At 64.4% G+C, this 57,377-nt stretch carries 47 protein-coding genes, 2 tRNA genes, 2 pseudogenes and 1 riboswitch (1 of these 52 running past the window's edge); of the genes and pseudogenes, 18 read left to right on the top strand and 33 right to left on the bottom strand.

The genetic code is table 11. The annotated features are described in order from the left end of the window. Positions 1-2,539 carry the 5' portion of a ribonuclease R gene (gene rnr, locus SJI00_RS16035; protein WP_322462693.1) on the bottom strand. 80 nt of this gene lie to the left of the window's left edge, so only the first 2,539 of its 2,619 coding nucleotides appear in the window; its start codon is at positions 2,537-2,539; the stop codon falls past the left edge of the window. A 288-nt stretch (positions 2,540-2,827) separates the two neighbouring features. Here rnr and SJI00_RS16030 point away from each other — a divergent pair. Both SJI00_RS16030 and SJI00_RS16025 read left to right on the top strand, forming a co-directional pair. After that, positions 2,828-2,914: transfer RNA gene (locus tag SJI00_RS16030), tRNA-Leu, on the top strand. 79 nt (positions 2,915-2,993) lie between these two features. Then, positions 2,994-3,080, top strand: a tRNA-Leu gene (locus SJI00_RS16025). 173 nt (positions 3,081-3,253) lie between these two features. Here SJI00_RS16025 and SJI00_RS16020 read toward each other — a convergent pair. After that, positions 3,254-4,216, bottom strand: a complete 963-nt coding sequence (locus SJI00_RS16020) for a helix-turn-helix domain-containing protein (protein WP_322462692.1) — start codon at positions 4,214-4,216, stop codon at positions 3,254-3,256. Positions 4,217-4,375: 159 nt separating this feature from the next. Between SJI00_RS16020 and SJI00_RS16015 the strand changes: the two genes are divergently transcribed. From SJI00_RS16015 to SJI00_RS16000, 4 genes and pseudogenes are all read left to right on the top strand, one after another. Further along, a complete protein-coding gene (locus SJI00_RS16015) occupies positions 4,376-5,437 on the top strand; it encodes a class I SAM-dependent methyltransferase (protein WP_322462691.1) in 1,062 nt (353 codons plus the stop codon). Positions 5,438-5,441: 4 nt separating this feature from the next. Further along, a pseudogene (locus SJI00_RS16010) lies at positions 5,442-5,923 on the top strand (MFS transporter); the annotation flags it as partial. A 386-nt stretch (positions 5,924-6,309) separates the two neighbouring features. Further along, positions 6,310-7,323 carry an extracellular solute-binding protein gene (locus SJI00_RS16005; RefSeq protein WP_322462689.1) on the top strand — a complete coding sequence of 338 codons (1,014 nt, stop codon included), beginning with the start codon at positions 6,310-6,312 and terminating at the stop codon, positions 7,321-7,323. Continuing rightward, positions 7,323-8,888, top strand: coding sequence for an ABC transporter permease (locus SJI00_RS16000; RefSeq protein ID WP_322462688.1), 1,566 nt, complete (start codon positions 7,323-7,325; stop codon positions 8,886-8,888). Before SJI00_RS16005 ends, SJI00_RS16000 begins: the two co-directional genes overlap by 1 nt. 114 nt (positions 8,889-9,002) lie before the next feature. Here the strand turns inward: SJI00_RS16000 and SJI00_RS22640 are convergent, their stop codons facing one another. From SJI00_RS22640 to SJI00_RS15940, 13 genes and pseudogenes are all read right to left on the bottom strand, one after another. After that, positions 9,003-9,707 carry a methyl-accepting chemotaxis protein gene (locus tag SJI00_RS22640; RefSeq protein ID WP_416221057.1) on the bottom strand — a complete coding sequence of 235 codons (705 nt, stop codon included), beginning with the start codon at positions 9,705-9,707 and terminating at the stop codon, positions 9,003-9,005. 201 nt (positions 9,708-9,908) lie between these two features. Continuing rightward, a pseudogene (locus SJI00_RS22635) lies at positions 9,909-10,055 on the bottom strand (hypothetical protein); the annotation flags it as partial. A gap of 1,090 nt (positions 10,056-11,145) precedes the next feature. After that, entirely contained in the window at positions 11,146-12,438 is a 1,293-nt protein-coding gene (locus SJI00_RS15990) for an adenylosuccinate synthase (RefSeq protein WP_322462686.1), read from the bottom strand. Positions 12,439-12,489: 51 nt separating this feature from the next. Then, entirely contained in the window at positions 12,490-13,677 is a 1,188-nt protein-coding gene (locus SJI00_RS15985; RefSeq protein WP_322462685.1) for an ATP phosphoribosyltransferase regulatory subunit, read from the bottom strand. A gap of 278 nt (positions 13,678-13,955) precedes the next feature. Then, complete coding sequence (hflC, locus tag SJI00_RS15980) at positions 13,956-14,825, bottom strand: protease modulator HflC (RefSeq protein ID WP_322462684.1); 870 nt, start codon at positions 14,823-14,825, stop codon at positions 13,956-13,958. Next, positions 14,825-16,015 (bottom strand): FtsH protease activity modulator HflK, encoded by a 1,191-nt coding sequence (hflK, locus tag SJI00_RS15975; protein ID WP_322462683.1) that lies wholly within the window; start codon positions 16,013-16,015, stop codon positions 14,825-14,827. The genes hflC and hflK overlap by 1 nt, the downstream gene beginning before the upstream one ends. A gap of 96 nt (positions 16,016-16,111) precedes the next feature. Beyond that, complete coding sequence (hflX, locus tag SJI00_RS15970) at positions 16,112-17,413, bottom strand: ribosome rescue GTPase HflX (RefSeq protein ID WP_322462682.1); 1,302 nt, start codon at positions 17,411-17,413, stop codon at positions 16,112-16,114. 12 nt (positions 17,414-17,425) lie between these two features. Beyond that, a complete protein-coding gene (hfq, locus tag SJI00_RS15965) occupies positions 17,426-17,686 on the bottom strand; it encodes an RNA chaperone Hfq (RefSeq protein ID WP_312936964.1) in 261 nt (86 codons plus the stop codon). Between the two features lie 94 nt (positions 17,687-17,780). Continuing rightward, positions 17,781-18,752, bottom strand: a complete 972-nt coding sequence (gene miaA, locus SJI00_RS15960; RefSeq protein ID WP_322462681.1) for a tRNA (adenosine(37)-N6)-dimethylallyltransferase MiaA — start codon at positions 18,750-18,752, stop codon at positions 17,781-17,783. A 1-nt stretch (position 18,753) separates the two neighbouring features. Then, positions 18,754-20,664, bottom strand: a complete 1,911-nt coding sequence (gene mutL / locus SJI00_RS15955; protein ID WP_322462680.1) for a DNA mismatch repair endonuclease MutL — start codon at positions 20,662-20,664, stop codon at positions 18,754-18,756. After that, entirely contained in the window at positions 20,661-22,097 is a 1,437-nt protein-coding gene (locus tag SJI00_RS15950; protein ID WP_322462679.1) for an N-acetylmuramoyl-L-alanine amidase, read from the bottom strand. Before SJI00_RS15950 ends, mutL begins: the two co-directional genes overlap by 4 nt. Before the next feature lie 11 nt (positions 22,098-22,108). Further along, positions 22,109-22,582 (bottom strand): tRNA (adenosine(37)-N6)-threonylcarbamoyltransferase complex ATPase subunit type 1 TsaE, encoded by a 474-nt coding sequence (gene tsaE, locus SJI00_RS15945; protein WP_322462678.1) that lies wholly within the window; start codon positions 22,580-22,582, stop codon positions 22,109-22,111. After that, the gene (locus SJI00_RS15940) at positions 22,570-23,430 is read right to left on the bottom strand and encodes an NAD(P)H-hydrate dehydratase (RefSeq protein ID WP_322462677.1); all 861 of its coding nucleotides are present in this window, start codon (positions 23,428-23,430) and stop codon (positions 22,570-22,572) included. The genes tsaE and SJI00_RS15940 overlap by 13 nt, the downstream gene beginning before the upstream one ends. Before the next feature lie 65 nt (positions 23,431-23,495). On the opposite strand from SJI00_RS15940, the gene queG reads away from it, so the two are divergent. Continuing rightward, positions 23,496-24,572 carry a tRNA epoxyqueuosine(34) reductase QueG gene (gene queG, locus SJI00_RS15935; protein WP_322462676.1) on the top strand — a complete coding sequence of 359 codons (1,077 nt, stop codon included), beginning with the start codon at positions 23,496-23,498 and terminating at the stop codon, positions 24,570-24,572. Here queG and SJI00_RS15930 read toward each other — a convergent pair. Together SJI00_RS15930 and orn are read right to left on the bottom strand one after the other, a co-directional pair. Further along, entirely contained in the window at positions 24,563-25,174 is a 612-nt protein-coding gene (locus tag SJI00_RS15930) for a trimeric intracellular cation channel family protein (RefSeq protein WP_322462675.1), read from the bottom strand. The two genes, queG and SJI00_RS15930, sit on opposite strands and share 10 nt — an antisense overlap. Before the next feature lie 89 nt (positions 25,175-25,263). Continuing rightward, entirely contained in the window at positions 25,264-25,806 is a 543-nt protein-coding gene (gene orn / locus SJI00_RS15925) for an oligoribonuclease (protein WP_322462674.1), read from the bottom strand. A gap of 127 nt (positions 25,807-25,933) precedes the next feature. Between orn and rsgA the strand changes: the two genes are divergently transcribed. After that, the gene (gene rsgA, locus SJI00_RS15920) at positions 25,934-26,965 is read left to right on the top strand and encodes a small ribosomal subunit biogenesis GTPase RsgA (RefSeq protein ID WP_322462673.1); all 1,032 of its coding nucleotides are present in this window, start codon (positions 25,934-25,936) and stop codon (positions 26,963-26,965) included. Positions 26,966-27,066: 101 nt separating this feature from the next. On the opposite strand, the gene motB is transcribed toward rsgA, so the two are convergent. Next, positions 27,067-28,095 carry a flagellar motor protein MotB gene (gene motB / locus SJI00_RS15915; RefSeq protein ID WP_322462672.1) on the bottom strand — a complete coding sequence of 343 codons (1,029 nt, stop codon included), beginning with the start codon at positions 28,093-28,095 and terminating at the stop codon, positions 27,067-27,069. Between the two features lie 3 nt (positions 28,096-28,098). Further along, complete coding sequence (motA, locus tag SJI00_RS15910) at positions 28,099-28,950, bottom strand: flagellar motor stator protein MotA (RefSeq protein WP_322462671.1); 852 nt, start codon at positions 28,948-28,950, stop codon at positions 28,099-28,101. A gap of 130 nt (positions 28,951-29,080) precedes the next feature. Here motA and SJI00_RS15905 point away from each other — a divergent pair, with 130 nt between their 5' ends. The 3 genes from SJI00_RS15905 to asd all read left to right on the top strand — a co-directional run bounded on the left by SJI00_RS15905 (position 29,081) and on the right by asd (position 32,461). Continuing rightward, the gene (locus tag SJI00_RS15905; RefSeq protein ID WP_322462670.1) at positions 29,081-30,616 is read left to right on the top strand and encodes an HDOD domain-containing protein; all 1,536 of its coding nucleotides are present in this window, start codon (positions 29,081-29,083) and stop codon (positions 30,614-30,616) included. Between the two features lie 165 nt (positions 30,617-30,781). Beyond that, positions 30,782-31,591 (top strand): rhodanese-like domain-containing protein, encoded by an 810-nt coding sequence (locus tag SJI00_RS15900; RefSeq protein WP_322462669.1) that lies wholly within the window; start codon positions 30,782-30,784, stop codon positions 31,589-31,591. A 9-nt stretch (positions 31,592-31,600) separates the two neighbouring features. Beyond that, positions 31,601-32,461 carry an archaetidylserine decarboxylase gene (gene asd, locus SJI00_RS15895; RefSeq protein WP_322462668.1) on the top strand — a complete coding sequence of 287 codons (861 nt, stop codon included), beginning with the start codon at positions 31,601-31,603 and terminating at the stop codon, positions 32,459-32,461. Between the two features lie 215 nt (positions 32,462-32,676). Here asd and serB read toward each other — a convergent pair whose 3' ends face one another. Beyond that, positions 32,677-33,891 (bottom strand): phosphoserine phosphatase SerB, encoded by a 1,215-nt coding sequence (gene serB, locus SJI00_RS15890; RefSeq protein ID WP_322462667.1) that lies wholly within the window; start codon positions 33,889-33,891, stop codon positions 32,677-32,679. Positions 33,892-34,025: 134 nt separating this feature from the next. On the opposite strand from serB, the gene SJI00_RS15885 reads away from it, so the two are divergent. Then, positions 34,026-35,525, top strand: a complete 1,500-nt coding sequence (locus SJI00_RS15885) for a histidine kinase (RefSeq protein ID WP_322462666.1) — start codon at positions 34,026-34,028, stop codon at positions 35,523-35,525. A 61-nt stretch (positions 35,526-35,586) separates the two neighbouring features. On the opposite strand, the gene SJI00_RS15880 is transcribed toward SJI00_RS15885, so the two are convergent. The 9 genes from SJI00_RS15880 to SJI00_RS15840 all read right to left on the bottom strand — a co-directional run bounded on the left by SJI00_RS15880 (position 35,587) and on the right by SJI00_RS15840 (position 44,868). Continuing rightward, on the bottom strand, positions 35,587-36,297 hold the full coding sequence (locus SJI00_RS15880) for a PqiC family protein (protein ID WP_322462665.1): 711 nt from the start codon (positions 36,295-36,297) through the stop codon (positions 35,587-35,589). A 170-nt stretch (positions 36,298-36,467) separates the two neighbouring features. Further along, positions 36,468-38,723 carry a DNA topoisomerase IV subunit A gene (gene parC / locus SJI00_RS15875; protein WP_322462664.1) on the bottom strand — a complete coding sequence of 752 codons (2,256 nt, stop codon included), beginning with the start codon at positions 38,721-38,723 and terminating at the stop codon, positions 36,468-36,470. Positions 38,724-38,733: 10 nt separating this feature from the next. Then, on the bottom strand, positions 38,734-39,252 hold the full coding sequence (locus SJI00_RS15870) for a retropepsin-like aspartic protease family protein (RefSeq protein WP_322462663.1): 519 nt from the start codon (positions 39,250-39,252) through the stop codon (positions 38,734-38,736). Next, positions 39,249-40,235: an esterase-like activity of phytase family protein gene (locus SJI00_RS15865; RefSeq protein ID WP_322462662.1), complete on the bottom strand. Its 987-nt coding sequence runs from the start codon at positions 40,233-40,235 to the stop codon at positions 39,249-39,251. The genes SJI00_RS15870 and SJI00_RS15865 overlap by 4 nt, the downstream gene beginning before the upstream one ends. Continuing rightward, entirely contained in the window at positions 40,232-42,136 is a 1,905-nt protein-coding gene (gene parE, locus SJI00_RS15860) for a DNA topoisomerase IV subunit B (RefSeq protein WP_322462661.1), read from the bottom strand. The genes SJI00_RS15865 and parE overlap by 4 nt, the downstream gene beginning before the upstream one ends. 37 nt (positions 42,137-42,173) lie before the next feature. Further along, entirely contained in the window at positions 42,174-42,782 is a 609-nt protein-coding gene (locus SJI00_RS15855) for a YqiA/YcfP family alpha/beta fold hydrolase (protein WP_322462660.1), read from the bottom strand. Positions 42,783-42,910: 128 nt separating this feature from the next. Then, complete coding sequence (gene cpdA, locus SJI00_RS15850; RefSeq protein WP_322462659.1) at positions 42,911-43,723, bottom strand: 3',5'-cyclic-AMP phosphodiesterase; 813 nt, start codon at positions 43,721-43,723, stop codon at positions 42,911-42,913. 84 nt (positions 43,724-43,807) lie between these two features. Continuing rightward, a complete protein-coding gene (locus tag SJI00_RS15845) occupies positions 43,808-44,296 on the bottom strand; it encodes a DUF1249 domain-containing protein (protein ID WP_416221055.1) in 489 nt (162 codons plus the stop codon). Continuing rightward, complete coding sequence (locus tag SJI00_RS15840) at positions 44,251-44,868, bottom strand: NUDIX domain-containing protein (protein WP_322462658.1); 618 nt, start codon at positions 44,866-44,868, stop codon at positions 44,251-44,253. The genes SJI00_RS15845 and SJI00_RS15840 overlap by 46 nt, the downstream gene beginning before the upstream one ends. Positions 44,869-45,052: 184 nt before the next feature. On the opposite strand from SJI00_RS15840, the gene SJI00_RS15835 reads away from it, so the two are divergent. Then, positions 45,053-45,799 (top strand): RsiV family protein, encoded by a 747-nt coding sequence (locus SJI00_RS15835; RefSeq protein ID WP_322462657.1) that lies wholly within the window; start codon positions 45,053-45,055, stop codon positions 45,797-45,799. On the opposite strand, the gene cytX is transcribed toward SJI00_RS15835, so the two are convergent. Both cytX and thiC read right to left on the bottom strand, forming a co-directional pair. Then, positions 45,768-47,048: a putative hydroxymethylpyrimidine transporter CytX gene (gene cytX, locus SJI00_RS15830; RefSeq protein WP_322462656.1), complete on the bottom strand. Its 1,281-nt coding sequence runs from the start codon at positions 47,046-47,048 to the stop codon at positions 45,768-45,770. The genes SJI00_RS15835 and cytX overlap by 32 nt on opposite strands. A 204-nt stretch (positions 47,049-47,252) precedes the next feature. After that, positions 47,253-49,139, bottom strand: a complete 1,887-nt coding sequence (gene thiC / locus SJI00_RS15825) for a phosphomethylpyrimidine synthase ThiC (RefSeq protein WP_322462655.1) — start codon at positions 49,137-49,139, stop codon at positions 47,253-47,255. 150 nt (positions 49,140-49,289) lie between these two features. Beyond that, a riboswitch (TPP riboswitch) is annotated at positions 49,290-49,396 on the bottom strand. A 147-nt stretch (positions 49,397-49,543) separates the two neighbouring features. Between thiC and SJI00_RS15820 the strand changes: the two genes are divergently transcribed. Next, positions 49,544-50,977 carry a TolC family outer membrane protein gene (locus tag SJI00_RS15820; protein ID WP_322462654.1) on the top strand — a complete coding sequence of 478 codons (1,434 nt, stop codon included), beginning with the start codon at positions 49,544-49,546 and terminating at the stop codon, positions 50,975-50,977. A gap of 550 nt (positions 50,978-51,527) precedes the next feature. Here the strand turns inward: SJI00_RS15820 and waaA are convergent. Both waaA and SJI00_RS15810 read right to left on the bottom strand, forming a co-directional pair. Further along, positions 51,528-52,799, bottom strand: coding sequence for a lipid IV(A) 3-deoxy-D-manno-octulosonic acid transferase (gene waaA, locus SJI00_RS15815; RefSeq protein ID WP_322462653.1), 1,272 nt, complete (start codon positions 52,797-52,799; stop codon positions 51,528-51,530). Between the two features lie 11 nt (positions 52,800-52,810). Continuing rightward, positions 52,811-53,701, bottom strand: coding sequence for a LysR family transcriptional regulator (locus tag SJI00_RS15810; protein ID WP_322462652.1), 891 nt, complete (start codon positions 53,699-53,701; stop codon positions 52,811-52,813). A gap of 86 nt (positions 53,702-53,787) precedes the next feature. Here SJI00_RS15810 and SJI00_RS15805 point away from each other — a divergent pair, with 86 nt between their 5' ends. The 4 genes from SJI00_RS15805 (at position 53,788) to SJI00_RS15790 (ending at position 57,337) form a co-directional block, all read left to right on the top strand. Further along, the gene (locus tag SJI00_RS15805; protein ID WP_312934273.1) at positions 53,788-54,120 is read left to right on the top strand and encodes a DMT family transporter; all 333 of its coding nucleotides are present in this window, start codon (positions 53,788-53,790) and stop codon (positions 54,118-54,120) included. A 135-nt stretch (positions 54,121-54,255) separates the two neighbouring features. Continuing rightward, on the top strand, positions 54,256-55,431 hold the full coding sequence (locus SJI00_RS15800; RefSeq protein ID WP_322462651.1) for an FAD-dependent oxidoreductase: 1,176 nt from the start codon (positions 54,256-54,258) through the stop codon (positions 55,429-55,431). Beyond that, the gene (locus tag SJI00_RS15795) at positions 55,428-56,240 is read left to right on the top strand and encodes an aldo/keto reductase (protein ID WP_322462650.1); all 813 of its coding nucleotides are present in this window, start codon (positions 55,428-55,430) and stop codon (positions 56,238-56,240) included. Before SJI00_RS15800 ends, SJI00_RS15795 begins: the two co-directional genes overlap by 4 nt. Before the next feature lie 134 nt (positions 56,241-56,374). Further along, complete coding sequence (locus SJI00_RS15790) at positions 56,375-57,337, top strand: metal ABC transporter ATPase (protein ID WP_322462649.1); 963 nt, start codon at positions 56,375-56,377, stop codon at positions 57,335-57,337. The last annotated feature ends 40 nt before the right edge of the window (positions 57,338-57,377 follow it).

The following is a 57,377-nucleotide window of genomic DNA, read 5'->3' as shown; positions in this document are numbered from 1 at the left end:
TCTTGCTCGCCGTCTTGCTGCCAGCGGCATCGGACCTGCCAGACGACTTGTCGGATTTGCCGCCGCCACTGCTGCGCGCATCGGTCATCAGGGCCTTTTTCATTTCCCGGCTCTTGCGCACTTCGGCATTGCGCTCTACGGCGTCTTTGGGGAAATAGGCATTGGCAGTTTCGCTCTTGCGGCTGCGCGGCTTGGGGTTGATCCGCGCCGCTTCCGGCGTTGCCGCAGGCTCGGCGGCGGGGGCAGCAGCGCTGGCAGTGCCACGTTGCTTGCGCCCGACCGGTGCGTTGACCGCCGCTTCAGAAAGCTCGAAGTCGATCTTGCGCTGCTCGAGATCGACACGCATCACCTTGACTTCGATGGTGTCACCCAAGCGGAAGCTGCGGCCGGTACGCTCGCCAGACAGACGATGGTGAACCGGGTCGAAGTGGTAGTAATCCCCCGGCAGCGCACTGACGTGCACCAGGCCTTCAACGTAGATATCGGTCAGCTCGATGAACAAGCCAAAGCCGGTTACGGCGGTGATCACACCAGGGAAGGTTTCCCCGACGCGGTCACGCATGTACTCGCACTTGAGCCAGTTGACCACATCGCGCGTGGCCTCATCGGCGCGGCGCTCGGTCATCGAGCACTGCTCGCCCATCTGCTCGAGGGCAGGCTCGTCGTACGGATAGATACGCGCTTTGGGAATGCTCACCGCACCCGCACGTTTGACGTGCGGGGTTTCCACCCGCGAACGGATGACGCTGCGAATGGCGCGGTGCACCAGCAGGTCGGGGTAGCGACGAATCGGCGAGGTGAAGTGGGTGTACGCCTCGTAGTTCAGGCCGAAGTGGCCGTTGTTCTCGACGCTGTACACCGCCTGGCTCAGCGAGCGCAGCATGACGGTCTGGATCAGGTGGAAGTCCGGGCGACCGGAAATGCTCGCCAGCAAGGCCTGGTAGTCTTTGGGCGACGGGTCCTTGCCCTTGTGCAGCGACAAGCCCAGCTCGCCGAGGAAGGCGCGCAGTTTCTCCAGCCGCTCGGGCGGCGGACCATCGTGCACGCGGTACAGCGACGGCACATTGTGCTTTTGCATGAACGCGGCGGTGGCGACGTTGGCCGCCAGCATGCATTCCTCGATCATCTTGTGCGCATCGTTGCGCACGGTTGGGCGAATTTCTTCGATCTTGCGGTCATCGCCGAAGATGATGCGGGTTTCCTGGGTCTCGAAGTCGATCGCGCCACGGGTATGACGGGCCGACAGCAACACCTTGTACAACGCATACAGGTGCTTGAGGTCAGGCAGCACCGCGCTGTACTCGTCACGCAGCGCCTTGCCTTCACGGGTACGGGCATGTTCGAGCATGCTGCTGACCTTGTTGTAGGTCAGGCGCGCATGGGAGTGGATCACCCCTTCGTAGAACTGGTAATCGACCATCTGGCCGGATTTGTTCATGGTCATTTCACAGACCATGGCCAGGCGATCGACGTGCGGGTTCAGCGAGCACAGACCGTTGGACAGCTCTTCGGGCAGCATCGGAATCACGCGCTCGGGGAAGTACACCGAGTTGCCGCGTTGCTGGGCTTCGACATCGAGCGCCGAACCCAGGCGTACATAGCTGGACACGTCAGCGATGGCCACGAACAGGCGCCAGCCACCGGAGAACAGGCGCAGCTTGCCAAGCGGCTCGCAGTACACGGCGTCGTCGAAGTCGCGGGCGTCTTCGCCGTCGATGGTGACGAACGGCAGGTGGCGCAGGTCGACCCGGCGCTCCTTGTCCTTTTCTTCGACTTCGGAGCGGAACTTGCGCGCTTCCTTGATCACATCTTGCGGCCAGACGTGCGGAATATCGTAACTGCGCAGGGCAACGTCGATTTCCATGCCCGGGGCCATGTAGTTGCCGATCACCTCGACCACATCACCTTGCGGCTGGAAGCGCGGGGTGGGCCAATGGGTGATCTTGATCTCGACGAACTGACCGATCTTGGCACCGCCGTTACGCCCAGCGGTGACCAGCACTTCTTGCTGGATCTTCGTGTTGTCGGGGGTCACGTAGCCGATTCCGCCCTCCTCGAAGTAGCGGCCGACCACGCTTTCATGGGCGCGCGAGATGATTTCGATCAACGCACCTTCACGCCGGCCACGGCGGTCGGTGCCGGACACCCGGGCCAAGCCACGGTCACCGTCGAACGCCAGGCGCATTTGCGAAGGGCTGAGGAACAGGTCATCGCTGCCATCATCGGGGATGAGGAAGCCGAAACCGTCACGGTGGCCGGAGACGCGGCCACAGATCAGGTCGAGCTTATCGACCGGGGCGTAGGTGCCGCGGCGCGTGTAGATGAGCTGACCGTCGCGCTCCATGGCACGCAGACGGCGGCGCAGGGCTTCGATCTGCTCTTCCCCGTCGAGGCCGAACTCCTCTGCCAGTTGCTCGCGGGCAGCGGGTTCACCGCGCTCAGCCAGGCGCTGCAGGATCAGCTCGCGGCTGGGAATAGGGTTATCGTATTTGTCCGCTTCACGAGCGGCCTCGGGATCGAGGGATTGCCAATCGGCCATCAGAAGGGGTTCACCTTGGTATATATAGAGAAGAAGTTTGGCATAGGCGTATTGAAACTGGAAATCTCAGCCTTGGACAGCCCCCTGCTGATTGACGTTGCGCTTACTAAGGCCTGCGGAATCAACGGCTTGGACTTTTTCAAAAATTTTTCACCGCGGGGGTTTACAGGGTTAGGGTGCGTCCGTATAGTGCGCACCACAACGACGGACAGCCGACGTTGTAGTCGAGATAGACGGTCTTGTAAAGCTTGAACAGTTTGCGATGTACTAGATGATCTTGACATGTGTGCCCAGGTGGCGGAATTGGTAGACGCGCTGGTTTCAGGTATCAGTGACTTAACGGTCGTGGAAGTTCGAGTCTTCTCCTGGGCACCAAATATTCGGATTGATAGATAGCAGGTTTGTCTGTCGATCAGCAACAGATTCACGCAGTACGCTGTAGATGAAAAGCTTTGCCCAGGTGGCGGAATTGGTAGACGCGCTGGTTTCAGGTATCAGTGACTTAACGGTCGTGGAAGTTCGAGTCTTCTCCTGGGCACCATATTAAAAACCCACTAGCTTGCTAGTGGGTTTTTTCTTGTCTGCGTTTTTTGATTCCCCTCCCCCTCCCCGCCCCTCGAACGACCCGCTGCGATCAGCAGGTCTTCTCGCCTTTCAACGCCCCCTCGGTTTGCCGATACGCATAGGCCCCACCAAAGGTGCTCAGACAAACGATCAGCGCTTGCGGCCAAAGATGGTTTTTGGCGCGCGGCCAAAGTAGCGGGTAAAGGCCACGGTGAAATTGTTCGGGTACTTGTAGCCCACCTGCCAGGCCGCCTGCGCAACCTGCTGGCCGGATTCGAGCAGGGTCATGGCTTTGCGCATGCGCAGGTCGAGCAGCATCTTGGCCGGGGTGCTGTCGAACAGATGACGAAAGCCTTCTTTGAGCTTGTGCTCGTTCATGCCCACGGAGGTGGCGAGGTATTCCACGGTCAGCGGTGTGTGCAACTGCTCGCAGAGCAGGTTCCGCGCGCGCTCCAAGCGTTCGATGTCCTGCGTGCTGAGCGGTGCAGCAGTGGTCTGTGGTGGCGCCAGCAGGTTGAACTGTTCCGCCAGCAGGCTGAGCGTATGGATGTGCAGATCAAGGCGGTTGGCCGGATCCAGCAGGCCGGGCTGCAGGTAGCGCACCAGCGCAGCGGCGTGGGCCTGTGCAGCCTTGGAGCTGGGGCGAAAATCCAGCCGCTGCAGCCGCCCGCTGCCCAGCACCTGCTCGGCACGGGCCTGGCCAACGTACTTGCACAAGGTGGCCTGGTCGATCACCACGCGCAGTTGTGAGGCTGTTTCATTGGCCTGGTAACGGCGCTCGCCGGGGGTGGCGCGAAACGCGGTGATCGTGGTGTGTCCGGCCTCGAACGCGAGGCTGCTGCCGTCCTGGCCGATGAAACCCGACCTACCCTGCAGACCGAGGGTGACCACCATCACATGGCCGTCATGCGGGCCTGCGGTTTCCTCTATCAGGGTGCGTACCGGGTGGTAGTGCAGCCGGCCCAGCGACAGGCCCTGCTCGAGCTGCAACAGCTCGGAGTGGCACTGGCCGAGGGTTTCGTCCAGCTGCAGGCACAAGCGGCCATCGGCTTGCACGTTGCGCTGGCGCGGTGAGTTCAGGCCGAGGCGGCAGCTCCCTTTCGATATGTTCATGACAGACGTCCCTGAAGTGCAGCGGCCGGTGCAGCGCATAGAAACGGCTCCGGCTCGCATACTTATACTGAATGATTCTCATTTAATATATATCACCTTTATCAGTGATTCGGCCACGCGTTGTTTACATCAAGTCGTGGCCATGGACAGGGAGTTACCGTGCCTCAACGCTCACAGCCGCACCCGCAGGCCCAGGACCTGGGCCAATCGCACCCCTTGCAACCGTGCTGGGACCTGCAACTTGGCGGCCTTGGCGCCGATGCGCTGCAAGCCGCGCTGGATTGCGGCCTGTTCGATCACTTGCAACACTTCACGCCGGCCGAGCGCCTGGCCGACAGGCTGAACCTGGACCGCCACAGCACCGGCCTGGTGCTCGAGCTGCTGTGGAGCCTGGCGTTGCTGGAGCGTGATGCCCAGCAACCGCCGCACTACCGCAACCTGCCGGTGGCCGACCAGCACTTGCACAGCGCGGCCAACCAGTACTGCGGCGATGCCCTGCAGTTTCGTCACCGGGTGCTGCGCCATACCGGCAGCCAGCTGAGCGACTACCTGCGTAACGGCATGGCCCCTGCCGCTGCCACGCCTACGGCCATGGACAGCGCCTGGGCCAATGCCGCGCGCTTGCAGATCGCCCAGGAACAGCGCGCCGTGACCCGCGAGGTGGCCTGCGCGCTGCTTGAGCGCCTGCCCGAATGTCGTCACCTGCAGCGCATGCTCGACCTTGGCGGTGGCCCGGGGCTGGTGGCCATCGCCCTGGCCCAGGCACTGCCCGACTTGCACGGGGTGGTGTTCGAGTATCCCGAAACCGCCGCAGTGGCCCACGGCAACATCGAGCACGCCCGGCTGCAGCAGCGCCTGCAAGCCCGGGGCGGCGACCTTAACGAGGATGACATCGGCAGCGAGTTCGACCTGATCTGGTGCTCCTCGGTACTGCATTTCGTCGACGACCTGCCGGCCATGCTGCGCCGTCTCTACGCCGCCCTGCGCCCCGGCGGGCTACTGGTGTGCTGCCAGGCCGAAGTGCCGCGTGAGCGCCAGGCCGCTGCCCAAGTGCTGCCCTACTACCTGCACATGCGCTTGCAGGGCCGTCATGTGCTGGAGGAAGGCGACCTGGCGCAACGCCTGCAACACGCCGGCTTCAACGCCGTGGAACAGCTCAGCGGCCTGCGTTTCCCGGTGACTCCGGTGAACGCGGTGATCGCCCGACGCCCGCGAGGATGACCCGATGACGCCTGGACGAAACGCCGGCCTGCAACTGCTGTTCGGCTGGCTCAACCTGGCCCTGGCGGTGCCCAGCATCTACCTGATGTTCGGCATGCCCCTGGTCATGCGCCAGTACGGCTGGAGCGCACTGAAATTGGCCTGTTCCAGCTCGCCGCCCTGCCGGCGGTGTTCAAGTTTCTACTGGCCGTGCCGGTGCAGCGAGTGCGCCTGGGCAAGGGTCATCTGGTGCACTGGATGCTGCTGCTCAGCGCCGCACTGCTGGTGCTGTACTGGCTGATCGGCCGCCACGACCTCATCGAGCAGCGCATGGCGCTGTTCGCCATGACCTTGGCCATCAGCACCCTCGCAACCTGGATGGACGTGCCACTCAACGCCCTGGCCGTGCAATGGCTGCCGCGCAGCGAACAGCTGCGCGCCGGCAGCATCCGTTCGGCGGCGCTGTTCATCGGCGCCATCGTGGGCGGCGGCGTGATGCTGCTGGTCCATGCCTGAGCGCGGGCCTGGTGCTGGCGTTGCTAGTGGCCTGGCGGGTGCGCCACAGCATTGCCGGCAGTGCTGAATCATGACTGCAAAGCGACCGCCGCGCAGATGTCGAAAGCGTTTCACTGCTCAGTGGGGAATGCCTGGATACCACGCTTGCGCCAGCGCAAGACCGCGCCGTAACGGTGGTGCAAGGCTGCACGACAGCACCCTCCAACGCGACGCACAGTGCAGCTGACTCGACCCCTTGAGCGCTGGATCGTCTTCAGGCCTGGTTGCCGCAAACGCCAATCACGACACGAATGAATTTTCTTCCATGCAGCCACTTGAGAAACAATTTCGTTTACCATTGTTTCCAAATATGTAGCCGTACGCGAGGAACTACCCGCATGACGATCCGCACGAATTCGCTGATGCGCACCCTGGCCGCCGCCGTGCTTGGCCTGGCCCTCGGCGCCCCCGCTGCGATGGCCGCCGACCCGGTCACGCTGACCCTGTACAACGGTCAGCACAAGGAAATCGGCGACGCCATCGCCAAGGCCTACGAGGCCAAGACCGGCATTCATATCAACATCCGCAAGGGCAGCAGCAACCAGCTGGCCAGCCAGATCATCGAGGAAGGCGATCGCTCGCCGGCCGACATCATCTACACGGAAGAATCCCCGCCCCTGAACAACCTCGGCGAGCTGGGCCTGCTGGCCAAGATCGACCCCGCCACCCTGGACATGCTGCCCAAGGAGTACGTTGCCGCCAACGGCACCTGGATGGGCGTGACGGCGCGCACCCGCGTGGTGGTGTTCAACCCGAAGAAGATCGACGAAAAAGACCTGCCGCAATCGGTCATGGATTTCGCCGATCCCGAGTGGGAAGGCCGTGTGGGCTTCGTGCCTACCAGCGGCGCGTTTCAGGAGCAGGCCGTGGCCATCCTGAAAATGCACGGTCGCGAAGCCGCCGAAGATTGGCTGACCGGCCTCAAGGCCTTCGGCAAGACCTACACCAACAACATGGTCGCGTTGAAGGCCGTGGAAAAAGGCGAAGTCGCTGCGGTGCTGGTCAACAACTACTACTGGTACGCCCTGGAGCGTGAGCGCGGCAAGCTGGACTCCAAGCTCTATTACCTGGCCGACGGTGACGCCGGTGGCCTGGTGACCATTTCCGGTGCGGCGGCGGTCAAGGCCAGCAAGCATCCCAAGGAAGCCCAGGCCCTGCTGAACTGGATGGCCAGCGAGGAAGGTCAGCGGGTCATCACCCAGACCACGGCTGAGTACCCGCTGCACAAAGGCATGGTCTCCGACCGTGGCCTGAAACCGTTCGAAGACCTGCGTCCGCCGAAAATCACCCCGGCAGACCTCGGCAATGCCGAAGAAGCACTGGAACTCGAGCGTGAGGTCGGTCTGCTCTGATGACTGCCGCCCTGCCGAACACGGCTACTCTGCGTTACGTCCCCAAGCGCAAGCGCCCTTCGATCTGGGTGCTCTTGCCCGTGTTGCTGCTGGTGGCGATGAGCCTGTTGCCGTTGCTGTATGTCGCCATGAAAGCGTGGGAGGCGGGATGGCAGGAAGCGCTGCACCTGCTCTGGCGCCCGTTCGTATGGGGGCTGTTGCGCAACACCTTGATGCTGATGCTCGGCGTCACCACGGTGTGCATGGTGGTGGGCATGGCGCTGGCCTGGCTGCTCGAGCGCAGCGACCTGCGCGGCCGGCGTCTGTGGGGCGTGGTGCTGTGCCTGCCTTTTGCGGTGCCGTCGTTTGTCAGCAGCTTTACCTGGGTGTCGCTGAGCGCTGATTTCGAGGGTTTGGGCGGGGCGATTCTGGTGATGGCGCTGTCGAAGTACCCGCTGGTATTTCTGCCGGTGGCCGCGACCTTGCGTAACGTCGACACCTCGCTGGAAGAGTCGGCGCGCACCCTGGGCTGCAACCGCTGGGGGGTGTTCTTCAAGATCACCCTGCCGCTGCTGTGGCCGGCGATGCTGGGCGGAGCGCTGTTGATCGCCCTGCACATGCTGGTGGAGTTCGGCGCGCTGTCGATCCTTGGCCTGCAGACCTTCACCACGGCGATCTACCAGCAGTTCGAGCTGGAGTTCAGCAACGCCAACGCGGCCATGCTCTCGGCCGTGCTGCTGGCGCTGTGCCTGATCATGCTCTGGCTGGAGCTGCGCGTGCGCGGCAAGGCCCGGCATGTGCGCATCGGCCAGGGCGTGGCGCGCCGCGCCGCGCCCATACGTTTACGGGGTTGGGCGCCACTGGCGCAGGCGTTCTGCCTGGGCCTGGCCATTCTGGGCAGTGGCATTCCGCTGGCGATGCTCGGTTACTGGCTCAGTGTGGGCTCTTCGGCAGCCTTTCCAGTGGCGGAAATCGGTACGGCGCTGCTCACGTCGCTGTCGGTGTCGCTGGGCGGCGCGGCCTTCTGTGTGCTGCTGGCACTGCCGATCAGCTTTCTGGTGGTGCGCTACAAGGGTCGCCTGGCGATCTGGGCCGAGCGCCTGCCGTACCTGCTGCACGCGCTGCCAGGCCTGGTGATCGCACTGACGCTGGTGTTCTTTGCCCTGCACTACGTGCCGGTGCTGTACCAGACCACAGCGCTGCTGATCCTGGCCTACGCCCTGTTGTTCCTGCCGCTGGCGCAGGCGCCGGTGCGTACCGCGCTGAACAAGGCCTCGCCGACCCTGGAAGAGGCCGCTCGCACGCTGGGCGCCAGCAGCCTTGCAGCGTTCTGCCGAGTGACCCTGCCGATCATCTTCCCCGCGCTGGCGGCTGCGTTTGCTTTGGTGTTCCTCGACGCCATGAAGGAGCTGACTGCAACGCTGCTGCTCAGCCCGACCGGCATGACCACGCTGGCCACCGAGGTGTGGTCGCACACGGCCAATGTCGAGTTCGCCGCAGCGGCGCCGTATGCGGCGTTGCTGATCGTGGTGTCGGGGTTGCCGGTGTATCTGTTGACGACACGGATGTACCTGAACCGGGCTTAGCCGACACGGGTGACGCTGGCTTTGCGAAAGGGTTCATCGGCCCTCGCAACCCTGCTGATGTTGCCTGGGCAGAACCGTTGCAGCCGGCACAGCCGGCTCGAACGGCGTCCCGGCTCAGGCCTTGAACTGCCCCAGACTCGCCCGCAACTGCGCCGCCAGGTTATCCAGCACCTTGCTGCTGGCCGTGGTCTGCATCACCACCGCGGCCGAGCGCTCGGCCTGGGCATGGATGGTTTGCACCCGGCCGCGCACGGCCTGGGCACCACTGGCCTGCTGTTCGGCGGCGCGGGTGGCCAGGCCGATGGCAGCATGGACCTGCTCCACGGCAACCTGCACCGATTGCTGACGGCGCTCGTTGTCGCGTAGCACTTTCAAGCCCTCACTGGCTTTGAGGCCAGCCTGACTGATGGTCGCCACGGCGTCCTTGGCGCCTTGCTGCAACGCGGTGATGTGCGCCTGGATATCTCCGGTGGAGCATTGCGTCTTGCTTGCCAGCGCCCGCACCTCGTCGGCCACCACGGCAAAGCCGCGCCCGGTTTCCCCGGCGCGCGCCGCTTCGATGGCGGCGTTCAGGGCCAGCAGGTTGGTCTGCTCGGCAATGCCGTGGATCACCGTCAGCACCACTTCGATCTGCTCGCTCTGCCGGGCCAGGCGCTCGATGACCTGGGAGCCGGATTCCACCTGGCCGGCCAGGTTTTCGATCAGGCCTGCCAGCTGGGTGGAGCTGCGGCTGTTTTCGTCGGTGGCCTGGCGGATGTCCACCACCTGCTGCAAAGCGGCCTGCATGGCCTGGCTCTCAGACTGCGCTTCGTCAGCCATGCTCGACAGGTCGCGCAGGCTGGCGGCCACTTCATCGCGCTGCAACGCTGCAGCGGTGTCGGCACCGGCATTGCGTTGGGCCATGGCATCGATTTCGACGCCGGTACGCTGCGCCACCTCACCGGCTTCACGGACGATGGGTTGCAGTTTGTCGATGAAGCGGTTCACGGCCGAGGCCATGTCGCCCAGCTCGTCACGGCTATCGAGCGGGACGCGGCGAGTCAGGTCGCCCTCACCTGCCGCCAGGTCATCCAGCGCACCAATCAACAGGCGCACCTTGCTCAGCACGCGTCGGCCAAGCACCACGGCCACCAACAGCAGCACGCCCAGGCCGACCAGTGCCAGCATCAGGCCAATCCGCCAACGCAGCTCTGAGGCCGCACTGGCCACCGCCTGGGCGGTGTTGGCTTGCATGGCGGCGGCGCTGGACTGCGCTTTTTCCAGACGCTGGCGCAGCACGTTGCCACTGTCGGCCGCCGCGCCGCCGAGACTGTCCTCGACCAGTTGCTCACCGCTGGCGATCAGCGCGCTGAAGCGTTGGTCGAGGGCGGTGAGCTGCTGGTCGATCGAGGCTGTGGAAACGCCTAGCAGGACCTTGCCGATCTCGGCGCCATTGGGATTGATCGAGGCCTCGACGAAGTACACCGCCGGATCACGGCGCGCCGCGTCGATCACTTTGTCCAGCGCGCGCTCGCCCTGGCCCCTCTCGATCAACGCCTGGTTGATCGGGTTCTGCCGGTTCAGGTAGCGGGTCAGGTGCTGGCCCTGGGCGTCGTCATAGACCACGAACAGCACGTTGGGATTGCGCTGGGCGCGCCGGGCGAAGTCCGACAGCACGGGTACATCGCTGTCCCAGATGGCGCGCGGCGCCACCGAGGCGAGCAACTCGGCCATGTCGTTGGCCGACTCCCTCAGACTGTTCTCCAAGGTGGTGCGCAACTGCTGCTGCTCGCTCTGCAATCGGGCAGACAAGCCGGCACTCAGGCGCTGCTTGGTGCTGCTGGACAACCCGTCCAGCCCCGAACGCACCTCCTGGCCGGCCTGTTGCAGCTCGTTGGCAAGGGTCGCGCTATCGCGGCCGAAACGCTGCTCGAGGTCAGCTTCCAGTTCGCTCACGGTGCTGCGGGTCAGCACCACCGCCACCACCACTTGCAGCAACAGAGCGATACCCAAGGCAACAAACACAGGCCGCAAGAGGCGGCTTCGTAACAATGAGAGGATGGCAGACACGGTGTATCCCTCGTGTTTTCTGGCGCCACTATTTTGATGGCATCTACAGAAATTTCTTACAGCAAGGGTTATGCCGGTACAGGGGTTTTAGCTACCAAGGTCTAGCACTTGGCCGATAAGCCACCTTGCACGAGGGGCTCAGCCAGGCATACAAAAACGCCGCGCCCCCTTGGCAGGGGCGCGGCGTTTGTTGGTCAGCTCAGGCTGATCAGGCGAACGGATGACGCAGCACGATGGTTTCGTTGCGGTCCGGTCCGGTCGAGATAATGTCGATCGGCGCGCCAACCAGCTCCTCGATGCGCGAGATATACGCACGCGCATTGGCTGGCAGACCGTCCAGGCTCTTCACGCCCAGGGTCGATTCGGTCCAGCCTGGCAGCGTTTCGTACACCGGCTGCAGGCCGATGTAGCTGTCGGCGTCGGTCGGCGCTTCGATCACATCGCCTTCGGCGCTCTTGTAGCCAACGCAGATGTTGATGGTTTCCAGGCCGTCCAGCACGTCCAGCTTGGTCAGGCAGATGCCCGAGATGCTGTTGACGTCGATGGCGCGACGCAGGATGACGGCATCGAACCAACCGCAACGGCGGGCACGGCCGGTGGTCGAGCCGAACTCGTGGCCACGCTTGGCCAGGGTGGCGCCGGTGTCATCGAACAGCTCGGTGGGGAACGGACCGGAACCCACGCGGGTGGTGTAGGCCTTGGTGATGCCGAGGATGTAGTCGATGTACATCGGGCCCACGCCGGAACCGGTAGAGATACCGCCGGCAGTGGTGTTGGAGCTGGTGACGTAGGGGTAGGTGCCGTGGTCGATGTCCAGCAACGAGCCTTGAGCGCCTTCGAACATGATGTCTTTGCCGGCGCGGCGCAGCTGGTGCAGTTCGGCGGTGACGTCGAGCATCATCGGTTTCAACTGCTCGGCGTAGACCATGCACTCGTCCAGGGTCTGCTGGAAATCGATGGCCGGCTCTTTGTAGTAATTGACCAGCTGGAAGTTGTGGTAGTCCAGCAGCTCACCGAGCTTGGCGGCAAAGCGCTCGCGGTGGAACAGATCACCGATGCGCAGGCCACGGCGGGCGACCTTGTCTTCGTACGCAGGGCCGATGCCACGGCCGGTGGTGCCGATCTTGGCTTCGCCACGGGCTTTCTCACGGGCCTGGTCCAGGGCCACGTGGTACGACAGAATCAGCGGGGCAGCCGGGCTGATGCGCAGGCGCTCGCGCACCGGTACGCCCTTCTCTTCCAGCTTGGTGATTTCGCGCATCAGCGCATCGGGTGCCACCACCACACCGTTACCGATCAGGCACTGCACGCCTTCGCGCAGGATGCCGGACGGGATCAGGTGCAGGACGGTTTTCTCACCGTTGATCACCAGGGTGTGGCCAGCATTGTGGCCGCCTTGGTAGCGCACTACGGCAGCGGCATGTTCGGTGAGCAGATCGACGATCTTGCCTTTGCCCTCATCACCCCATTGGGTGCCCAGGACGACGACATTCTTACCCATGATACTTGTCCTCATTCGCAAACTTGGTGCCGGCCACTGCCGACGCAGAAACTAAAGGGCGAGCGGCAGTACCTGCCAGTGCCCGTCTTGCTGAATCAATTGCCGATCGCAATCGGCCTCACGTGCGGCGCTGAGCGGCTGGCCCGGCAGCGCCTGGACCACCCGCTGGCCTTCGCTGCGCAGCTGGCAGACCTGCTGCCACAGCGCGCTGTCGCCGCTGTCGGGCATCCAGATCCCACCGCTTGGCATCACTACCTCGGCGCGCCCCAGCGTGACCAGTGTCTTGAGGTCGGTGGAAAAACCGGTGGCTGGGCGTGCGCGACCAAAATCCGCACCGATGTCATCGTAGCGACCGCCCTGGGCGATCGACTGCCCGACGCCCGGCACGAACACCGCGAACACGACGCCGGTGTGGTAGTTGTAGCCGCGCAGCTCGCCAAGGTCGAAGTACAGCGGCAGCTCGGGGAAACGAGCCGCCAGGCGGTCGGCGATGGCCAGCAGGTCATCCAGTGCCGCCAGGACGCTAGCCGGGGCACGGCCCAGGCGTACGCGCGCTTCATTGAGCACTTCACGGCTGCCGCACAGTTCGGTCAGCGACCGCAGCATGGCGCTGAGGTCAGGCTGCAGGCCGGTAGTGAGCACATGCACTTCATCGACCGCTTTGCGTTGCAGGGCGTCGAACAGCTGCTGTTCAAGCGTGCCGGACAGCCCGGCAGCGCGAGCCAGGCCGCGGTAGATGCCGACATGGCCAAGGTCCATGTGTACATCGGCGACATCGGTCAGCTGCAAGGTGGCGAGCATCAGGCTGATGACTTCGACATCGCTGGTGGGGCTGGCATCGCCGTACAGCTCGGCGCCGAGCTGAATGGGGCTGCGCGAGGTCGACAGGGCACGCGGTTCGGCGTGCAGCACGCTGCCGGCATAGCACAGACGGCTCGGGCCTTCGCGGCGCAGGGTATGGGCGTCGATACGCGCAACCTGCGGCGTGAAGTCGGCACGAAAGCCCATCAGGCGACCCGACTGCGGATCGACGACCTTGAAGGTGCGCTGGTCCAGGTCCTGGCCGGCGCCCGTGAGCAGCGATTCCAGGTACTCGATATGGGGGGTGACGACCAGTTCGTAACCCCAGCTCTGGAACAGGTCCAACACCTGACGCCGCGCGATTTCAATGCGCGCCGCTTCAGGTGGCAGTACTTCCTCGATGCCATCTGGCAGAAGCCAGCGGTCTACCGTTGCCATTACGCCATTTCCCCTCTGGTCCGGGCGGTCTGCCCATGGGCAGCCTTGAGTAAAGCAGGCATCGGCACGCAACAGCAGGCAGCACTGATCCCAGCGCAGCCACCGTACCAACACCCTGTGAATACGTTGCATCCTGACGAAACAGGTCCGGCGCAAAACGCGAATGGACCTTGCAGACGCAAAAAAGCCGGGAATTTCCCGGCTGCCTGATCATACACCCCTTTTCAATCAGGATGCACCCCGCCAGGCGCTTTCGCCGCCCGGCGGGGTTCGATCGCTTACGGCTTGCTCTTGTCCAGGTAACGGAAGAACTCGTTCTTCGGATCCAGGACCAGCACGTCGCTCTTGCTGGAGAAGCTCTCGCGATAAGCCTGCAGGCTGCGGTGGAACGCATAGAAATCAGCGTTCTGGCCGTAGGCCTTAGCATAGATGGAAGCCGCCTGAGCGTCACCATCACCACGGGTTTCCTCAGCTTCGCGATAGGCTTCGGCCAACAGTACGCGGCGCTGACGATCAGCGTCGGCACGGATGCCTTCAGCCAGCTCGTTACCTTTGGCGCGATGCTCACGGGCCTCACGCTCACGCTCGGTGCTCATGCGGTCGAACACGCTGCGGTTGACTTCCTTGGGCAGGTCGATGGCCTTGACGCGAACGTCGACGACTTCGATACCCAGCTCCTTGTTGGCCATGCGGTTCAGCGAAGCCGTGATGTCAGCCATCAGCGCGTCACGCTCACCCGACACCACCTCGTGCAAGGTGCGTTTACCGAACTGGTCACGCAGACCGCTTTCCAGACGACGGGACAGACGCTCATCAGCGATCTGCTTCATGCCGGAGGTGGCGGTGTAGTAACGCTCGGCATCCTTGACGCGCCATTTGGCATAGGCGTCGACCATGACAGCTTTCTTCTCGAGGGTCAGGAAGCGTTGAGTCGGAGCGTCGAGGGTCATCAGGCGTGCGTCGAACTTGCGTACCTGGTTGACGTAAGGAACCTTCACATGCAGGCCAGGCTGAACATCGGCCTGGACCACGCGACCAAACTGCAGCATCACCGCACGCTCGGTCTGCGCGACGATGTAGAAGCAGTTCCAGCCGATGAGGGCGATCACCGCAAGGGCGATCAGGGCGAACAGCGATTTATTGCTCATCAGCGGCTCTCCCTGCTGCGTGGTGCCTGTTGTTGCGATTGCGCGTCCTGTGCGGTGCGCGCAGCAGCGTCGGCATTCGACGACGAGGTGCTGCCAGACGCGGACGTAGGCGCGTTGCGGCTGCCTTCGACCATCTTGTCCAGCGGCAGGTAGAGCAGATTGTTCTGCCCGTCCTTGGTCGTGATCAACACCTTGCTGGTGTTGCTGTAGACCTCTTGCATGGTTTCCAGGTACAGACGCTGGCGGGTCACGTCAGGCGCCTTGTTGTACTCGGCAACCAGCTTGGTGAAGCGGTCGGCTTCACCCTTGGCGCGGGCAATGACTTCATCGCGATAGCCGTTGGCGTCTTCGATGATGCGCTGGGCCTGACCGCGGGCTTCGGGCACCACGCCGTTGGCGTAGGATTCGGCCTGGTTACGGGCACGCTGCTCGTCTTCCCGGGCGCGGATCACGTCATCGAAGGCTTCCTGCACTTCACGCGGAGCGGCCGCGCTTTGCACGTTGACCTGGGTCACGGTGATACCGGTGCGGTAGGTGTCGAGGAAACGCTGCAGGCGCTCGCGGATGTCCACGGCCATCTGCTCACGGCCTTCGGTCAGGACCTGGTCCATGGAGGTCGAACCCACCACGTGACGCAAGGCACTGTCGGTGGCGTGTTGCAGGCTGATTTCAGGCTGGTCGACGTTGAGCACGAAGTCTTGCAGGTTGGTGATCTTGTACTGCACAGTCAACGGCACTTCGACGATGTTTTCGTCTTCGGTGAGCATCTGCCCCTGCTTGGTATACGCACGTTCACGCGTGACGTTTTCCATGTACTTGCGATCAATGGGCGGGAAATAGATGTTCAGGCCAGGCCCCACGGTTTCATGGTACTTGCCAAAGCGCAGCACAACGGCTTGCTCCTGCTCGTCGACCACGTACACGGCGCTGTACAGCCAGATGGCCGCCAGCACGGCCAGGCCAATGCCCAGCAAGCCCAGGCCACCGCCCTTGCGCGTGTGGCGGTCACCGCCGCCGCTGCGTTTCTTGCCGCCACCAAACATGCCGTTAAGGCTGTCCTGCAGCTTGCGGAAGGCCTCGTCGAGATCCGGTGGGCCTTTTTTATCGCCGCCACCACCGCCGCCGCCACCGCGTCGACCGCCCCAGGGATCTTGATTGTTCGAGTTGCCACCCGGCTCATTCCAAGCCATAGCGCTCTCCATCTGATAAAGCAAAGACGCGCCCACGGCGCGCCGTCCAATGCTACAGAATGCCTGATATCACTGCCCGGAGACTGCAACGGGCATTTATTGCAAAGTGTGTTGTTCAACGAACGCCTGGGGTTCATGCCCATCACGGCTGACCAGCCGATTGAGCTCGATCCACGGTAACCGCACGCTCAGCAAGCTGCTGCCCTCTTCATCGTGATCTTCGCTCTGCACCGCGCCCAGCGTGAACAACTGGGCACGCAAGCGGGCAAACTGCTGCCCAAGACGCAATGTTCCGACAAACAGGTCATGCCCCAGCAGTTCGGCAATCGCCTGGCCCACCAGCTCCAGCCCCCGACCATCGCGCGCCGAGACCCAGACCCGTTCCGGCTTGCCATCGGCATTGCGCTGGATCTGCGGCTCAACGCCTTCAAGCAGGTCGAGTTTGTTATACACCTCAAGGATCGGCAAGCCTTCGGCACCGATCTCGCCCAGCACTGCCAGCACCTGCTCGATCTGCTCCATGCGCTCGGGCTCATGGGCGTCGATGACATGCAGCAGCAGGTCGGAGTTGCTCGATTCCTCGAGCGTAGCGCGGAACGCCTCGACCAGTTTGTGTGGCAGGTGGCGAATGAAGCCCACGGTGTCGGCCAGCACGATCGGCCCAAGATCCTTGAGCTCCAACCGGCGCAGCGTCGGGTCGAGGGTGGCGAACAGCTGATCGGCGGCGAACACGTCCGAGGCCGTCAGCGCGTTGAACAACGTCGATTTGCCGGCGTTGGTATAGCCCACCAGCGACACCGAGGGGATATCGGCGCGACGCCGACCACGGCGAGCCTGCTCGCGCTGGCTGCGGACTTTTTCCAGACGCGACTTGATCTGCCGCAGGCGCACCCGCAACAGACGACGGTCGGTTTCGAGCTGGGTTTCACCCGGACCGCGCATGCCGATCCCGCCTTTTTGCCGCTCAAGGTGGGTCCAGCCGCGTACCAGACGCGTGCTCATGTGCTCAAGCTGGGCCAGTTCGACCTGCAACTTGCCTTCATGGGTGCGGGCGCGTTGGGCAAAGATATCGAGAATCAGACCCGTCCGATCCAGCACACGGCACTCGAACACGCGCTCGAGGTTACGCTCCTGACTGGGCGTTAGGGTGTGATTGAAGATGACCAGGTCGATATGCTCGGCCTTGACCAGGTCGCGCAACTCCTCGACCTTGCCACTGCCGATCAGAAACTTGGCCGTAGGCTGATGACGCATCACTGTCGACAGCTGCACGATCTCCGCGCCAGCCGACAGTGCCAGCTCCTGAAACTCCTGCGGGTCTTCGCGCGCCTCAGGGTTCTGACCTTCCAAATGAACGAGCAACGCCCGTTCACCACCACCGTGGCGCTCAAAGAACAATGCGGGCTCCTATCAGGCGTTGCCTGGTTCGCTATCACCAGACTCGGCATCGGTCGGGCTTGGCAGGCGTACGGGGCGCGCCGGCACGACCGTGGAAATGGCGTGTTTGTAGACCATCTGGCTGACGGTGTTCTTCAGCAGCACGACGAACTGGTCGAAGGATTCGATCGAGCCCTGCAGCTTGATCCCGTTGACGAGGTAGATGGAAACCGGGACCTTTTCTTTTCTCAAGGTGTTCAAGTAAGGGTCTTGTAGCGAATGCCCTTTTGACATATGCCGCACTCCTGTAAGGATCAATAATGGGAAATCAGAAAAAACTACGAATTTCGCCGACCCTTCGCAAGAATAGCCGGCAATAGGCAGGGACTCAGCTCAATATGGAGACGCTTCCCAGGTATTTCAAGGTGCGGGACAGATTGTCGCAAGCCAGGCTATCCAACCAGTGCACATCGGACCATCCGCGCAACCAGGTGAACTGCCGTTTGGCCAATTGGCGCGTGGCAATGATACCGCGCTCCTGCATCTCATTCTCATCCAGTTTACCGTCGAGATGATCCCAGACCTGTCGATAGCCCACTGCCCGTATGGCAGGCAGGCCGGCGTGCAAATCGGCTCGCGCTCGCAGCACTCGGACCTCGTCAACAAAGCCCTGTTCCAGCATCTGGGAAAATCGTAACGCAATTCGTTCATGCAAAATGTGACGATGTGTAGGAGCGATCGCCAAACTCGCGACAGTATAGGGCAAATGCCCCGCAGCGCCTGTGTCTGAATCGCGACTTTCAGCCAATTGACGCTGCCGATGCGCGGTCATGCTCAGGCCGCTCACGCGGTACACTTCCAAGGCACGTATCAGGCGTTGCGGGTCGTTGGGATGGATCCGCGCAGCGGACTCAGGGTCGACGCCGGCCAACTGCCGATGCAGCTCCCCCAGGCCCTGCTCAGCCACGATCCGCTCAAGCTCGGCGCGCACCTGCGCATCGGCCGCCGGCATGTCCGCCAGCCCTTCGAGCAATGCCTTGAAATACAGCATGGTGCCGCCGACCAGCAGCGGAATATTGCCGCGGGCGGTGATTTCGGCCATGGCCTGCAAGGCATCACGGCAGAATTCGGCGGCCGAATAGCTTTGTGCCGGGTCGAGAATGTCGATCAGCCGGTGCGGGTAAGCCGCCAGGGTGGCGGCATCAGGCTTGGCAGTACCGATGTCCATGCCTCGGTAGACCAGCGCCGAATCCACGCTGATCAGTTCGCAAGGCAGATGGCGGGTCAGTTCGATCGCCAGGTCGGTTTTGCCGGCCGCCGTCGGGCCCATCAGAAATAGTGCGGGGGGCTTGCCACTCATGTCATCGACCGCGAAGGAATAGTTTGTCCAGATCGTCCAGGCCCATCTGGGTCCAGGTCGGGCGGCCATGGTTGCACTGGCCGCTGCGCTCGGTGCTTTCCATGTCGCGCAGCAAGGCGTTCATCTCCGGGATGGCCAGCCGGCGGTTGGCACGGATCGCACCATGGCAGGCCATGGTCCCGAGCAACTCGTTAAGGTGCGCCTGAATACGGTCGCTGGTGCCATATTCCATCAGGTCGGCGAGTACGTCCTGCACCAGGCGGTTGGCCTCGGCTTGCTTGAGCAGCGCCGGAATCTGCCGGATCGCCAGGGTTTCCGGGCCGAGCCGTTGCAGCTCGAAGCCCAGGCGCTGGAACCACTGCGCATGTTCTTCGGCGCAATCGGCCTCGCGCTGGCTCATCGCCAGGCTTTCCGGCACCAACAGTGGCTGTCCGCTCAGACCCTCACTGGCCATCGCCACTTTCAAGCGCTCGTACATGATCCGTTCATGGGCGGCATGCATGTCCACCAGCACCAGACCAGCAGCGTTTTCGGCGAGGATGTAAATGCCCTTGAGCTGCGCCAAGGCGAAGCCCAGCGGCGGAACATCGCCTTGTTGCTCGGGCAGCGCTGCCGCCGCGGGCGCGCCGTTCCCCAGCGGGGCGAAATAGGTTTTGTACACAGCGCCAGCTTCGGCAACCGGCAATGACTGTGACGTGCGGGGCGTGTACGGGTAGCCGTAACCGGCGCCACTGCCACTGCCGCCACCCCCAGAAGGCGCCGAGTAGGGTTGCCCTTGGGGCTGCTCTGAGGCTGCCGCTGACAGGCGCATCTCGCCCTGACCACCAAACTCACCGGCCTGCAAGCCGGTAGGCTTGACGATTTCGCTGGCCGCGGCCGGCGCCGCCAATTGATCTTCTGGCCGCACCTCGGCAATCGCCCGATACAACGTGCTGTAGAGAAAATCATGCACCATGCGCCCTTCACGGAAGCGCACTTCATGCTTGGTCGGGTGCACGTTGACGTCTACGCCGCTCGGCTCCAGCTCCAGAAACAGCACGAAAGTCGGATGCCGGCCGTTGAACAGCACGTCCCGGTAAGCCTGGCGTACCGCGTGGGCCACCAGCTTGTCGCGCACCGCGCGGCCGTTGACGAAGAAGTACTGCAGATCGGCCTGGCTGCGCGAAAACGTCGGCAAGCCGACCCAACCCCACAGCCGCACACCATTGCGCTCGACATCCACCGGCAAGGCCTGCTCGAGAAAGCCTGGGCCACAGATGGCGCCCACACGCCGCGCGCGGCCAGCCTCATCCGAGGCCTCGTGCAGGCTGAGCACGCTTTTGCCGTTATGCCGCACATGGAAGCCCACATCGAAACGGGCCAGGGCCAGGCGGCGGATCACTTCCTGCAAGTGGTCGAATTCGGTTTTTTCGGTTTTGAGAAACTTGCGCCGGGCCGGGGTGTTGAAGAACAGGTCACGCACTTCCACCGAGGTGCCGACCGGGTGTGCCGCAGGTTGCACGCGCGGCGACATGTCCCGGCCTTCGGTCTCGACCTGCCAGGCCTCAGTGGCGCTGGCGGTGCGCGAGGTGAGGGTCAGACGCGCCACGGAGCTGATCGAGGCCAGCGCTTCACCGCGAAAGCCCAGGCTGAGCACGCCTTCGAGGTCTTCGAGTTCACGAATCTTGCTGGTGGCATGGCGCGCCAGCGCCAGCGGCAAATCGTCTGCCGAGATACCGACGCCATCGTCGCGCACCCGCAGCAGTTTCACCCCACCTTGTTCAACCTCGACGTCGATGCGCCGGGCGCCAGAGTCGAGGCTGTTTTCCAGCAGCTCCTTGGCCACCGAGGCCGGGCGCTCGACCACCTCGCCAGCCGCGATCTGGTTGGCGAGCCGCGGGCTGAGCAGCTCGATGCGTGACCCGCCACTCATTGCTGCGACGCCAGCGTGGTCGCCGGAATGTTCAGGTGCTGGCCGACTTTCAGCTCGTCCGTCTTGAGGCTGTTGGTCGAGCGCAGGCTGACCACGCTGACCTGATACCGCACCGCGAGCATGGCCAGGGTTTCGCCGGGCCGCACGGTGTGGTCGCGCGGCCCCTGGGCGATCTTGCCGCTGTCACGCAGCCAGGCAATGTAGGTGCCGGGCGGCGGATTCTGTTGGAAGAACTGCCGCAAGCCGGTGTGAATGGAGCGCGCCAGGGCCTGCTGGTGGCTACTGGAGGCCAGCTTGGCCGCTTCATTGGCGTTGGAGATGAAGCCGGTCTCGACCAGGATCGACGGGATGTCCGGCGACTTCAGCACCATGAACCCGGCCTGTTCGACACGCTGCTTGTGCAGCGAGGTGACACGGCCCATGTTGCCCAACACCTTCTGCCCCACATTGAGGCTGGAACTGAGCGTGGCCGTCATCGACAGATCGAGCAGCACGCCCGCCAGCATGCGGTCCTTGTCGTCCAGGCTGACGTTGCCGGCGCCGCCGATAAGGTCGGAGCGGTTTTCTGTGTCGGCCAGCCAGCGGGCGGTTTCCGAGGTGGCGCCGCGATCGGACAAGGCAAACACCGACGCACCAAACGCGGCCTTGGACGGCGCGGCATCGGCGTGAATCGAGACGAACAGGTCAGCACCTTTCTTGCGCGCGATCTCGGTACGCTTGCGCAGCGGGATGAAATAGTCGCCGGTACGGGTCAACTCGGCACGGAAGCCCCGCTCCGCGTTGATCTGGCGCTGCAGCTCCTTGGCGATCTGCAACACGATGTCTTTCTCGTGCTGGCCACGCGAGCCGGAGGCGCCCGGGTCTTCGCCGCCGTGGCCGGCATCGATGGCCACGACGATGTCGCGCTTGCCACTGGGCACGGGCGGCAGCTTGATTTGCGGCTGTGCCGGCGTCACAGGCACGGCAGGCGTGGTGATCGGCGGTATGACCGTCGGCACGGGGGGGGGCGTGGGGTTGGACGCTGCGATGGCATCGGACTCCTGGTCGTACAGGTCGACCACCAGGCGATTGCCGTACTGGGCATTGGGCGCCAGCGTGAAGCTCTTGGGTGTGACCGACTTTTTCAGGTCGATGACCACACGCAGATCGGTGGGCGTGCGCTGCGCGGTGCGCACGCTGGTAATCGGGGTGTTGGAGGTGGATGCATTCAGCGCGCCGCCGAGGGTGGCGCCGTTGATGTCGATCACCAGCCGGTCGGGGGCGCTGAGGGTGAACACGCTGTGCTGCACCGGGCCGGACAGGTCGAAGACCAGCCGCGTGTTATCGGGCGCGCGCCACAGGCGCATGCTCTTGACCTGCGTGACGGCCAACGCTTCCAGGGTCACCGCGCTGAGCAACAGCCCGACCACGGCGACCAGTGCGCGTATGCGCATACCTACCCCACTCACTTATGATTATCGGCGGCCAGAGCGGCACACCATGCTTCGCCACGAGAGCCCTGCGGCGTCAGGACCAGGGAGCGTCCGCCCGCCTGGGGGCTCATGGTAATGGTCAGGTCAGGCTTTGGCAAAATGCCCGCACCCTTTTCTGGCCACTCGAACAGACACAGGGCATCGCCTTCGAAATAGTCGCGAATGCCCATGAACTCTAGCTCCTCTGGATCGACCAGGCGGTAGAGGTCGAAATGGTAGGCGCGCAGCGTGCCGATTTCGTAGGGCTCGACCACCGTGAAGGTCGGGCTTTTCACCGCGCCGGTGTGGCCGAGGCCACGGATCAGGCCGCGCGACAACGTGGTCTTGCCAGCACCCAGGTCGCCTTCGAGAAAAATGATGCCATGGCCGCCGGTGACCGCAGCCAGACGGGCGCCAAAGGCGACGGTGGCCGGTTCATCGGCAAGAAAAAGGGTTATGCCTGACACGTTGAATGTTCCTCTAACAACTCTCGAATGACCGGTATCACATCGCTTGCCGCCAGCCCCCTGCCCCGTGGCCCTAGCCGCTCACCGGCGCAGGCGTGCAGCCATACGCCCAGCGTGGCCGCCTGCCACGGCGCCAGGCCTTGGGCCAGCAGCGCGGCCAGCACGCCGGTCAACACGTCGCCGAAGCCGGCCCCGGCCATCGCTGAATGACCACGGTTGCACACGGCCAGTTCCCCGTCCGGCGCCGCGATCAGCGTACCGGCGCCCTTCAGCACGCAGTGGCTGGCGTGACGCCGGGCCAAGGTGCGCGCCGCCCACGGGCGGTCGGCCTGCACCGCTTCGGTGGACATGCCCAGCAGCCGGCCAGCCTCGCCCGGGTGCGGGGTGAGGATGCTACCGGCCGGCATGGCCAGTGGATGGTCGGCCAGCAGATTCAGCGCATCGGCATCCCAGACCTGCGCCTGCTCGCTGCGCGCGACCACCGACAACAGGCTGCGGCCCCAGGCGGTCTGGCCCAGGCCGGGCCCCACGACCAGCACCGAAGCCCGCTCAAGGACCGTCATCAGCTGATTGGCCGACTCCACGCCCAGGCACATGGTTTCCGGCAGCCGGGCAAGGCTCGCCGAGACGTGCTCGGGGCGGGTCGCCACGCTCACCAGCCCGGCGCCGCAGCGCAGGGCGGCCTCGGCGCTGAGCAGCACCGAGCCGCCGGTGCCGAGGTCGCCACCGACTACCAGGACGTGGCCGAAGGCACCTTTATGGGCATCTGGCGGGCGGGGCGCCAGGCGTGGCAGGTTGTGCGCACCGAGCACTTGCGCGGCGTTCGTGCGGTGTTTGGTCTGAGGCATAGGGTCAAGGGCTCCGATGTCTGGCAGAATTATACGCACCTGAGCCTGTATTGCCCTGCCCATCCATGCCTGCTTTCCTTCCCGACCTGCCCACACTGACCCAATCGATCAAAGACTGGGGCCGCGAACTCGGTTTTGCCCATGTCGGCATCGCCGGGGTCGACCTTGGCGAGCACGAACAGCACCTGGAGCGCTGGCTTGCAGCGGGCTACCACGGCGAGCTCGACTACATGGCCGCCCATGGCAGCAAGCGCGCGCACCCGGAACAACTGATCCCCGGCACGTTGCGCGTGGTGTCCTTGCGCATGGATTACCTGCCCGGTGACACGCGCATGGCCCAGGTACTGGCGCAACCGGAAAAGGCCTACGTGTCGCGTTACGCCCTGGGCCGCGACTACCACAAGCTGGTGCGCAAGCGCGTACAGCACCTGGCCGACCGCATTGAGCAGGCGATTGGTCCGTTCGGCTACCGCGCCTTCGTTGACAGCGCGCCGGTACTGGAAAAGGCCATTGCCCAGGAAGCCGGCCTCGGCTGGATCGGCAAGAACACCTTGCTGCTCAACCGCAAGGCGGGCAGCTACTTCTTCCTCGCCGAGCTGTTCGTCGACGTGCCGCTGCCGGTCGACCCGGCCCAGACCAGCGAGCACTGCGGCCGCTGCAGCGCCTGCCTGGACATCTGCCCGACCCAGGCCTTCGTCGGCCCCTATGTGCTGGACGCCCGGCGCTGCATCTCCTACCTCACCATCGAGCTCAAGGGTGCCATTCCCGTCGAGCTGCGCGCGATGATCGGCAACCGCGTATTCGGCTGCGATGACTGTCAGATCGTCTGCCCGTGGAACCGCTTCGCCCGCCCCACCCAGGAAAACGACTTCATGCCGCGCCACGGCCTGGACAACGCTGAGCTGGCCGAGCTGTTTCTCTGGGATGAAGCGCGCTTTCTCAGCCTGACGGAAGGCTCACCGCTGCGCCGTGCAGGCTACGAGCGCTGGCTGCGCAACCTGGCGGTAGGATTGGGCAATGCACCCTCGACCATCCCCGTGCTTGAAGCACTGGGTGCACGCCGTGAGGATTCTTCCGAGCTGGTCAGGGAACACGTGCAATGGGCGCTGGACGAACACCGGCGCCGCGCCGATCACTGCTGATCGTTGTAGTGAAACTTGGGCATTTCCCAGTGAAAGCGGATGGCCAGCAGCCGTAGTAGGAAGCCGCCGAACAAGGTCAGCAGCATGGCCTGCTCGGCCGCTACGTGGAAATGCACGCAGCCCAGATAGAACCACGCCGCCGCGAACGACACGCTGGCGTACAGCTCGCGGCGAAACACCAAGGGAATATCGTTGCAGAAGATGTCCCGCAAGATGCCGCCGAACACCCCCGTGACCACCCCGCTGATCGACGCCACCAGCATGCCCTGGCCCATCTCCAATGCAGTCATGCAGCCGATCAGGGTGAAAGCCACCAGGCCCAGGGCATCGAGCACCAGAAACAGCGCGCGCAAGCGACGCATCAAGGGCGCGATGATCATCGTCACGATGGCCGCAAGACTGGTCAGCACCAGGTATTCAGGGTGTTTTACCCAGGTCAGCGGATAGTGGCCCAGCAGCACGTCGCGCACCGAGCCACCGCCCAAGGCCGTGACGCAGGCGATCAGCACCACGCCGAACCAGTCCATGCCGCGGCGACCGGCCGACAATGCGCCGGTCATGGCTTCGGCCGTGATAGCGATGAGGTAGAGCATCAACAACATGGTGCAGGCCCGTGCGCAAAAGGCGCGCAGTCTACCCAGTCTCTCGACGCACCAGAAGGGGGCAGCGACTGAATCGATGCCCGTGCGGGTCAGACCTTGATGAAATGTTCGCGGTAGTGACGCAGTTCTGCGATCGACTCGCGGATGTCGTCCAGCGCCAGGTGCGTACCGCCCTTGTGGAAACTGTCGCGCACATGGGGCGCCCAGCGTGCGGCCAGTTCCTTGAGGGTCGAGACGTCGAGGTTGCGGTAGTGGAAGTAGTTCTCCAGCGTGCGCATGTGGCGATACAGGAAGCGGCGGTCCTGGCAGATGCTGTTGCCGCAGATCGGTGACTTGCCTTTGGGTACCCACTGTTCGAGAAACGCCACGGTCTGGGCTTCAGCCTCGGCCATGCTGACGCGGCTGTCGCGTACGCGCTGGGTCAGCCCGGAATTGCCATGGGTGCGGGTGTTCCACTCGTCCATGCGCGCCAGCACCTCGTCACTGTGGTGGATGGCGATCACCGGGCCTTCGGCCAGGGTGTTGAGGTCGCTGTCGGTGACGATGGTGGCCATCTCGATGATGACGTCGTTGTCGGGATCCAGGCCGGTCATTTCCAGGTCGATCCAGATCAGGTTCTGTGGGTTGTGCATAAAGGCTCCTCGGGTAGCCGCCCATAGTAGCCTAGCCGTCGGCTGGCCCAAAGGCAGCCGATAAGCGCAAGGCGCAGCGTGCTAGACTGCGTGCTGTTTTTCTCCAAGCCGCCACAACGGAAACCTCATGGCCAAACGCCAACTCAATCGCCGGCAAAACTGGCGCATCGAAAAGATCCAGAACGAGCGCGCCGCTCGTGCCGCCAAACGTGAACAACACACCTTGCAGGAACTGGAAGGTGGCGACCTCGGCCCTGAGCAACTGGGCCTGGTGATCGCGCACTTCGGCGTACAGGTGGAAGTCGAGGCGCAAGAAGGCGAAAACGCAGGCGAAGTGTTCCGTTGCCACCTACGCGCCAACCTGCCGGCGCTGGTCACCGGCGATCGCGTGGTCTGGCGCACGGGCAACCAGGGCATTGGCGTAATCGTCGCGCAGATGCCGCGCAGCACCGAGCTGCGCCGCCCGAACAACCACGGCCAGCTCAAGCCGGTGGCGGCCAACGTCGACCTGATCGTCATTGTATTCGCCCCGGCGCCAGAGCCACACCCCAACCTGATCGACCGTTACCTGGTGGCCGCCGAGCATGCCGGGCTGCGCCCGTTGCTGCTGCTGAACAAGGCAGACCTGATCAACGAAGACAACGCCCCGGGGCTCAATGCCCTGCTCGCGGTCTATCGCGACCTGGGCTATCCGTTGCTGGAAGTCTCGGCGCACCACGGTGATGGCATGCAGCGCCTGCAGGGCCTGCTCGATGGGCATATCAGCGTGTTCGTCGGGCAATCGGGTGTGGGCAAGTCGTCTCTGGTCAACAGCTTGCTGCCACAGGCGCAGACCCGGGTTGGCGATCTGTCGGAATGGTCAGGGCAAGGCACCCATACCACCACTACCGCACGGCTGTACCACTTCCCCAACGGCGGTGACCTGATCGACTCCCCGGGCATCCGTGAATTCGGCCTGGGCCACGTCAGCCGGGATGATGTCGAGGAAGGCTTCATCGAGTTTCGCGACCTGTTCGGCACCTGCCGCTTCCGCGACTGCAAGCACGAGCGTGAACCCGGTTGCGCACTGCTCAAGGCGCTGGATGAGGGACGCATCTCGGCGCCACGAATGAGCAGCTACCGCTCGATCATCGCCAGTTTGCCCGAAGAGTCCTACTGATCTTCAAGAGCGCCTGAACTGCAAGCGCGCCGTTGTGCCCCAACCTAAAACGCCCATGAACCGCTTGGCGGTCATGGGCGTTTTACAGGGCCGTCAGCCCGTTATTCCTGGCTATCCTCCATGCGCAGTGTGCCGTCCTCGAAGATGTTCAGCTTCTGGCGCAGTTCGCGGGGCTGCATCGGTGCTTTGTCGGCACTGGCCCCGTTCGCGGCGGGCACACCCGTTGCAGCGCCGGCCGGCGGTGGAGTCGTAGCGCTCGGTGTGGCGGGCGGCTGGGTGCCCTGCTCGCCTTCGATGTCGCGCTGGGCCTTCTTGGTCAGCACCACGATATCGATGCGGCGGTTGACCGGGTTCAGCGGGTCCTTTCGATCGAACAGCGAAGACGACGCATAGCCCACCACCCGCGCCACCTGCTCATCCGGGTAACCCCCGGTGACCAGCGCACGGCGCGCGGCATTGGCGCGGTTGGCCGATAGCTCCCAGTTGCCAAAGCCGCCGCTGCCGGCGAAGGGCTTGGCGTCGGTGTGGCCACTGACGCTGATCTTGTTCGGCACCGCCTTGATGGTGTCGGCCATGGCCAGCAGAATGTCTTCGAAATACGGCTGCAGGCGAGCGCTGCCCAGGTCGAACATCGGCCGGTTTTCGGCGTCCATGATCTGGATACGCAGGCCGTCCTGGGTGATCTCGAAGAGGATCTGGTCCTTGAACTTCTGTAGCTCGGGGTTCTCGTTGACCTTGTTCTGCAGCTCTTGCAGCAACAGTTCCAGACGCTCGCGCTCGACCTGCTCGGCCATGCTTTCGACCTGGTCCTTGTTCACCTGCGGGTTGAGCGGCGGCGTGGATTCCATGTTCTGTTCAGGATTGATGGTCTTGTCCGGCGCCATCTCCGGCGTGCCGCCCAGGTCGATGACGTAAGGCGTGCCGCTTTCGGCAAAACCGATCGGGTCCTGGAAGTAGCCGGCAATGGCGATCTTCTGCTCCGGCGTAGCCGTGGACATCAGCCACAGCACCAGGAAGAACGCCATCATGGCCGTGGCGAAGTCGGCGAAGGCGATTTTCCAGGCGCCGCCGTGGTGTCCGTCGCCGAAGCGCTTGACGCGCTTGACGATGATGGGCTGGTTGTTCTCCATGACTCAGCGACCGCGGACCGCTTGTTCCAGCTCGGCGAAGCTTGGACGATGGCCCGGGTAGAGCACCTTGCGGCCGAACTCCACGGCCAGCGTGGGCGGCATGCCGGAGGCCGAAGCCACCAACGAGGCCTTGATCGCCTCGTACACGTTGATCTCTTCCTTGGCATCGTGCTTGAGGCAATTGGCCAGCGGGCCGAAGAAGCCGTAGGCCGCGAGAATACCGAAGAAGGTACCGACCAGCGCCGCACCGACGTGCATACCGATGGCCGCCTGGTCGCCCTCACCCAGCGACGCCATGGTCACCACGATGCCCAGTACCGCCGCGACGATACCGAAACCAGGCATGCCATCGGCAATGCCGGTGACCGCATGAGAGGGGTGCTCGAGCTCTTCCTTCATGTTCAGCAGCTCCATGTCGAACAAGCCTTCAAGCTCATGGGGCGCCATGTTGCCGGTGGACATGATGCGCAGGTAATCGCAGATGAACGCGATCATCGATGCGTCACCGATGATGCTCGGGTACTTGCTGAAGATGGGGCTGGCGGCGGGGTCTTCGATGTCGGCCTCAATCGCCATCATGCCTTCGCGGCGGCTCTTGTTGAGGATCTCGTACACCAGGCTCAGCACTTCCAGATAAAAAGCGTGGGTATAACGCGACTTGAACATCTTCAGGGATTTCTTGAAGACGTGCATCGTCATGCTGCCGGGGTTGGCCTGGATGAACGCACCCAGTGCGGCGCCGCCGATGATGAGCACTTCGAACGGCTGAATCAGGGCACCGATCTTGCCGTGCGAGAGAACGTAACCGCCGAGCACGCTGGCGAATACGATGATAATGCCGATAATTTTTGCCATAAATTCAACGTATTAGCAGATGTGAAAAAGGACCTTGAGGGGGGCTCTGAAACTCTTCTTCTACTTATCGGCAGAACTGCGCCAGACTATAGCCACTCCTAGCGAAAAGCCAGTTCGGACTGATGTCAAAATGCCAAGTGAAACCAAGGTCCCAAGTCAGACTCCATCGACGCTAGAGGCGTGGGTGAAGGTGCTCGATGGCGTTCGGCTTCCTGTTCCGAAGGAAAGCCACGACCGCGTGCTGTCGGCCATCAACGACTCACGCCGCTCGCTGCGCGACATCGCTGAACTGATGCAGGGCAGCCCCGCGCTGGTGCTGTCGGTGATGCGTGAGGCCAACCACTCGGCCAACGCCAGCCAGGCAGAACCGGCCGAAAGCCTGGAAGTGGCGCTCAATCGCCTGGGCCTGGCGCGCTGCGCGCAACTGCTCGCCCGCCTGCCGGCGATACCCAGCAGCGACCTGCCGCCCACGCTCAACCAGTTCGTGCAGATCAGCCAGCACGCCAGCCAGCAGGCCAGCGGCCTGTTCGCCAGCCGTCTGGCACGGCTATGGCAGGAAATCCACTGGGGCAGCCTGTTGTTTCTGTCGCCACTGTGGCCGCTGGCGCTGACCTACCCCGCATTGCTCGATACCTGGGAGCTGCGGGTCATTCACCGCGGTGAGGACGCGGCGCAGGTCGAGCAGGAGCTGTTCGGCGTACGCATCATGGCGCTGTGCCGCGCGGTGGCCGAACACTGGCGGCTGCCAGAGTGGGTGACCCAGGGTTACCGCCTGCTGCTCGAAGAGCGTGAGCATCTGGCCCAGGTGATCAGCATCTCCCGTGAGCAGGATCCGCTGGAACAGCAACACCGCCTGGACCAGGAACCCGGCCTGCGCCGCTGGTTCAACCAACCCGCCAACACCGTGTTGCTGGCCAACAATTTAGCGCTGGCCGCGCAAGTGGGCTGGGACAACCCGCACTTGTTGCGCTGGCAGTTGCTCACCGCGCTGTACCTGCAGACCAGCCTGGACGATGTGCAGAACCAGGTGCACCAACAGGCTGCCGCCAGCGCCCGGCGCCATGCCCGAGCCGGCCTGTTCCACCCGGCCGAAGCGCTGCTCTGGCCCTGGCAGCAGCGCCGCCTGCACCCGGACATGCTGCCGCCCCCGCCGCCCTCGGCAGAAGACCTGGTCACCTGGCGCACCCTGTGCACTGAACTGCTGGCCCAGAGCAATCGCTTCACCAATGCCGTGCACCTTGCCACCCAGGCGCGCGATGCCTTGACCGCCTGCGGTTTCACGCGGGTCATGCTGCTGTCGTTCGACCGCGTCAATGAATGCCTGCGCGTACAGCAGATCGCCGGTCTGCCCACCGAAGCGCTGGCGCAGACCTTGCCAGTGGCCGACAACAGGCTGCTGGCGCGGCTCACCAGCCAGGCAGGCCAGCTGCGCCTGACGCCGGAAAACCACCGCCAGTACGCCCCCCTGATACCTGCCCCGCTGCGCCCCTTCCTGCGCAGCGAGCACCTGTTGATGCGCTCGTTGGCCGTCAACGGCCATGTCGCCATGCTGGTGCTGGCCGACCAAAGCGCCCGGCCCCTGTCGGAGGTCAGCGTACAGGCGTTTGCCAAGACCGTGCAGTGCATCGAACGCGCCTTGGCGACCTTCAGCCATCGCAGCGCCTGACGCTGCCCGCATGGCCGTGAACCACCCCGGCACCGCGAAAAGAGCCAGGCATTGCACCGTCGACCAACGCCCGCGATGCTTCTTTGCGCGCAGCTCCATCACCGCGCAGGCAGTTTTCATACAACGCCTGGGCTACAATCGCCGCTCTTTTTTCGGAGACCGTGGATGACTGACTTTTCCGGCTTGCCGTTGGTGATCGAGGCGGCAGACCTGCTGCCGCGCCTGGATTCGCCTGAGCTGATTCTGGTCGACCTGACCAGCGCCAGCCGTTACGCGGCCGGGCATATCCCCGGCGCGCACTGGGTCGACAGCAAACGCACCCAGCTCGGCCAGCCTCCGGCACCCGGCTTGCTGCCCAGCCAGGCCCACCTGGAGAAGCTGTTCGCCGAGCTCGGTCATCACGACAATGCGGTGTACGTGGTCTATGACGAAGAGGGCGGCAGCTGGGCCGGCCGCTTCATCTGGTTGCTCGATGTGATCGGCCACCACCGCTATCACTACCTCAACGGCGGCATCCAGGCCTGGCCGGTGGAGGCGCTGTCCACCGAGACGCCGGCCAGCGTGTGCACCGATGTGAGCCTGCAACTGCACACCGAACCCACCGCCACCCGCGAATACCTGCAAAGCCGCCTGGGCGCAGCGGACCTGGCCATCTGGGATGCCCGCGCACCTGACGAGTTCGCCGGCACCAAGGTACTGGCAGCCCGTGGCGGGCACATTCCCGGTGCGATCAACCTCGAGTGGACCGCTGCCATGAACCCTGCCGACTGCTTGCGCATCCGCGCCGACGCTGCTGCGCTGTTGCACGCCCACGGCATCACCCCGGACAAGGAAGTGGTCACCCACTGCCAGAGTCATCGCCGGTCCGGCTTCACTTATCTGGTGGCAAAATCCCTCGGCTACCCACGGGTCAAGGCCTACGCCGGCTCGTGGAGCGAGTGGGGCAACCACCCGGACACGCCTGTAGACGTTTAAGGAAACCCAATGAAATCCCGTTTGTTCATTCTCAGCCAGTACCTGCTGCCCCACCATTTGCTCTCGCGCCTGGCCGGCTGCATCGCCGAGTGCCGCGTGCATTGGTTCAAGAACGCCTTCACTGCCTGGTTCGCCAAGCGCTATCAAGTGGACATGTCTCAGGCTCAGGTCGAAGACCTCACCGCCTACGAGCACTTCAACGCCTTTTTCACCCGCGCATTGAAGCCCGATGCTCGTCCGCTCGATCAAACCCCTGACGCCATCCTCTGCCCGGCCGACGGCGCTGTCAGCCAAGTCGGCAAGATCGAGCATGGCCGCATCTTCCAGGCCAAGGGCCACAGCTTCAGCGCCCAGGAACTGCTCGGCGGTGACCCCGCCTTGGCCGCACCGTTCATGGGCGGCGAGTTCGCCACCGTTTACCTGTCGCCCAAGGACTACCACCGCGTGCACATGCCGCTGGCCGGTACCCTGCGCGAAATGGTCTATGTGCCGGGCCAACTGTTCTCGGTCAACCAGACCACGGCTGAAAACGTTCCCGAGCTGTTCGCGCGCAACGAGCGTGTGGTGTGCCTGTTCGACACCGAGCGCGGGCCGATGGCCATGGTGCTGGTCGGCGCAATGATCGTGGCCTCGATCGAAACCGTCTGGGCCGGGCTGGTCACGCCGCCCAAGCGCGAACTCAAGAGCGTGCGCTACGACGAAGCCAGCCGCGCGCCGATCCACCTGGAGAAAGGCGCCGAAATGGGCCGCTTCAAGCTGGGGTCGACCGTGGTCGTGCTGTTTGGCCCTGAACAGATGCAATGGGGCGATGTGGGCGCGGGCTCAGCCGTGCGCATGGGCCAGTTGCTGGCCATGCCGACGCAGGCTTGACCGCCGGGATCGCCGGCTAGCGCCATCGCGGCTCAGCTTCACGGAAAACGCCCGATGTTCTGCATCGGGCGTTTTTTTGTGCGCGCGCACTGGCCAGACAGCTGCGAGGTGCTTGAGCAACGTCGAGGTAAAGGGCGGCATCACAGCCCTTCCAGCGGTTCAGGACGCTACCAGGCTGCGGCGCGTGAACTGCCGACGCAGGCGCTGGGGGGCCCTCAGTTGCGGGTCTGGCGGTCGCGCAGGCCCAGCAGGTACAGCACGCCATCGAGCCCGAGGGTGGAAATGGCCTGCTTGGCCGACTGACGCACCAGTGGTTTGGCGCGGAAAGCCACGCCCAGCCCGGCCAGGGCCAGCATTGGCAGGTCGTTGGCGCCATCACCGACGGCGATGGTCTGCTCCAGCTGCACACCTTCCTTGATCGCCAGCTCCTGCAACAGCTCGGCCTTGCGCTGGGCATCGACGATCGGCTCGACCGCCATGCCAGTCAGTTTGCCGTCGACCGCCTGCAGCTCGTTGGCGAACACGTAATCGATACCCAGGCGTGCCTGCACCTGTTTGGCGAAGTAGCTGAAGCCACCGGAAAGAATGGCCGTCTTGTAGCCCAGGCGCTTGAGCTCGGCGAACAGGTTTTCGGCACCCTCGGTGAGGCGCAGCGAGGCGCCGATTTCATCCAGCACGCTGACGTCCAGGCCCTTGAGCAGCGCCATGCGCTCCTTGAAACTGGCGCGAAAATCCAGCTCGCCGCGCATGGCCCGTTCGGTGATGGCGGCCACTTGCTCGCCAACGCCGGCGGCCTTGGCCAACTCGTCGATGACTTCTGCCTCGATCAGTGTGGAGTCCATGTCGAACACCGCCAGGCGCCGATTGCGGCGGAACAGGTCGTCTTTCTGGAAGGCGATGTCGACGCTCAACTCGCCGGACAACGCGAAGAAATCGGCGCGCAGGGCCTGCACATCGCTTGGCTCGCCGCGCACGGAGATTTCCACCGCGGCCCGGCTGTTATCCAGCGGCGCGTCAAGGCTGACGCGTGCAGACAACCGTTCGATGCGCTCGATGGTCATGCCATAGCTGGAAATCACCGCACTGGCACGCTGCAGTTGCTCGGGGGTGATCTGCCGGCTCAGCAGCGTCACCACATGCCGCGCATCGCCCTGGCCTTCGGCCCAATGCTGGTAGTCGGCTTCGGAGATCGGCGTATAGCGGGCCTGCAGGTTCAGTTCGTGGGCTTTGGCCTGCACGCGCTGCAACAGCTGAGTGGCTACCTCGTTGTCGGGGATGTCGACCAGAATGCCGAACGACAACGTGCCATGCATGACGGCCAGACCGATGTCGAGAATGTTCACACCGCCCTGGAGCAGGACGCCGGTGAGAGCGGCAGTGAGACCGGGTCGGTCTTCGCCGGTGATGTTGATCAAGACGATTTCGCGCAAGACCTGGCTCCGAAATGATGAAAAATGCGCATTCTACCGACTTTCCATGACCACCGGGCACCTCGCCTACTTTGCCGGCATATGTCGGGTCGCTATACTCCGCCCACACTTTTTGCCATAAAGAGCCGCGCTCTGTGATCCGGCCCACGCCCGTCAAAACCGAAAACTTCTTCGTGATGCTCTTTCGCGCCCTGCGCCAACGTCGCATTCCCCTGGTTCTGCGTATCGCCAGCCACACTGTTTTCATGGTGGCGCTGGCGCTGGTGATCTACGCCTGCGTGATGGGCCTGCAGTTCAAGCAGGCCATGCATGACCAAGCCGATGCATTGGGCCAGAGCCTGACCATTCAGACCGCGACCTCGGCCACCGAGCTGCTGGTGGCCAATGACATCCTCAGTCTCAACGTGCTGCTCGGTAACCTGGTGAAGAACCCGCTGGTGGCCCATGCGGCCATCTACAGCGTGGACAACCGCATCCTTGCCGAAGCCGGCGAGCGACCGCGCAACACCCTGCTGGGTGAGGCCGAGGGGCTGTATCAGAGCAAGATCACCTTCCAGGACGTCGCTGCGGGCCAGTTGCGCATCAGCCTGGACATGAACCAGTTCCAGCAACCGATGCTGATCAGCTTGCAGAGCATGGGCATCATGGCGGCTATCCTGCTGGTCCTGGCGCTGACCCTGAGCTTGCGCCTGGGCCGCTACATCAGCACCCCGCTGCTGCAGCTGCGGGTCTGGCTGCGCGACCCGCACCACCTCACCCCCGGCACCGAGCGCCAGGACGAAATCGGCGACCTGGCCCGTCAGCTGCACGCGCGCCTGGCGCCGCCAGCGCCGCCCGAGCCTGATCCGGAGCCTGAATACGCGTACGACGAAGACCAAGAGCAGGACGAGCATTTCGTTGAAGACGCGCCGATGACCCTGCGCGAACGCGCCGCCATTCCCAAGCCGAGCCAGCGCGCGCAGGTCGTGGCCGATGACGATGACGACGAAGCCTTCGCCGGCTTGCTGGACGACGAAGTACCTGCACCGCTGCAGGCGGTCCACGAAGACGCACCCGGCGAGCCACAGTTCACCGCCATTCTCGCCGTGCAGCTGGGCTCGCAAGAGCCACTGCGGCGCCTGCCGCGCACCCGCCTTGCCGAGCTGCTGGACCGCTACCGCGAGTGCCTGAACCAGGCCGTGTCGCTGTACGAAGGTGAGCTGCATTCGCTCAACGATGGCAGCGCGCTGCTGCTGTTCCACAGCCGCCAGTGCGGCGACGACTACCTCACGAACGCCATCTGCTGCGGCGAGCTGCTACGGGCCTTGGGCCATGCGTTGCAGATCGAGGTCGCAGACAGCGGCATCACCCTGCAATTGCAGTTGGGCCTGACCATGGACGATGACCTGTATGGCCTGGACCAGGTCGACCTGCTGATGGCCGAGAAGGCTCAGGATGCCCTGGCGCTGTCGCAGCACAGCCGCAACCTGCTGCTGGTGGAGCGCAAGATCGGTGATGATTCGTTGATCCGCCAACGGGCGCGCATCCGGCCGATTGCCAGCCCTGAAGGCGCCTGCTGCGTGGAGCGCCTGCTCGAGCCCTACCCGTCCATGCTCGAACGCCAGCTCGCACGCATGCACGAGCACCGCAGCTGATCAACTACCGCCCATGAAAAAGCCCGCATCGCTGCGGGCTTTTTCATGGCTGTACATCGGCTCAGAACCGATAGATTTCCATGTCGGTACGGATCGGTGCGGCCATCGGGATACGCGATTTCTCGGGGTCTTTCTTGACCTGCGCCGGAGCCGATGGCTTCTTGGCAGGCACCTCGGCTACGGCCGGTTGATTGGCCAGCGGCTTGAGGGCGGTGCTGAGTTGCTCGGCGAGTTTCTGCAACAATTGCCCCTGGGCCTGCACCTGTGCGCTCTCGCTGCCTGCGTGCGGCTGCTCCAGGTGAACGATGCGGTTGTCGCGCACCTGGCCGCGGCGGTCGAGCACGCGCCATTGCGCGTCGAGAATGGCAGGCTGCTTGGCGCCCGAGTCGAGCCGGGTGATCGACAGCAGCACCTGGGCGTCTGGCGCGAAGCCGGTGCCGGCCGGTGCCAATACCACGCGCTGGCTGTCCAGGCGCCAGGCCAACTGGCGGACCAGCAGCTGGTCGATGTCCGACGACAGGCTGCCCGCCCAGCGACCGTCGATCGCCGCGCTCAAGCTGCCATCAGGCTGACGCTGGAGAAAAGTTTCGCGCTGCAGGTAGTCGGCCACCGATACCGGGCCTACCACCACTGCCATGCCTGAAGCCTGAGTGGGCTGGCCAGGCTGACCGCTGTCGAGCTGATACAGGGCAACCGACGGGTGCGTCGAGCATCCGGCCAGGCCCAACAAGCCAGTCATCAACAACGTCAATGGAAGGCGTGGAAATTTCATTCATCCCATCCAGGCGGCTGCCCGAGGCAGGCCGCAGTGATACTCAGGTAAATCCGCCTGCGCGCCAGGGACCCTGGCGCCGCGGGGGCACTATCATCCGTGAAATGGCGGCGCGACTCCAGCGTTTATAGCGCCAGCCACGGTGAAACTGCCGCCCTGCCCCGTGGTGTTCACGCCGGACGCTCGACCATCAAGCCGTCGACCCGCTGGAATCCGCGCGGCAACTTGCTGCCGCGCCGACCGCGCTCGCCTTTATAGTGCTCCAGGTCGTCAGGCTTGAGCGACAAGGTGCGTTTACCGGCTTGCAGCACCAGGGTGGAGCCTTCGGCCAGCACGGCGAGGTCGGTCACGTACTCTTCACGGCTGGCGACCCGGTCGCCCGGCACGCCAATGATCTTGTTGCCCTTGCCTTTGCCCAGTTGCGGCAGGTCGCTGATCTTGAACACCAGCAGCCGGCCTTCGGTGGTGACCGCCGCCAGCCAGTCGCTGCTGCGATCGGCTACCGGCCGCGGGGCCATGACCTTGGAGCCGTTGGGCAAGCTCAACAGGCCCTTGCCCGCCTTGTTCTTGGCCTGCAGGTCCTCGCCCTTGACCACGAAGCCGTAGCCGGCATCGGAGGCCACCACATACAAGGCATCATCCTCGGGCACCAGTACGCACTCGAAGGTCGAGCCTGGCGGCGGCGTCAGGCGGCCGGTCAACGGCTCGCCCTGGCCACGCGCCGACGGCAGGCTATGGGCCGCCAGCGAGTAACTGCGGCCGGTGGAATCGATGAGCACCGCAAACTGATTCGAGCGCCCAGGTGCTGCCGCTTTGAAACCATCGCCGGCTTTGTAGGAAAGCCCCGTGGCGTCGATGTCGTGGCCCTTGGCGCAGCGAATCCAGCCTTTTTCCGACAGCACCACCGTCACCGGCTCAGCCGGCATCAGCTCGTTTTCCGACAGCGCCTTGGCTTCGCTGCGCTCGACGATGGGCGAGCGGCGCGCATCGCCATAGGTTTCGGCATCCTTGATCAGCTCGCTGCGCACCAGCTTGCGCAGCTTGGCTTCGCTGCCCAGCAGGCCTTGCAGCTTGGATTGCTCCTTGCGCAGCTCTTCCTGCTCACCACGGATTTTCATCTCCTCAAGCCGCGCCAGCTGACGCAGGCGGGTTTCGAGGATGTAGTCGGCCTGGATTTCGCTCAGCTCGAAGCGCTCGATCAGCGCCTGCTTGGGCTGGTCCTCGGTGCGGATGATGTGGATCACTTCATCCAGGTTGAGGAAGGCGGTCAGCAAACCGTCGAGCAGGTGCAGGCGCCGGTCGACTTTGTCCAGGCGGTACTGCAGACGGCGGCGCACGGTGCCGATGCGGTACTGCAGCCACTCCTGCAACAGAGCGCGCAGGTTCTTCAGCTGCGGGCGACCGTCGAGGCCGATGATGTTGACGTTGACCCGGTAACTGCTTTCCAGATCGGTGGTGGCGAACAGGTGCGGCATCAGCTCGGCGGCGTCGACTCGGTTGGAGCGCGGGATGATCACCAGCCGGCAAGGGTTCTCGTGGTCCGACTCATCGCGCAGGTCCGCCACCATCGGCAGCTTCTTGGCCTGCATCTGCGCGGCGATCTGCTCCATGACCTTGGCCCCGGAGACCTGGTGCGGCAGCGCGGTCACGACGATATCGCCATCTTCGACGCGGTACACCGCACGCATGCGGATCGAACCACGGCCGCTCTCGTAGAGTTTCAGCAGTTCGGCGCGCGGCGTGATGATCTCGGCTTCGGTCGGGTAGTCAGGGCCCTGGATGTGCTCGCACAACTGCTCGACGGTGGCTTTCGGATCGTCGAGCAGACGCACGCAGGCAGCGGCGACTTCGCGCAGGTTGTGTGGCGGCACGTCAGTGGCCATGCCCACGGCGATGCCGGTGGTGCCGTTGAGCAGGATGTTGGGCAGGCGTGCGGGCAGCACGGCCGGCTCCTGCAAGGTGCCGTCGAAGTTCGGCACCCAGTCCACGGTGCCCTGGCCGACTTCGTCGAGCAGCACTTCGGCGTAGCGCGACAGCCGCGCCTCGGTGTAGCGCATGGCCGCGAACGACTTCGGATCGTCCGGTGCACCCCAGTTGCCCTGGCCGTCGACCAGGGTGTAGCGATAGCTGAAGGGCTGGGCCATGAGCACCATGGCCTCGTAGCACGCCGAGTCGCCGTGAGGGTGGAACTTGCCGAGTACGTCACCGACGGTACGCGCCGATTTCTTGTGCTTGGCGTCGGCATCCAGGCCCAGCTCGCTCATGGCGTAGATGATGCGCCGCTGCACGGGCTTGAGGCCGTCACCGATGTGCGGCAAGGCCCGGTCCATGATCACGTACATGGAATAGGTGAGGTAGGCCTGTTCGGTGAACGCGGCCAGCGAGCGGCGCTCGACACCGTCGAGACTGTCTTGTAAGTCGCTCATGCGAGCCTCGTCATTTCAAGTTCTGGCGCAGCAGCAAGGTGCCGCCACGCTGGGTGAATTCAAGTTGTTTCAGGGCGCTCATGCCCAGCAGTATCTGCTCGCCATCCAGGCCAGGCACCACCAGGGCACGCACGTTGCGCAGGTGGATATCACCCAGGGCCAGCTCGTCGAGGCGGGTGCGATAGCCTTCGGCGCGGCCATTGGCCGTGCTCACCGTGACCGGCGCACCGCGCGCCAGCGCCAGCTGCTGCGCCACGCCTTCGGGAATGGCGACGTCGGTGGCCCCGGTGTCGAGCATGAAGTGCACGGCCTGGCCGTTGATCAGCCCGTCGACGACGAAGTGGCCCTGACCATTGCCCAGCAAGCGCACCTCGATAAAACCCGCACCATGCTCGGACTGCACCTGGCGGTTGGGGTTGTCCCGACGCGCTTCCCACTCGCCGAAGAAACGCGTGGCAAGAAACAGCGCCGCCGCCCAGGCCACGATCATCAGCACCTTGCCTGCGCGCTTGCCGGCCGGTTGGCTCATGGCTTGGCGCTCCAACCACCGGCAGGCGCTGCGAAGCGCCAGACGATCGGCCGGCGCTCGCCGTCAGCGCGGTGGGCGTTGTTGTTGTCCAGGCCGATCCAGGCGCCCTTGTCGTCGATGACCAGCGCTTCGGCCAAGCCGAAGGGATGGTCGTAGCGGCGGGCTTCGGTCAGCCCTTCTTCGGCGAACGACCAACAGCGCTCCACCTCACCGCTGCCGATGTTGCGGCGGCAGATGCGGTAAGCGTTGCGCTCGAGGGTGAACAGCTTGCCCTGGTACCAGGCCAGATCGGAAAAGTCGCGGCTGCGGTTGCGTGGGTTGGGCATCTGCGCGGGCTGCATTTCCACCCCCGCTTCACTGAGCAACACGCAGCTGTGGCCGCAGTTCCACACCGACTGCTGGCGCTCGATCGCCACCAGCCCACGGCGCTCGCGCTCGGCGGCGAGCCACAGGCGGTCACCGGCGGGGTTGATCGCCAGGCCTTCGAACTGGGCATTGAAGTGCAGCAGCATGCCGCTGGCGCGGGCTTGGCGAAGCATGGCCGGGTCGATCTTCAGCCAGTCGGGCTCGCCTTCGAGCGGCAGCTGCAGCACCGCGGCATGGGCTTCGCTGACCAGGTACAGGTTGCCGGCCTTGTCGCAGGTGATGCCTTCATAGTCCAGCTCGCCACCGCGCACCCAAGAAACCGCCCAGTTGCGCACTTTGAGCCCCCACGGCAGGCCGCTTTCGGGCACAGGCGGGGGGGTGAACGGCAGGGCTTGCGCGGCCCACACCGGGCCCTTCCGGTCGAAGCGGTAGAGGCGCTCGTCATCACGATCCGAGACGCCCCACAGACTGCCGCGGCACAGCGCCAGCCCTGACAGGTTGCCACCGCGCATGCCGTCGATCGGATGTTCGCCGAGCATCTTCAACTCAGGCCAGTCACTGGCCTGGGTGGGAAGTGTCGACAGCGTCAGCAGCGCCGCCAGCCAACGACGGATCACACCATGACCTCGGCCAGGTTGCCTTTGGTCTCCAGCCAGCTCTTGCGGTCACCTGCACGTTTCTTGGCCAGCAGTTTGTCCATCAGCTCGCAGGTGGCGGCCACATCCTCCAGGGTCAGTTGCACCAGGCGCCGGGTGTTGGGGTCCATGGTGGTTTCGCGCAACTGCGGGGGGTTCATTTCGCCCAGGCCTTTGAAGCGCGTGACCTGCGGCTTGCCGCGTTTCTTCTCGGCCACCAGGCGGTCGAGGATGCCGTCGCGCTCATCGTTGTCCAGCGCGTAGTAGATCTCTTTGCCCAGGTCGATGCGGTACAGCGGCGGCATGGCCACATAGATGTGCCCGGCATCCACCAGCGGGCGGAAATGCTGGACGAACAGTGCGCAGAGCAAGGTGGCGATGTGCAGGCCGTCGGAGTCGGCGTCGGCGAGGATGCAGATCTTGCCGTAGCGCAGCTGCCCCAGGTCGGTCGCACCGGGATCGACGCCAATGGCCACGGCAATGTTGTGCACTTCCTGGCTGGCGAGCACTTCGCCGCCGTCGACTTCCCAGGTGTTGAGGATCTTCCCGCGCAGCGGCAGGATGGCCTGGAATTCCTTGTCGCGTGCCTGCTTGGCCGAACCACCGGCCGAGTCACCCTCGACCAGGAACAGTTCCGAACGCATCGGGTCCTGGCCGGCGCAGTCGGCCAGCTTGCCGGGCAAGGCCGGGCCTTGGGTGATGCGTTTGCGCTCGACCTTCTTGCTCGCCTTCAGCCGCCGACCGGCGTTGCTGATGGCCAGTTCGGCCAATTGCAGGCCCAGTTCCGGGTGGGCGTTGAGCCACAGGCTGAAGGCATCCTTGACTACGCCTGAGACGAACGCCGCGGCCTCGCGCGACGACAGCCGTTCCTTGGTTTGCCCGGAGAACTGCGCATCCTGCATCTTCATCGAGAGCACGAAGGCAATCCGTTCCCAGACGTCCTCAGGCGCCAGCTTCAGCCCGCGCGGCAGCAGGTTGCGGAACTCGCAGAACTCGCGCATGGCGTCGAGCAGTCCCTGGCGCAGGCCATTGACGTGGGTGCCGCCTTGCGCGGTGGGAATCAGGTTGACGTAGCTTTCCTGCAGGCTGTCGCCGCCTTCTGGCAGCCACAACAGCGCCCAGTCCACCGCTTCCTTGTTACCGGCCAGGCTGCCGCAGAACGGCTCGTCGGGCAGGCGCTGGAACTCGCTGACGGCATCGACCAGGTAGGAACGCAGGCCGTCCTCGAAATGCCACTCGACCTTCTCGCCGGTACCTTTGTCCTCGAAGCTGATCGACAGCCCCGGGCAGAGCACGGCCTTGGCCTTGAGCACATGCTTGAGACGGCTGACGGAAAACTTGGGGGAGTCGAAATACTTCGGGTCAGGGCTGAAGTACACGCTGGTGCCGGTGTTGCGCTTGCCCACCGTGCCGATCACTTCCAGCTCGGTGGCCTTGAAGCCGTCGGCGAAGGTCATCTGGTACTCGTTGCCGTCGCGCTTGACGCGCACCCGCACGAGATTCGACAAGGCGTTGACCACCGAAATACCCACGCCGTGCAGGCCGCCGGAGAACTGATAGTTCTTGTTCGAAAACTTGCCGCCGGCGTGCAGCTTGGTGAGGATCAGCTCGACGCCCGACACGCCCTCTTCAGGGTGAATGTCCACCGGCATGCCGCGGCCATCGTCGCTGACTTCCAGCGAGTGATCGGCATGCAGCACGACCTGGATGGAACGGGCGTGCCCGGCCAGGGCTTCGTCGACGCTGTTGTCGATGACCTCCTGGGCGAGGTGATTGGGCCGGCTGGTGTCGGTGTACATGCCCGGCCGCTTGCGCACTGGGTCAAGGCCGGAGAGGACTTCGATGGCGTCTGCGTTATAGGCGCTAGCGCTGGGATTGGCCATGGGTTCTCGTCGTCAGTCTGGTGAATGCGGGGGAGCGTCAAAAAGCAGAAAAATCGAGGGCGGCGAAGCGCTCGCGATCGATGCCGGCATAGCTCAGCAGGGCCGGCAGGTGCTCGGCGAAGTGTTGGAAACCGTGGTCGCCCCCGGCTTCGATGCGCAGCTCGCAGTGCTGGTAGTAGCGCTCGGCGTGGCGGTAATCGAGGGTCTCGTCGCCGGTCTGCAGCCACACTTGAAAGCGCCCTGCCTCTTGCGGCGGCGGGACTTCCAGCGCGGCCAGCGCGGCGATGTGGTCGAGGGTCAGTTCCCAGGTTTCATCGTTGTAAAAGTTGCGCTGGGTGCCCAGGTAGCCATCGAACAAACGGTGCGGGGCTACGGCCGGGTTGATCAGCAACGCCTTGAGGCCATGCCGTTGGGCCAGATAGGTGGCGTAGTAACCGCCGAGCGAGCTGCCCACCAGCAGCGGCGCGCCGAGTTCGGCAATGGCGGCTTCGGCCTGGGCCATGGCCTGGCGCGGATGGTGATGCAGGGCCGGCACCCGCAGCTGCTCGAGCAGCCCGAGGCGCGCCATGACGGCTGTCAGCTGGCTTGCCTTGGTGGACAGCGGCGAGCTGTTGAGACCATGTAGATAAAGGATCGAACCCGACATCGTGCCCTCTGCATCTGCAATACAGCACCTGCTGGGCAGGTGCTGGGAATCGCGCAGTGTATCGCGTTCATGGGACTTTGGTGCAGCTGCGGGCTGTCGCACGTGCCGCGCCTGGCCGGCGCAGTGGGTCAGTAGCCGGGGCTGTCGAAGTCCAGGGCGATCACGAAATCGTCTGCGCGCACCACTGCCGCGTCAATCGAGCCATCGCTGTGCAGCCGCAGCCAGCGGTAGCCGGGAGACTCTTCACTGACCTGGAAATCCTCGCTGCCGGCGGCGAACTGGATGCAGGTAGACGGTGTGGCCAGCAAGCGCAGAGGGCCACGCTGTTCGTCCCACGGCTGGTGGATATGCCCCCACAGCAGCCCGCGCACCTGTGGATGAGCTTGCAGCCGTGCGAACAGCTGATCGGCGTTGCGCAGGCCAATCGGAGCGATCCAGGCGCAGCCGATGTCCACCGGCTGATGATGCAGGCAGACCAGGCAGTAGCGCTGGCCCGCACTGGCTAGCGCCTGCTCCAGCAGGTCGAGCTGCGCCGGCGGCAGGAAGCCATGGGTGGCACCGACGACAGCCGAGTTCAGCATCACCACGCGCCAGGCGCCGATATCGGTCACGGCCTGGAGGAACGCACCCTGCCCAATCTTGGCCATTACCGTGGCGTCATCGTGGTTGCCTGGCAACCAGCGCGTAACGCCGGCCAGGCCGTCGGTCAGCTCACAAAACGCGGCATAGGACTGCGCACTGGCGTCTTGCGACAGATCGCCGGTGCACAGCAGCAGGTCGATGCGCGGTTGTTCGCGACGCACCTGAGCGATGACATGGCGCAGGCTGTCGCGGGTTTTCACGCCCAGCAGCCCACCGGCCGGGTCGGCGAACAAGTGAGGATCGGTCAGTTGCACCACATGAACGGGTGCGTCGGTATACGAGGGGTCTGGCTGAGCCAACGGCCGTCTCCTTGAACGGATGTGGCGCAATTATGGCTACCGTGACCGCGCATGCAACGGGTAGAAGCCGACCGGCTTCACATTTCAGCGAACAACGGCCAGTTCATGCCCGCAGGCCAGGCAGTGATTGAGCCATTCGCCCAGGAACAGGTTGAGCTGGGCTTTCTCGTCAGGCTGGTGCATGGCGTCGTTGGGATACGGATAAATGCTGCGCAGGCGCCGCGCATGCTCGGCGCTGACCACTTCGGCCATGCGTGCGTCGTGGTACACCTGCACCTCCATCTGCGGCACCGGCAACCACGGCAGGCTGTGCTCCTGGCGCACGCGCAAGGTCGTGGTGTACGGGCAGGCCAGTACCACTTCCAGCGCCAGCACACCGAGCAGTTGCTCGCCTTGGGTCATGCCGATGCGCCGTTCGCTCTGCGTACTGCGCATCTCCGGCAGCAGCCGCATGAGCCGCGCGTAATTGGCCTCGCAGGCGGCCTGAAGGCCGGCGAGGTCTACGCGGTAGCGCTCACGCGACGGGCTCACGACCACATCCCCCTGACTTCCGCCCGATTCAGCGCCAGCCATTGCAGGGCGATGATGCTGGCGGCGTTGTTGATGCGCCCATCGCGTACCGCTTGCAGGGCATCCTCGAAGGGCCAGACGTGGACGCGGATGTCTTCGCCTTCTTCTTCGAGCCCGTGCACACCGCCCGCCGCTTCGCTGCTGCAGCGGCCGAGGAACAGGTGCACGAATTCATCGCTGCCACCGGGCGATGGGAAGTAGCGGGTCATGGGCCATAGCGCGGAGAAGGTCAGATTGGCCTCTTCCTCGGCTTCGCGATGGGCGACCTCCTCGGGCTGCTCGTCCTTGTCGATCAGGCCGGCAACCAGCTCGATCAGCCAGGGGTTGGCCGCCTTGTCCAGGGCGCCGACGCGAAACTGCTCGATCAGCACCACTTCGTCGCGCTGCGGGTCGTAGGGCAACACGCACACGGCGTCGTGGCGCACGAACAGTTCACGGCTGATCTCGCGGCTCATGCCGCCGTCGAACAGCTCATGGCGCAGGCGCACTTTGTCGAGCCGGTAAAAGCCTTTGTAGCACTGCTCACGCTCGGTGATCTCGACGTTCTTGGGCTCGGAAAACAACGGGTTCGACATGAAAATTCCTCGTTACATCTACGGCGTAATCGCGCCATCCTACTCCGCGTATCGCTGTGTTTCATCCACTTCTCGCGCTGTTTGAGTGGCTGGAACAGTGCACCGACACTCTGTTAGCTTAGTGGCGAACTGACTGCCTCGCCGACGGTCGAAGACCGATCAATTCGTCTTGCAAGGAACCTCGATGACGCTTGCCAAACTGACTTCCGTGGCCGTGCTGGCCTTGGCGCTCGGCGCCTGCCAGAGCGTGTTTGCGCCCAACTACCGCGCGCCGCTTGAGGTCAAGCGGGAAGCCTGGGAGCACGTCAAGCCCGGTTGCAGCGAGCGCGATTGCCCACTGGTGAACATCGACACGGTGTCGTTCCCCGCGCTGCCCAAACTCGATGGCATCGTCGAAAGCCGCCTGCTGCAACTCACCGAAGACAACCAACGCAGCGCCACCGCGCCCACGCTCAAGGCCTACGAACAGCAGTACCTGGCCAGCGCGCAACAGCGCAACAGCAGCTACTTGCAGGCCAAGGTACGCGAGCAGCATGACGGACTGGTGATCGTCGAGCTGTCGAGCTACCTCGACAGCGGCGGCGCCCACGGCATGCCGGGCCGTGCGTTCATCAACTACTCGCGCCCGCAAGACAAGGTGCTGACCCTGCAGGACATGTTGCTGCCAGGCCAGGAAGACACCTTCTGGAAAACCGTCGCCGAATCGCACCGCGCCTGGCTGATGAGCGTCGAGATGGACAAGGACCCGGAGTTCATCAAGACCTGGCCCTTCCGTAAATCGCCGCACATCGCCCTGACCTACGGCGCGCTGATCGTGAAGTACGAGGTCTATGCCATCGCCCCCTACTCCATGGGCCACGTCGAGCTGAAAATCCCCTACCCGCGCCTGAACGGCATCCTCAAGCCCGAGCTGTTCCCCGGCCGCGGCTAAGCCCCAGCAGCGCATACAGCCCACCTGCCAGCAGCAAGGCTGGCAGGGTGGCGCCGAACGCCGGCGCCAGCTGGGCGATAGCGTGATAGATCGCCACCCCTGCCGCCCAGGCCACCAGCGCGCTCCAGCGCAAGCGGTCGATCTGCATCGTCTGGCGCCTGCGCAGCATGAAGTGATCGACCAGCACCACGCCAAACAACGGCGCGAACACCGAGCCGATCAGCAGCAGGAAGTTCTGGTACTGGGCCAGGGGCGCGAGCAGCGCGATCAGCGTGCACAGCAGGCCGATGGCCAGTGCCAGGTGTTCGACCTTGACCCGCACCAGCGTGCCGCTGGACACCGCCGCCGAATGGATATCGGCAAAGGCGTTCTCCGACTCGTCCAGCAGAATCAGCAGCAACGGCAGGCCCAGCCCGGCGCCGGCCAACGCCATGAGCAGCGCATTGACCTCACCGCTTGGCACGAATGCCAGGGTATAGGCCACGCCCAGGCTCATCAGCCAGGCATTGCCCAGGAAAAAACCCAGCGCCGTCCCGCCGAACACCCGGCTGGCGCGCTGACCGAAGCGTGAGTAGTCGGCAATCAGCGGCAACCACGACAGCGGCATGGCGATGACGATGTCAAAACCCAGGGCCAGCGACAGCGAGCCGTCACCCGGCCGGGCCCACAGCGCCGCCAGGTCGGCCTTGGCCAGCAGGTTCCAGGTCAGCCACAGGCAGGCGCCGAGCAGCAGCCAGATGCCCCAGCGGCGCAGCACTGCGCGCACGAAGGTCAGCGGACCGCTGACGGCGAGCAGCGTGGCCAGGGCGCCGAAGCACAGGGTCCAGAGCATGGGGCTGGTCCAACTGCTGTCCGCGCCGAACGTGCGTGCCGCCAGAAGGCTTGCGGCATCGCGCATGACGATGATCTCGAAGGCGCCCCAGCCCACCAGCTGCAGCAGGTTGAGCAGCGCCGGCACGCGTGCGCCACCGCGCCCGAGGGTCAAGCGCAAGGTGGCCATGGCCGAGAGGCCGGTGTCACAGCCGATCACCGCAACCGCGGCGAGCAACAGCACGCCCACGGCGCTGCCGAGCACGATCGCCAGCAGTGCCCCGGCCAGGCCAAGGCCCGGCGCCAGCAGCGCGCCGACCTGCAATACCATCAGACCGACGCCCAGGGAGAACCACAGCGAAAACAGGTCCCGGCCGCCGAGCACGCGCTGGCTGGGGGAAACGGGGTGATCGGGGGAAAACGCGCTGATCTGAGTCATGGATGCGCTCGCGCAGGAGTGAAGTGAAGGAAGAGACCGGCCTTGACCGATGGAGGCGGCATGGGCCGGATTGGGCCGGCTATGCCGGTCTGGTGCAGCCCCTGCAACCTGACAGCGACCGCAGTGAGCTGGCGCCTCGAGCGCACAAGCCCGGCGATCACGCGCGAAGCGGAGGTTGGCCCCCCGCACGCGCAAAGCCTTGGATCAGACCTTCTGGTACAGCTGGCTGCCCTCCTGGCGGAAGCGTTCGGCCTGCTCGCGCATGCCCTCCTCCATCGACACATCCACCGCCTCGATGCGCAGGTTGGCCGCGTATTCGCGCACTTCCTGGGTGATCTTCATCGAGCAGAATTTCGGCCCGCACATCGAGCAGAAGTGCGCCACCTTGGCCGACTCCTTGGGCAGCGTCTCGTCGTGGTAGGCCCGCGCGGTGTCCGGGTCCAGGCCGAGGTTGAACTGGTCTTCCCAGCGAAACTCGAAGCGCGCCTTGGACAGCGCGTTGTCACGGATCTGCGCGCCCGGGTGGCCCTTGGCAAGGTCGGCGGCATGGGCTGCGATCTTGTAGGTGATGATGCCGGTCTTGACGTCGTCCTTGTTCGGCAGGCCCAGGTGTTCCTTGGGCGTGACATAGCAGAGCATGGCGCAACCGAACCAGCCGATCATCGCCGCACCGATACCGGAGGTGATGTGGTCATAGCCCGGCGCGATGTCGGTGGTCAACGGGCCGAGGGTATAGAACGGCGCCTCGTCGCAGCATTCGAGCTGCTTGTCCATGTTCTCCTTGATCAGTTGCATCGGCACGTGGCCCGGGCCTTCGATCATGCATTGCACATCGTGTTTCCAGGCGATCTTGGTCAGCTCGCCGAGGGTTTCCAGCTCGCCGAACTGCGCGGCGTCGTTGGCATCGGCAATCGAACCCGGCCGCAAGCCATCGCCCAGCGAGAAGCTGACGTCATAGGCCTTCATGATTTCGCAGATGTCGTCGAAATGGGTGTAGAGGAAGTTCTCCTTGTGATGCGCCAGGCACCACTTGGCCATGATCGAGCCGCCGCGGCTGACGATACCGGTGACCCGCTTGGCGGTCAGCGGTACGTAACGCAGCAGCACGCCGGCATGGATGGTGAAGTAGTCCACGCCCTGTTCGGCCTGCTCGATCAGCGTGTCGCGGAACAGCTCCCAGGTCAGGTCCTCGGCCACGCCACCGACCTTTTCCAGCGCCTGGTAGATCGGCACCGTGCCAATCGGCACCGGCGAGTTGCGGATGATCCACTCGCGAGTCTCGTGGATGTGCTTGCCGGTGGACAGGTCCATGACCGTGTCCGAGCCCCAGCGGATACCCCAGGTCAGCTTGGCCACTTCCTCTTCGATGGACGAGCCCAGTGCGCTGTTGCCGATGTTGCCGTTGATCTTCACCAGGAAGTTGCGGCCGATGATCATCGGCTCAAGCTCGGTGTGGTTGATGTTGGCAGGAATGATGGCGCGGCCGCGGGCCACTTCCTCACGGACGAACTCGGCGGTGATTTCCTTGGGAATGCTGGCGCCGAAGCTGTGGCCGGGGTGCTGCTGCGTGAGCAGGCCGGCGGCGCGCGCCTCTTGCAGCTTCATGTTCTCGCGGATGGCGATGTATTCCATCTCGGCGGTGATGATGCCCTGGCGGGCGTAGTGCATCTGCGACACGTTGGCGCCGGCCTTGGCGCGGCGTGGGTTGCGCACATGATTGAAGCGCAGGCGGGTCAGTTCCGGGTCGCTCAGGCGCTGCTGGCCAAAATTCGAGCTGAGCCCGGCCAGGCGTTCGGTATCGCCGCGCGCGTCGATCCAGGCCGAGCGCACATCGCCCAAACCCTTGCGCACGTCGATGACCACGTCGGGATCGGTATAGGGGCCGGAAGTGTCGTAGACCAGCACCGGTGCGTTGGCCTCGCCGCCAAAGTCGGTGGGGGTATCAAGCAGGCTGATCTCACGCATCGGCACGCGGATGTCCGGACGCGAGCCTTCTACGTAGACCTTGCGCGAACGGGGAAACGGCTGCACGGACTGCTGATCGACCTGGGCCGATTCGCTGAGGTGAATGGACTGTTGTTGTTTGCTCATCACGGGCTCTCCAGACGGTTTCCTACAGGCGGAATGTCGGGGAAGAACCTGAAAAAAGCGGACGCACTCATGGACGAGTACGGTGTCGGATGGGGGGCGCAATGAGTCTGAGCTGCGACGATCCCGGATTCGACACAAGATCTCGCCGGGAAAGCGAGCAATCTTGTTCCCTACGCAGGCGCTAACCTGATCAGGTTCAACGGGATCCGGAACTATCCGATCTCAGCCTTCGATTCAAGGCACCCCGACAAGAACGCCTGCAGTCTAGACTCAAGCGCCTGCCAAAGCCAAGCGGCCCAGCACATCGATGACGAAAGGTGCAGAGGCGATTGTTGCCGAGCCCGCGCAGCACTACACTGGCCATATTTCAATACTCAACAGTTCAGAAATTCAAGGATCGCCTCATGCTGCGCAAACTCTCGCTGGCGCTTGCCGTGTCGTGTGCCTCCCACGCTGCAGTCGGGGCTGTGGACGTACCGACCACGGTGAAGACCGACCTGATCAGCGTCTACCAGCAAGCGGTGGGCAACAACGCCGACCTCGCCGCCGCCCGTGCCGACTACGGTGCACGCCGTGAGATCGTGCCGCAGGCCCGCGCCGGGCTGCTGCCGAATCTGTCTGCTGGTGGTGAGACCATGCACACGCGCACCCAGCTGGACGAGCCCTCTGCCACCACCAACCGCAGCGGCACCGCGTGGACCGCCACGCTGTCGCAACCGATCTTTCGTGCCGACCGCTGGTTCCAGTTGCAGGCGGCTGAAGCGGTGAGCGAACAGGCCGCGCTGGAGCTGTCGGCCAATGAGCAGAACCTGATTCTGCAAAGCGCCGAGAGCTACTTCGCCGTTCTGCGCGCGCAAGACGGCCTGGCGGCGACCAAGGCCGAAGAAGCCGCGTTCAAGCGCCAGCTTGATCAGGCCAATGGCCGCTTCGAAGTCGGCTTGTCCGACAAGACCGACGTGCTTCAGGCCCAGGCCAGCCACGACACCGCCCGCGCCAACCGCATCATCGCCCAGCGCCAGGTCGAAGACGCCTTCCAGGCCCTGGTGACCCTGACCAACCGTGAGTACGGCTCGCTGCAGGGCGTGGTGCACACCTTGCCGGTGCAGGTGCCGGTGCCCAACGATGCCAAGGCCTGGGTGGAAACCGCCGGGCGCCAGAACCTCAACCTGCTGGCGACCAACTACGCGGTCGATGCTGCCGAGCAGACCGTGCGCCAGCGCAAGGCCGGTCACGCGCCGACCGTTGATGCGGTGGCACGCTACCAACGAGGCGACAACGACAACCTCGGCTTCAGCAACCCGTCGCCTCTGCGAAACGTGCGCTATGGCGGTGATGTGGAACAGACCACCCTCGGCGTGCAACTGAACATCCCGCTCTACAGCGGCGGGTTGACCAGTTCGCAGGTGCGCGAGGCCTACCAGCGCCTGAGCCAGAGCGAACAGCAACGCGAGAGCCTGCGCCGCCAGGTGGTGGAAAACACCCGCAACCTGCACCGCGCGGTCAACACCGACGTGGAGCAGGTACAGGCGCGCAAGCAGTCGATCATTTCCAGCCAGAGCGCGGTGCAAGCCACCGAGATCGGTTTTGAGGTGGGCACCCGCAACATCGTCGATGTGCTCGACGCCCAGCGCCAGCTGTACAACTCGGTACGCGACTACAACAACAGCCGCTACGACTACATCCTCGACAACCTGCGCCTCAAGCAGGCCGCCGGCACCTTGAGCCCGCAAGACCTGCAAGACCTCGGGCGCTTCCTCAAGACCGACTACAACCCCGACAGAGACTTCCTGCCGCCTGACCTGGCGACCGAGGCGGCGAAGAATTTCGAGCGTAGGTAGCCAAACGCAAGAGCGTCCTCGTTGGGCGATGACAGCGCTTGCGCGAGGCGTCGATCCACGCTTCGGTTAGCCACGATGGGCTGCAAGGCAGCACCGATGGCTGCAAGGCAGCACCGATGGCTGCGGTGGCGCTGCATCGAACGGTAGGGGTTGCTTGAGCTGGGACGGCTTCGCCGTCCATCGCGGCTGAAGCCTTTCCTGCCTGACCGTGTGAGTTTTTGAACACTTCGCGCTCCTGTAGAGCGAGCTCGCTCGCGAAAAAGGCCCAGCCACCGCGCTGTGTCGGGCTTTCGCGTCATCGTTGACGTCCATCGCGAGCAAGCTCGCTCCTACAGAGGCTCGAGCGGCAGCAACCCTTAGGAGCGACTTTGGTCGCGATGGCCGGCCCAGTACAGGCAACTTCGATTCAACTGATCACACCCACCCAACCAGCCCCTGTGAGCGGAGTTGAACGACAGGCACTTGGCTCCTGCAGCCCCCTGTGAAATCAGAAGGCTGTGTGCGGTTCTATGAGGATGGCCGCTCCAACCGGTCGCTTTGGCGCTATGCCTCAGCGCAGCAACCCGGCCAAGCCGTCGAGCAACCGCTGCAACGCGCCCTGGTTGGCCTGCATCACCGCCCTGCCCGCTTCACCCATGCGTTGTGCATCTGCGGGTGATTCCAGCAGGCGACACACCGCCGCAGCCAACGCCTCAGCATCGTCCACCTGCTGCATCGCACCGGCATCACGCAGCATCGCGCTGATATCGAGAAAATTGAACACATGCGGGCCCATCAGCACTGGCAACGACAGCGCGGCAGGCTCCAGCGGGTTGTGCCCGCCGCGGGGGATCAGGCTGCCGCCGACGAAGGCGATGTCGGCCAAGGCGTAAAGAAACAGCAGCTCGCCCATGGTGTCGCCGACCAGTACCTGGGTCTGCGGCTGCACCGGCTCGCCGGTAGAGCGGCGCACGCAGGTGAACCGCTCACTGCACTGCGCCGAGACCGCCGCGAACCGTTCGGGGTGGCGTGGCACCAGAATCAGCAGCGCGTCGGCGTTGGTCTGGAGCACATGCTGATGCGCTTGCACAATCAACGCATCCTCGCCGTCATGGGTACTGGCCGCGATCCACACCGGGCGCTGCGCGGCAGCCCACTGCTCGCGCAAGGCCCTGGCGCGGGGCACCAGGTGGTCATCGAGCTTGAGGTCGAACTTGATCGAACCGGTCACCTGCACGCACTCAGGCCTGGCGCCCAGGTCGCGAAACCGCTGCGCTTCGGTGGCGGTCTGCACCGCGATCAGGTCCATTTCAGCGAGCATTGGCCGGGTCAGCCTGGCAAAACGCGCGTAGCCGCGCGCCGAACGCGCCGACAACCGCGCGTTGGCCAGAGCCACTGGAATGCCGCGCCGGGCGCATTGGTGGATGAGGTTGGGCCACAGTTCGGTCTCCATGATCACGCCCAGGCGCGGGCGTACATGATCAAGAAAGCGGCCCATGGCCCAGGGCAGATCGTAAGGCAGGTAACAGTGCTGGACGCGCGGCTCGTCAGCGAACATCGCCTGGATGCGTTCCGAGCCGGTGGGGGTCATGCAGGTGAGCGTGATCGGCAGCTCCGGGTAGGCCTTGAGCAGCGCGCGGACCATCGGCGCTGCCGCGATGCTCTCGCCCACCGACACCGCATGCACCCACAACCCGCCTTGGGCCATGGCCGGCAGGCGCCAGGCGAACCGCTCGCCGATGCGTTGGGCATAGGCCGGCGCTTTGCGCGCACGCAGGTACAGGCGCAGCGCAAGCAGCGGCAGGCCCAGGTGAAACAGCAGGGTGTAGAGGGTTCTGTTCATGGCGGGAAATATTACCCGATTGCACGCAGGTGCACTGCAAAGCGCTCGGCCAGCCACTGCGCGGCCGGCCCCAGAGGCGCATCGCGTCGCCAGGCCAGCTCCACCACCAGCGCCGGCGGGCGCCATTCGCTGTGCAGTTCGACCATCTGTGCTTGATACATCGGGTATTGCACCACATGGCGCGGCAGCCAGGCCCAGCCCAGCCCGCGCATCAACAGTTCGGCCATGGCGTAGAAACTGTCGGCGCGCCAGACGTGTGGGCTGATGGCCTCACCGCCGGGGTAGCCGCTTTGCTGCGGGGTGATCAACAGTTGCCGATGCCGCGCCAGTTGCTGGCGGGTCACGCGCGGCTCGAGGGCCAATGGATGATCGACGGCGCACACCGTCACCATCTCCACGCTGCCCAGTGCACGCCGCTCAAGCGCCGGCGGAATGCGCTCATGGTGGAAAAACAGCCCAAGGTCGGCGCGGCGCTCGGCCAGCTTGCGCGCCACATCGCCCTGGGCACCACTGGCCAGTTGCACTTCGAGGTAAGGGTAGCGGCTGGCCAGTTCGTCGAGGCTGTCGATGACCGGCTGATAGGGCATGGCTTCGTCCTGGGCTACACGCAGCAAGGCTTCCTGGCCACGCATCAGGGCCAGGGCGCGCCCTTCCAAGCGTTCGCATTGGCGCAGCAGCTCACGGGCATCTTCTACCAGCGCCGTGCCGTTGTCGGTGAGTTTCGGCTGGCGCCCGCTGCTGCGCTCGAACAGGGTGACGCCCAGGTCTGCTTCCAGCAGCGCGATGGCCGTACTGACGGCAGACTGTGCCCGCCCCTGCTCGCGCGCCACTGCAGAAAACGAGCGCAACTCCACGACGCGCAGAAAAGTGCGCATCTGCTCAAGGCTCCAGTACTCGGCCATCAACCTATCTCCCCCTCGGATAGGTAATGACTTTACCGCATTCGCGCAGCCCCTAGAATGTGCGGCACCTACCGGAGACCTTCGCCATGAATGCCTACACCTGCCTCGCCATCGCCATCTGCGCCGAAGTGATCGCCACCGCGTCCATGAAAGCCGTCAAGGGCTTGAGCACGCCGCTGCCGTTGCTGTTGATGGTGGTCGGCTATGGCATTGCCTTCTGGATGCTGACGCTGGTGGTGCGCACGGTGCCGGTGGGCATTGCTTACGCCGTGTGGTCGGGGCTGGGCATCGTACTGATCAGTGTGGCGGCACTGGTAATCTACGGGCAGAAGCTCGACCTGCCGGCCATGCTTGGCATGGCGATGATCGTGGCCGGCGTGGTGGTGATTCAGGTGTTCTCGAAAACCACCGGGCACTGAGCAGATCGGGTGCTGGGGCTGCTGCGCAGCCCATCGCGACCACGCATGTGGCTCCGATGATGCAAGTTGCGGAAACCGTTGCACGCCCAGACAGCCCTGTATACTGCGCGCCTGTCTTAACTGTGAGGGCTTTGCATGCCAACCGCTATTTCCACCGACATTCTCATCGTCGGCGCCGGGGTCGCAGGCCTGTGGCTGAACGCCCGGCTGCGGCGGCTGGGCTATTCGACCGTGTTGGTGGAACGCGCCACATTGGGCGGCGAGCAGACCATCAAGTCTCAGGGAATCATCCACGGCGGCACCAAGTACGCCCTGCACGGCAAGCTGACCGGCGCCTCGGAAGCCATCTCCGACATGCCGCGACGCTGGCGCGAAGCGCTGGCCGGCCAGGGCGAACTGGACCTGAGCGACACCCGCCTGCTGTCTGAAGCGCATTACCTGTGGTCGCCCGGGACTCTGGCCGGCAACCTCACCAGTTTCTTCGCCAGCAAGGCGGTGCGCGGGCGGGTCGATCAGGTCAAGGGCGAGCAACTGCCCCCCGCCCTGCAGGACCGTGCCTTCAAGGGCAAGGTGTACCGCCTGGCCGAGCTGGTGGTAGACGTGCCGAGCTTGCTGCACAACCTGGCGCAGCTGGCCGGCGACAGCTTGCTGGCCGGTGAGCAGGTCACACCATTACGTGAAAACGGCGAACTGATCGGGCTGCAAGTCGATGGTCGGGCGATCAAGGCGCAGCGCATCGTCCTCAGTGCCGGCGCTGGCAGCGAACAGCTGCTACAGGCGCTGGGTTTGCAACAGCCGGCCATGCAGCGCCGGCCGCTGCACATGGTCATGGTCAAGGGGCCGAACCTCAAGCCGCTGTACGCGCACTGCCTGGGCGGCGGGCCGAAGCCGCGCATGACCGTGACCACTCACCCCGGGGCTGACGGCCAGTGGGTGTGGTACCTGGGCGGCGATCTGGCCGAAGCCGACGGCGTGGCCCGCGAACCCGCTGCACAGATCTCGGCAGCGCAGAAGGAAGTGGCCAGTCTGCTGCCTTGGGTCGACCAGTCGTCGCTGCGCTGGGCCACCTTGCGCGTCGACCGCGCAGAGCCCTCGCAATCGGGCCTGGTACGCCCCGACAACGCCTTTCTCGCCGAAGACCAGCGCCTGCTGGTGGGCTGGCCGACCAAGCTGGCACTGGCGCCCGACTTCAGTGATCGCGTACTGGCCAGTTTCACGCGCGATGGCGTGCGCCCGGCCGCGCACCCCGACCTCAGCGACCTGCCGCGCCCGGCCCCGGGCATCCCCGCGTGGGAGCAACTGCTGCCATGAGCCTGCCCACCCTGCATGATTACCACCGGCCGCTGGGCAGCACAGGGCTGCGCGTCTCGCCGCTCGGGCTGGGCACGGTCAAGCTGGGCCGCGACCAAGGGGTGAAATACCCTACCGGCTTCACCATCCCGAACGATGGCGAGGCCCGCCTGTTATTGGCGCAAGCGCGCGACCTGGGCATCAACCTGATCGACACCGCGCCGGCCTACGGCCGTAGCGAGGAGCGCCTCGGCCCGCTGCTGCGCGGTCAGCGCGATGACTGGATCATCGTCAGTAAAGTGGGTGAGGAGTTCGACGCCGGTCAGTCGCACTTCGACTTCAGCGCCGCGCACACCCGTCGCTCTGTCGAGCGCAGCCTGCAACGCCTGCAGACCGATCGCATCGAGCTGGTGCTGGTGCATTCCGACGGTAATGACGTGGCGATTCTTGAGCAGCACGAGGTGTACGCGACCCTTGCCGCGCTCAAGCAGGAAGGCAAGATTCTCGGCTTCGGCCTGTCGGGCAAGACCGCGGCCGGTGGGCTGAAGGCCCTGGAACAAGGCGATTGCGCGATGGTCACCTACAACCTCACCGAGCAAGGCGAGCGCCCGGTGCTGGACTACGCTGCCGAACACGGCAAGGCGATCCTGGTGAAGAAGGCCCTGGCCAGCGGCCATGTGTGCCTGTCGCCAGGGGTCGATCCGGTGCGCGCCAGCTTCGAACTGCTGTTTGCCCATCCGGGCGTCAGCAGCGCCATCGTCGGCACCATCAACCCTTTGCATCTGGCGCACAATGCGGCCACCGTGGCCCGGATCCTGGGCCGACGTTGATGGCCCCGCGCGGGCACCTGGGCGCTGGCTGAAACGTCTTGAGCGAAGACCAGGCCAGGCGCCCCGACTGCCTTCAACGCCGCACGAACGAGTCTCAACGTTTTTCAAACAGGGCCCAGGCTAAGGAGATGCACGTGGCGAGAACGCTGATCCGCAAGAACCCCAGCAACTTCAAGACCCTGCCCGTGCACGTCGACGCCAGCCCCGAGGGGCTGAGCTACAAGGGTGTGGGGATGCCGCTGAACTTCAGCCAGACCCTGCAACGGCGCAAGGCCATCGAGGTGGCCGACTCCGAGCGCTTTTCTCTGGAACTGGCCAACCTCGGCGTCTCGGTACGCCTGACCCTGCACTGGCAGAACCGCGACTATTGGGTACTGGTGCGCCAACGCCGCCAGGACCGCGGCGACGTGGTGCTCAAGCTGATCTCAGGCTACGTGCCGGCCCACGAACTGAACCTGCCGCTGCACACGGCCATTCAGGAAGTGGCCGAAGAGTGCCTGCTGGAAACGCCGGAGGGCTGGCTGGGTGGTCGTTTCAACGACACCTGGCTGCCCGCCCCCTATGCCGCGGCCCTGCATTACCGCGAGTCGGCGCCCTTTGTGCTGAGCCCGGCCTCCGGCGCCGCGCTGCCGGTGCAGTGTGGCAACCTCACCCTGCTGGAACGCCCACGTGCCTACGTGCACCTGCCTACGGCCTCGCTACAGCTGATCTACGATCTGCGCCTGCAGGTACCGCGCGAGGCCAAGTCGCTGAGCCTGTTCCATGTGGATGAACGATTGGAGGGTGATCAACTGGTCGCCCGGCTCAACCGCAAGCGCCCTGACCTGTACCTCATGCCCGTAGTAGACGGCCAGCCGCTGGCTGAGCTGTACACCCTGCACCGCAGCGAACTGGTGCCTGCCGCAACCCGCGGCATCTATCTGGCGGAAAGCTTCGCCGCACAGGACGGTTGGGTGGTGAAGGCGGAGCGGATTCGCTGGAAGGACTGGATGCGGCAGCAGGGCTTGAGCAAACCCGAACCGCACTCGCCGCTGCAACGTTTCAAGCTGACGGCGAAAGCGTTGATGCGCCGGGCGCGAACCACGATGCGCGGTTGAAGCACAGGGCCCGGGGCCGCGGGGGGGGGGGGGGGGGGGG

Origin of the sequence: Pseudomonas gebzensis (assembly GCF_034427815.1) — a bacterium.
In the GTDB taxonomy this organism is placed as follows: Bacteria; Pseudomonadota; Gammaproteobacteria; order Pseudomonadales; family Pseudomonadaceae; genus Aquipseudomonas.
The sequence above is the reverse complement of the archived record's forward strand: the minus strand, read 5'-3'. Positions and strand labels throughout refer to the sequence as shown.

Bases quoted from the DNA above. Each gene is read 5' to 3' on its own strand.
- SJI00_RS16000 (WP_322462688.1), top strand. From the start codon at position 7,323: ATGACTGCCGCCCTGCCGAACACGGCTACTCTGCGTTACGTCCCCAAG.
- SJI00_RS16005 (WP_322462689.1), top strand. From the start codon at position 6,310: ATGACGATCCGCACGAATTCGCTGATGCGCACCCTGGCCGCCGCCGTG.
- SJI00_RS15990 (WP_322462686.1), bottom strand. From the start codon at position 12,438: ATGGGTAAGAATGTCGTCGTCCTGGGCACCCAATGGGGTGATGAGGGC.
- SJI00_RS15840 (WP_322462658.1), bottom strand. From the start codon at position 44,868: ATGTCGAACCCGTTGTTTTCCGAGCCCAAGAACGTCGAGATCACCGAG.
- SJI00_RS16020 (WP_322462692.1), bottom strand. From the start codon at position 4,216: ATGAACATATCGAAAGGGAGCTGCCGCCTCGGCCTGAACTCACCGCGC.
- SJI00_RS15835 (WP_322462657.1), top strand. From the start codon at position 45,053: ATGACGCTTGCCAAACTGACTTCCGTGGCCGTGCTGGCCTTGGCGCTC.
- SJI00_RS15810 (WP_322462652.1), bottom strand. From the start codon at position 53,701: ATGGCCGAGTACTGGAGCCTTGAGCAGATGCGCACTTTTCTGCGCGTC.
- hflK (WP_322462683.1), bottom strand. From the start codon at position 16,015: ATGGCTTGGAATGAGCCGGGTGGCAACTCGAACAATCAAGATCCCTGG.
- thiC (WP_322462655.1), bottom strand. From the start codon at position 49,139: ATGAGCAAACAACAACAGTCCATTCACCTCAGCGAATCGGCCCAGGTC.
- waaA (WP_322462653.1), bottom strand. From the start codon at position 52,799: ATGAACAGAACCCTCTACACCCTGCTGTTTCACCTGGGCCTGCCGCTG.
- SJI00_RS15800 (WP_322462651.1), top strand. From the start codon at position 54,256: ATGCCAACCGCTATTTCCACCGACATTCTCATCGTCGGCGCCGGGGTC.
- SJI00_RS15900 (WP_322462669.1), top strand. From the start codon at position 30,782: ATGACTGACTTTTCCGGCTTGCCGTTGGTGATCGAGGCGGCAGACCTG.
- SJI00_RS15855 (WP_322462660.1), bottom strand. From the start codon at position 42,782: ATGTCGGGTTCGATCCTTTATCTACATGGTCTCAACAGCTCGCCGCTG.
- SJI00_RS15795 (WP_322462650.1), top strand. From the start codon at position 55,428: ATGAGCCTGCCCACCCTGCATGATTACCACCGGCCGCTGGGCAGCACA.
- SJI00_RS15985 (WP_322462685.1), bottom strand. From the start codon at position 13,677: ATGGCAACGGTAGACCGCTGGCTTCTGCCAGATGGCATCGAGGAAGTA.
- SJI00_RS15820 (WP_322462654.1), top strand. From the start codon at position 49,544: ATGCTGCGCAAACTCTCGCTGGCGCTTGCCGTGTCGTGTGCCTCCCAC.
- SJI00_RS22640 (WP_416221057.1), bottom strand. From the start codon at position 9,707: ATGGCTGACGAAGCGCAGTCTGAGAGCCAGGCCATGCAGGCCGCTTTG.
- SJI00_RS15950 (WP_322462679.1), bottom strand. From the start codon at position 22,097: ATGCGCATACGCGCACTGGTCGCCGTGGTCGGGCTGTTGCTCAGCGCG.
- SJI00_RS15940 (WP_322462677.1), bottom strand. From the start codon at position 23,430: ATGCCTCAGACCAAACACCGCACGAACGCCGCGCAAGTGCTCGGTGCG.
- SJI00_RS15905 (WP_322462670.1), top strand. From the start codon at position 29,081: ATGCCAAGTGAAACCAAGGTCCCAAGTCAGACTCCATCGACGCTAGAG.
- asd (WP_322462668.1), top strand. From the start codon at position 31,601: ATGAAATCCCGTTTGTTCATTCTCAGCCAGTACCTGCTGCCCCACCAT.
- motB (WP_322462672.1), bottom strand. From the start codon at position 28,095: ATGGAGAACAACCAGCCCATCATCGTCAAGCGCGTCAAGCGCTTCGGC.
- orn (WP_322462674.1), bottom strand. From the start codon at position 25,806: ATGCACAACCCACAGAACCTGATCTGGATCGACCTGGAAATGACCGGC.
- SJI00_RS15845 (WP_416221055.1), bottom strand. From the start codon at position 44,296: ATGGCTGGCGCTGAATCGGGCGGAAGTCAGGGGGATGTGGTCGTGAGC.
- SJI00_RS15880 (WP_322462665.1), bottom strand. From the start codon at position 36,297: ATGAAATTTCCACGCCTTCCATTGACGTTGTTGATGACTGGCTTGTTG.
- SJI00_RS15930 (WP_322462675.1), bottom strand. From the start codon at position 25,174: ATGTTGTTGATGCTCTACCTCATCGCTATCACGGCCGAAGCCATGACC.
- SJI00_RS15805 (WP_312934273.1), top strand. From the start codon at position 53,788: ATGAATGCCTACACCTGCCTCGCCATCGCCATCTGCGCCGAAGTGATC.
- motA (WP_322462671.1), bottom strand. From the start codon at position 28,950: ATGGCAAAAATTATCGGCATTATCATCGTATTCGCCAGCGTGCTCGGC.
- SJI00_RS15870 (WP_322462663.1), bottom strand. From the start codon at position 39,252: ATGAGCCAACCGGCCGGCAAGCGCGCAGGCAAGGTGCTGATGATCGTG.
- hfq (WP_312936964.1), bottom strand. From the start codon at position 17,686: ATGTCAAAAGGGCATTCGCTACAAGACCCTTACTTGAACACCTTGAGA.
- rsgA (WP_322462673.1), top strand. From the start codon at position 25,934: ATGGCCAAACGCCAACTCAATCGCCGGCAAAACTGGCGCATCGAAAAG.
- queG (WP_322462676.1), top strand. From the start codon at position 23,496: ATGCCTGCTTTCCTTCCCGACCTGCCCACACTGACCCAATCGATCAAA.
- hflC (WP_322462684.1), bottom strand. From the start codon at position 14,825: ATGAGCAATAAATCGCTGTTCGCCCTGATCGCCCTTGCGGTGATCGCC.
- parE (WP_322462661.1), bottom strand. From the start codon at position 42,136: ATGGCCAATCCCAGCGCTAGCGCCTATAACGCAGACGCCATCGAAGTC.
- parC (WP_322462664.1), bottom strand. From the start codon at position 38,723: ATGAGCGACTTACAAGACAGTCTCGACGGTGTCGAGCGCCGCTCGCTG.
- miaA (WP_322462681.1), bottom strand. From the start codon at position 18,752: ATGAGTGGCAAGCCCCCCGCACTATTTCTGATGGGCCCGACGGCGGCC.
- cytX (WP_322462656.1), bottom strand. From the start codon at position 47,048: ATGACTCAGATCAGCGCGTTTTCCCCCGATCACCCCGTTTCCCCCAGC.
- mutL (WP_322462680.1), bottom strand. From the start codon at position 20,664: ATGAGTGGCGGGTCACGCATCGAGCTGCTCAGCCCGCGGCTCGCCAAC.